Annotated in this window: 53 protein-coding genes (1 of these 53 cut by a window edge); 33 read left to right on the top strand and 20 right to left on the bottom strand. The window is 59.5% G+C overall.

Annotated features, from left to right (window positions below; all coding sequences use genetic code 11):
• The 5 genes from AD669_RS24935 to AD669_RS24915 form a co-directional block, all read left to right on the top strand.
• Positions 1-488: the 3' portion of an ATP-dependent zinc protease gene (locus AD669_RS24935; RefSeq protein WP_053124525.1), read on the top strand. 16 nt of this gene lie to the left of the window's left edge; only the last 488 of its 504 coding nucleotides appear in the window; the start codon falls outside the window, past its left edge; it ends in the stop codon at positions 486-488.
• Between the two features lie 72 nt (positions 489-560).
• A complete protein-coding gene (creB, locus tag AD669_RS24930) occupies positions 561-1,241 on the top strand; it encodes a two-component system response regulator CreB (RefSeq protein WP_053124523.1) in 681 nt (226 codons plus the stop codon).
• Positions 1,241-2,659, top strand: a complete 1,419-nt coding sequence (gene creC, locus AD669_RS24925) for a two-component system sensor histidine kinase CreC (protein WP_053124521.1) — start codon at positions 1,241-1,243, stop codon at positions 2,657-2,659. The genes creB and creC overlap by 1 nt, the downstream gene beginning before the upstream one ends.
• Before the next feature lie 168 nt (positions 2,660-2,827).
• Complete coding sequence (creD, locus tag AD669_RS24920; protein WP_053124519.1) at positions 2,828-4,195, top strand: cell envelope integrity protein CreD; 1,368 nt, start codon at positions 2,828-2,830, stop codon at positions 4,193-4,195.
• Between the two features lie 135 nt (positions 4,196-4,330).
• Positions 4,331-7,138, top strand: coding sequence for an RHS repeat-associated core domain-containing protein (locus tag AD669_RS24915; protein WP_053124516.1), 2,808 nt, complete (start codon positions 4,331-4,333; stop codon positions 7,136-7,138).
• A 43-nt stretch (positions 7,139-7,181) separates the two neighbouring features.
• On the opposite strand, the gene AD669_RS24910 is transcribed toward AD669_RS24915, so the two are convergent.
• From AD669_RS24910 to AD669_RS24875, 8 genes are all read right to left on the bottom strand, one after another.
• The gene (locus AD669_RS24910) at positions 7,182-7,811 is read right to left on the bottom strand and encodes a glutathione S-transferase (protein WP_053124515.1); all 630 of its coding nucleotides are present in this window, start codon (positions 7,809-7,811) and stop codon (positions 7,182-7,184) included.
• Positions 7,812-7,987: 176 nt separating this feature from the next.
• Entirely contained in the window at positions 7,988-8,167 is a 180-nt protein-coding gene (locus tag AD669_RS24905; protein ID WP_053124513.1) for a hypothetical protein, read from the bottom strand.
• Positions 8,164-9,294, bottom strand: coding sequence for a PepSY domain-containing protein (locus AD669_RS24900; RefSeq protein ID WP_053124550.1), 1,131 nt, complete (start codon positions 9,292-9,294; stop codon positions 8,164-8,166). The genes AD669_RS24905 and AD669_RS24900 overlap by 4 nt, the downstream gene beginning before the upstream one ends.
• 74 nt (positions 9,295-9,368) lie before the next feature.
• Positions 9,369-11,795 carry a TonB-dependent siderophore receptor gene (locus AD669_RS24895; protein WP_053124511.1) on the bottom strand — a complete coding sequence of 809 codons (2,427 nt, stop codon included), beginning with the start codon at positions 11,793-11,795 and terminating at the stop codon, positions 9,369-9,371.
• 242 nt (positions 11,796-12,037) lie between these two features.
• Entirely contained in the window at positions 12,038-13,012 is a 975-nt protein-coding gene (locus AD669_RS24890; RefSeq protein WP_053124509.1) for a FecR domain-containing protein, read from the bottom strand.
• Positions 13,009-13,485 carry an RNA polymerase sigma factor gene (locus tag AD669_RS24885; RefSeq protein WP_218959295.1) on the bottom strand — a complete coding sequence of 159 codons (477 nt, stop codon included), beginning with the start codon at positions 13,483-13,485 and terminating at the stop codon, positions 13,009-13,011. Before AD669_RS24885 ends, AD669_RS24890 begins: the two co-directional genes overlap by 4 nt.
• A 309-nt stretch (positions 13,486-13,794) precedes the next feature.
• Positions 13,795-14,502: a PolC-type DNA polymerase III gene (locus tag AD669_RS24880; RefSeq protein WP_053124506.1), complete on the bottom strand. Its 708-nt coding sequence runs from the start codon at positions 14,500-14,502 to the stop codon at positions 13,795-13,797.
• Positions 14,499-16,433 carry a DUF294 nucleotidyltransferase-like domain-containing protein gene (locus AD669_RS24875; RefSeq protein ID WP_305728907.1) on the bottom strand — a complete coding sequence of 645 codons (1,935 nt, stop codon included), beginning with the start codon at positions 16,431-16,433 and terminating at the stop codon, positions 14,499-14,501. Before AD669_RS24875 ends, AD669_RS24880 begins: the two co-directional genes overlap by 4 nt.
• Positions 16,434-16,691: 258 nt before the next feature.
• Here AD669_RS24875 and AD669_RS24870 point away from each other — a divergent pair, with 258 nt between their 5' ends.
• Positions 16,692-17,138: a response regulator gene (locus AD669_RS24870; protein WP_053124502.1), complete on the top strand. Its 447-nt coding sequence runs from the start codon at positions 16,692-16,694 to the stop codon at positions 17,136-17,138.
• Between the two features lie 145 nt (positions 17,139-17,283).
• Here AD669_RS24870 and AD669_RS24865 read toward each other — a convergent pair whose 3' ends face one another.
• Positions 17,284-19,461 (bottom strand): malate synthase G, encoded by a 2,178-nt coding sequence (locus AD669_RS24865; RefSeq protein WP_053124500.1) that lies wholly within the window; start codon positions 19,459-19,461, stop codon positions 17,284-17,286.
• Positions 19,462-20,142: 681 nt separating this feature from the next.
• Between AD669_RS24865 and AD669_RS24860 the strand changes: the two genes are divergently transcribed.
• A complete protein-coding gene (locus AD669_RS24860; protein ID WP_053124497.1) occupies positions 20,143-20,661 on the top strand; it encodes a glycine cleavage system protein R in 519 nt (172 codons plus the stop codon).
• A 223-nt stretch (positions 20,662-20,884) separates the two neighbouring features.
• Here the strand turns inward: AD669_RS24860 and rarD are convergent, their stop codons facing one another.
• Complete coding sequence (gene rarD, locus AD669_RS24855; protein WP_053124495.1) at positions 20,885-21,772, bottom strand: EamA family transporter RarD; 888 nt, start codon at positions 21,770-21,772, stop codon at positions 20,885-20,887.
• Positions 21,773-21,904: 132 nt separating this feature from the next.
• Positions 21,905-22,939, bottom strand: a complete 1,035-nt coding sequence (locus tag AD669_RS24850; RefSeq protein ID WP_053124493.1) for a type IV pilus twitching motility protein PilT — start codon at positions 22,937-22,939, stop codon at positions 21,905-21,907.
• Positions 22,940-22,995: 56 nt separating this feature from the next.
• Here AD669_RS24850 and AD669_RS24845 point away from each other — a divergent pair, with 56 nt between their 5' ends.
• From AD669_RS24845 to AD669_RS24800, 10 genes are all read left to right on the top strand, one after another.
• Positions 22,996-23,682 (top strand): YggS family pyridoxal phosphate-dependent enzyme, encoded by a 687-nt coding sequence (locus tag AD669_RS24845; protein WP_053124491.1) that lies wholly within the window; start codon positions 22,996-22,998, stop codon positions 23,680-23,682.
• A gap of 23 nt (positions 23,683-23,705) precedes the next feature.
• Positions 23,706-24,524, top strand: a complete 819-nt coding sequence (gene proC / locus AD669_RS24840) for a pyrroline-5-carboxylate reductase (RefSeq protein WP_053124489.1) — start codon at positions 23,706-23,708, stop codon at positions 24,522-24,524.
• 10 nt (positions 24,525-24,534) lie between these two features.
• Positions 24,535-25,125: a YggT family protein gene (locus AD669_RS24835; protein ID WP_053124487.1), complete on the top strand. Its 591-nt coding sequence runs from the start codon at positions 24,535-24,537 to the stop codon at positions 25,123-25,125.
• Positions 25,122-25,412 (top strand): DUF167 domain-containing protein, encoded by a 291-nt coding sequence (locus AD669_RS24830; RefSeq protein ID WP_008083790.1) that lies wholly within the window; start codon positions 25,122-25,124, stop codon positions 25,410-25,412. Before AD669_RS24835 ends, AD669_RS24830 begins: the two co-directional genes overlap by 4 nt.
• 224 nt (positions 25,413-25,636) lie before the next feature.
• Positions 25,637-26,776 (top strand): homoserine O-acetyltransferase, encoded by a 1,140-nt coding sequence (locus AD669_RS24825; RefSeq protein WP_053124485.1) that lies wholly within the window; start codon positions 25,637-25,639, stop codon positions 26,774-26,776.
• Between the two features lie 7 nt (positions 26,777-26,783).
• A complete protein-coding gene (metW, locus tag AD669_RS24820; protein WP_053124483.1) occupies positions 26,784-27,404 on the top strand; it encodes a methionine biosynthesis protein MetW in 621 nt (206 codons plus the stop codon).
• A gap of 26 nt (positions 27,405-27,430) precedes the next feature.
• The gene (locus tag AD669_RS24815) at positions 27,431-27,865 is read left to right on the top strand and encodes a DUF4426 domain-containing protein (RefSeq protein ID WP_053124482.1); all 435 of its coding nucleotides are present in this window, start codon (positions 27,431-27,433) and stop codon (positions 27,863-27,865) included.
• Positions 27,865-28,458, top strand: coding sequence for an RdgB/HAM1 family non-canonical purine NTP pyrophosphatase (rdgB, locus tag AD669_RS24810; protein ID WP_218959280.1), 594 nt, complete (start codon positions 27,865-27,867; stop codon positions 28,456-28,458). The genes AD669_RS24815 and rdgB overlap by 1 nt, the downstream gene beginning before the upstream one ends.
• Entirely contained in the window at positions 28,455-29,660 is a 1,206-nt protein-coding gene (gene hemW / locus AD669_RS24805) for a radical SAM family heme chaperone HemW (RefSeq protein WP_053124480.1), read from the top strand. Before rdgB ends, hemW begins: the two co-directional genes overlap by 4 nt.
• Positions 29,661-29,694: 34 nt before the next feature.
• The gene (locus tag AD669_RS24800) at positions 29,695-30,018 is read left to right on the top strand and encodes a DUF3392 domain-containing protein (protein WP_007913629.1); all 324 of its coding nucleotides are present in this window, start codon (positions 29,695-29,697) and stop codon (positions 30,016-30,018) included.
• Positions 30,019-30,077: 59 nt separating this feature from the next.
• Here AD669_RS24800 and trmB read toward each other — a convergent pair whose 3' ends face one another.
• From trmB to AD669_RS24780, 4 genes are all read right to left on the bottom strand, one after another.
• Positions 30,078-30,803, bottom strand: coding sequence for a tRNA (guanosine(46)-N7)-methyltransferase TrmB (gene trmB, locus AD669_RS24795; protein WP_053124478.1), 726 nt, complete (start codon positions 30,801-30,803; stop codon positions 30,078-30,080).
• A 9-nt stretch (positions 30,804-30,812) separates the two neighbouring features.
• Positions 30,813-31,607 (bottom strand): thiazole synthase, encoded by a 795-nt coding sequence (locus AD669_RS24790; protein WP_007913621.1) that lies wholly within the window; start codon positions 31,605-31,607, stop codon positions 30,813-30,815.
• 60 nt (positions 31,608-31,667) lie between these two features.
• Entirely contained in the window at positions 31,668-31,868 is a 201-nt protein-coding gene (gene thiS, locus AD669_RS24785; RefSeq protein WP_122604433.1) for a sulfur carrier protein ThiS, read from the bottom strand.
• 71 nt (positions 31,869-31,939) lie between these two features.
• Positions 31,940-32,320: a DUF423 domain-containing protein gene (locus AD669_RS24780; RefSeq protein ID WP_053124477.1), complete on the bottom strand. Its 381-nt coding sequence runs from the start codon at positions 32,318-32,320 to the stop codon at positions 31,940-31,942.
• A gap of 74 nt (positions 32,321-32,394) precedes the next feature.
• On the opposite strand from AD669_RS24780, the gene mtgA reads away from it, so the two are divergent.
• Positions 32,395-33,117: a monofunctional biosynthetic peptidoglycan transglycosylase gene (gene mtgA / locus AD669_RS24775; RefSeq protein ID WP_008083830.1), complete on the top strand. Its 723-nt coding sequence runs from the start codon at positions 32,395-32,397 to the stop codon at positions 33,115-33,117.
• Positions 33,118-33,129: 12 nt separating this feature from the next.
• Here mtgA and AD669_RS24770 read toward each other — a convergent pair whose 3' ends face one another.
• The 4 genes from AD669_RS24770 to AD669_RS24755 all read right to left on the bottom strand — a co-directional run bounded on the left by AD669_RS24770 (position 33,130) and on the right by AD669_RS24755 (position 37,931).
• Positions 33,130-34,104 carry a serine/threonine protein kinase gene (locus AD669_RS24770; RefSeq protein WP_053124475.1) on the bottom strand — a complete coding sequence of 325 codons (975 nt, stop codon included), beginning with the start codon at positions 34,102-34,104 and terminating at the stop codon, positions 33,130-33,132.
• Between the two features lie 167 nt (positions 34,105-34,271).
• Entirely contained in the window at positions 34,272-36,173 is a 1,902-nt protein-coding gene (locus AD669_RS24765) for a PhoX family phosphatase (protein ID WP_053124473.1), read from the bottom strand.
• A gap of 69 nt (positions 36,174-36,242) precedes the next feature.
• Positions 36,243-37,007, bottom strand: coding sequence for a TOBE domain-containing protein (locus AD669_RS24760; RefSeq protein ID WP_053124471.1), 765 nt, complete (start codon positions 37,005-37,007; stop codon positions 36,243-36,245).
• A gap of 183 nt (positions 37,008-37,190) precedes the next feature.
• Entirely contained in the window at positions 37,191-37,931 is a 741-nt protein-coding gene (locus AD669_RS24755) for a ComF family protein (protein ID WP_053124467.1), read from the bottom strand.
• A gap of 91 nt (positions 37,932-38,022) precedes the next feature.
• Between AD669_RS24755 and bioB the strand changes: the two genes are divergently transcribed.
• The 11 genes from bioB (at position 38,023) to AD669_RS24700 (ending at position 52,801) form a co-directional block, all read left to right on the top strand.
• Positions 38,023-39,078 (top strand): biotin synthase BioB, encoded by a 1,056-nt coding sequence (gene bioB, locus AD669_RS24750; RefSeq protein WP_008084274.1) that lies wholly within the window; start codon positions 38,023-38,025, stop codon positions 39,076-39,078.
• Between the two features lie 130 nt (positions 39,079-39,208).
• On the top strand, positions 39,209-40,387 hold the full coding sequence (gene bioF, locus AD669_RS24745) for an 8-amino-7-oxononanoate synthase (protein ID WP_053124465.1): 1,179 nt from the start codon (positions 39,209-39,211) through the stop codon (positions 40,385-40,387).
• Entirely contained in the window at positions 40,380-41,111 is a 732-nt protein-coding gene (locus tag AD669_RS24740) for an alpha/beta fold hydrolase (protein ID WP_053124463.1), read from the top strand. Before bioF ends, AD669_RS24740 begins: the two co-directional genes overlap by 8 nt.
• Positions 41,104-41,913, top strand: a complete 810-nt coding sequence (gene bioC / locus AD669_RS24735) for a malonyl-ACP O-methyltransferase BioC (protein ID WP_053124462.1) — start codon at positions 41,104-41,106, stop codon at positions 41,911-41,913. Before AD669_RS24740 ends, bioC begins: the two co-directional genes overlap by 8 nt.
• Entirely contained in the window at positions 41,910-42,590 is a 681-nt protein-coding gene (gene bioD, locus AD669_RS24730; RefSeq protein WP_053124460.1) for a dethiobiotin synthase, read from the top strand. The genes bioC and bioD overlap by 4 nt, the downstream gene beginning before the upstream one ends.
• A gap of 108 nt (positions 42,591-42,698) precedes the next feature.
• Positions 42,699-42,995, top strand: a complete 297-nt coding sequence (locus AD669_RS24725) for a hypothetical protein (protein WP_053124459.1) — start codon at positions 42,699-42,701, stop codon at positions 42,993-42,995.
• Positions 42,996-43,270: 275 nt separating this feature from the next.
• Positions 43,271-45,076: a phenylacyl-CoA dehydrogenase gene (locus AD669_RS24720; protein ID WP_053124457.1), complete on the top strand. Its 1,806-nt coding sequence runs from the start codon at positions 43,271-43,273 to the stop codon at positions 45,074-45,076.
• 273 nt (positions 45,077-45,349) lie between these two features.
• Positions 45,350-47,452, top strand: a complete 2,103-nt coding sequence (locus AD669_RS24715; RefSeq protein ID WP_053124454.1) for a cytochrome-c peroxidase — start codon at positions 45,350-45,352, stop codon at positions 47,450-47,452.
• A gap of 196 nt (positions 47,453-47,648) precedes the next feature.
• Positions 47,649-48,938 carry a GGDEF domain-containing protein gene (locus AD669_RS24710; RefSeq protein WP_053124452.1) on the top strand — a complete coding sequence of 430 codons (1,290 nt, stop codon included), beginning with the start codon at positions 47,649-47,651 and terminating at the stop codon, positions 48,936-48,938.
• A 90-nt stretch (positions 48,939-49,028) separates the two neighbouring features.
• The gene (locus AD669_RS24705) at positions 49,029-50,825 is read left to right on the top strand and encodes an acyl-CoA dehydrogenase C-terminal domain-containing protein (protein ID WP_053124449.1); all 1,797 of its coding nucleotides are present in this window, start codon (positions 49,029-49,031) and stop codon (positions 50,823-50,825) included.
• A gap of 197 nt (positions 50,826-51,022) precedes the next feature.
• Positions 51,023-52,801 carry an acyl-CoA dehydrogenase C-terminal domain-containing protein gene (locus AD669_RS24700; protein ID WP_053124447.1) on the top strand — a complete coding sequence of 593 codons (1,779 nt, stop codon included), beginning with the start codon at positions 51,023-51,025 and terminating at the stop codon, positions 52,799-52,801.
• Positions 52,802-53,028: 227 nt separating this feature from the next.
• On the opposite strand, the gene AD669_RS24695 is transcribed toward AD669_RS24700, so the two are convergent.
• A complete protein-coding gene (locus AD669_RS24695; protein WP_053124445.1) occupies positions 53,029-53,943 on the bottom strand; it encodes a LysR family transcriptional regulator in 915 nt (304 codons plus the stop codon).
• A gap of 169 nt (positions 53,944-54,112) precedes the next feature.
• Here AD669_RS24695 and AD669_RS24690 point away from each other — a divergent pair, with 169 nt between their 5' ends.
• The 4 genes from AD669_RS24690 (at position 54,113) to AD669_RS28305 (ending at position 56,575) form a co-directional block, all read left to right on the top strand.
• The gene (locus AD669_RS24690; protein ID WP_053124443.1) at positions 54,113-55,396 is read left to right on the top strand and encodes an aspartate aminotransferase family protein; all 1,284 of its coding nucleotides are present in this window, start codon (positions 54,113-54,115) and stop codon (positions 55,394-55,396) included.
• Between the two features lie 254 nt (positions 55,397-55,650).
• Positions 55,651-56,007, top strand: a complete 357-nt coding sequence (locus tag AD669_RS24685) for a type II toxin-antitoxin system RelE/ParE family toxin (protein ID WP_053124441.1) — start codon at positions 55,651-55,653, stop codon at positions 56,005-56,007.
• The gene (locus AD669_RS24680; RefSeq protein WP_053124440.1) at positions 56,000-56,320 is read left to right on the top strand and encodes a DNA-binding transcriptional regulator; all 321 of its coding nucleotides are present in this window, start codon (positions 56,000-56,002) and stop codon (positions 56,318-56,320) included. Before AD669_RS24685 ends, AD669_RS24680 begins: the two co-directional genes overlap by 8 nt.
• Before the next feature lie 96 nt (positions 56,321-56,416).
• Positions 56,417-56,575: a YqaE/Pmp3 family membrane protein gene (locus tag AD669_RS28305; RefSeq protein WP_003228885.1), complete on the top strand. Its 159-nt coding sequence runs from the start codon at positions 56,417-56,419 to the stop codon at positions 56,573-56,575.
• Positions 56,576-56,644: the final 69 nt, after the last annotated feature.

Below are 56,644 nucleotides of genomic sequence, written 5' to 3'. Positions count from 1 at the left end.
CACTGTTTGCCCTCGTCGCCCTGCCGGTCATGGCCGCCGAGCCGACCCTGTACGGCCGCTACGAATACATCGCGCTGCCGGAAATCGGCGGTGAAGTGCTCAAGGCCAAGATGGACACCGGCGCGCTGACCGCCTCGCTGTCGGCCAAGGACATCGAGACCTTCACCCGCGACGGCGAAGACTGGGTGCGTTTCCGCCTCGGCACCAAAGACGCCAGCAACAAAGTCTACGAACACAAAGTCGCGCGGATCAGCAAGATCAAGAGCCGTTCTGATGAAGAGGACGAGGGTGAAAGCACCGAAGTCGCCAAACGCCCGGTGGTCGATCTGGAGCTGTGCCTGGGCGACGTCAAGCGCACCGTCGAGGTCAACCTGACCGACCGCAGCAACTTCAATTACCCGTTGCTGATCGGTGCCAAAGCCTTGCGTGAATTTGGCGCTGCGGTAAACCCGGCACGGCGCTTTACCGCTGACAAACCTGACTGCTGAGCCAAGTGGTCTCATTGACGTAACGTCAGGCTTGGGGCACCGTTCGCGCACTCAACCACGGGCTCGGATGCCATGCCTCATATCCTGATTGTCGAAGACGAAGCGGCGATTGCCGACACGCTGATTTTCGCCCTGCAAGGCGAGGGGTTCGGCACCACGTGGCTGAACCTTGGCGCGGCGGCGCTGGAACATCAGCGGCAGACGCCGGCCGATCTGATCATCCTCGACATCGGCCTGCCGGACATCAGCGGCTTCGAAACCTGCAAACAGCTGCGACGTTTCAGCGAAGTGCCGGTGCTGTTCCTCAGCGCTCGCGATGCCGAGATTGATCGTGTGGTCGGGCTGGAGATTGGTGCCGACGACTACGTGGTCAAGCCGTTCAGCCCGAGAGAAGTCGCGGCGCGGGTCAAAGCGATCCTCAAACGCATGGCGCCGCGTCCGCCGATTGAAGCCACTTCGGCGCTGTTTCGTATCGACCCCGAACGCGTACAAATCATCTATCGCGGCCAGACGTTAAGCCTGACCCGCCACGAATTCCGTCTGCTGCAATGCCTGCTCGAACAACCCGAACGGGTGTTCAGCCGCGAGCAATTGCTCGATGCGCTGGGCGTCGCGGCCGATGCCGGTTACGAACGCAGCATCGACAGCCATATCAAAAGCGTGCGCGCCAAACTGCGGCTGGTGCGCGCCGAAGCCGAACCGATCCAGACCCATCGCGGCCTCGGTTACAGCTACAGCCCGGGGCACAGCTGATGTCGTTGGGGCTGCGGATTTTTCTGGTGTACGTGCTGTTTATCGGCCTGACCGGTTATTTCGTGCTCAACACGGTGATGGAAGAAATTCGCCCCGGCGTGCGCCAGTCCACCGAAGAAACCCTGGTTGATACCGCGAATTTGATGGCGGAAATACTTCGTGACGATTTCAAGGCCGGCACCCTCAGCGAAAATCGCTGGCCCGAATTGCTCCGCGCTTATGGTGATCGCCAGCCGCAAGCGACGATCTGGGGCTTGCCGAAAAATCAGGTCAATCACCGTATCTATGTAACCGACGCCAAAGGCATCGTTTTACTCGATTCCAGCGGCGTTGCGGTGGGTCAGGATTACTCGCGCTGGAACGACGTCTACCTGACCTTGCGCGGAGAATACGGCGCGCGTTCGACCCGCAGCGATCCGAACGACGCGAGCTCGTCGGTGATGCATGTCGGCGCGCCGATCCGCGATAACGGCAAGATCATCGGCGTGGTCACCGTGGCCAAACCCAACAGCTCATTGCAGCCTTACGTCGATCGCACCGAGCGACGTTTGCTGTTTTACGGCGCCGGTTTGATCGGCCTCGGCCTGTTGTTTGGCGCGTTGCTGTCGTGGTGGCTGAGTCGTGCGCTGCATCGCTTGACCGGTTATGCCCAAGCCGTCAGCGAAGGGCGCCGCGTGGAGGTGCCGCACTATCGCGGTGGCGAACTGGAGCAGCTCGCCACCGCCGTGGAACAGATGCGCACGCAACTGGAAGGCAAGGCCTACGTCGAGCGCTATGTGCACACGTTGACCCATGAACTGAAAAGTCCGCTGGCGGCGATTCGTGGCGCGGCGGAGTTGCTGCAAGGCGACATGCCGCCGATTCAGCGCCTGCGTTTTGTCGGCAACATCGACAGCGAAAGTGCGCGGATGCAGCAACTGATCGAGCGGCTGCTGAATCTGGCGCAGGTCGAACAACGGCAAGGCCTGGAAGAGCGGGTTGCGGTGCCGTTGGCGGTGTTGGTGGATGAGTTGTTGCAAGCCCAGGCGGCGCGGATTGAAGGGAAGCAGTTGCGAATCGAGCAGACGATTGCGGCGGATCTGTTGTTGATGGGCGAGCCGTTTCTGTTGCGTCAGGCGCTGGGTAATCTGTTGGAGAATGCGCTGGATTTCACCCCGAAGCAGGGGCTTTTGCGTTTCAGTGCCGAGCGGGTTGATGAGCAGATTGAATTTCGTTTGTTCAATCAAACAGCGGCGATTCCCGGTTATGCGCTGCCGCGATTGACCGAGCGTTTTTACTCGCTGCCGCGCCCGGACAGTGGCCGCAAGAGCACGGGGCTTGGGCTTAATTTTGTTGAAGAAGTGGTGAAGTTGCATGGTGGTTCGATGCTGATTCGCAATGTCGAAAATGGTGTGGAAGTGATATTGCGCCTGTCCTGAAATTGCCAAAAGATCGCAGCCTTCGGCAGCTCCTACATGGATTGCGTATATCCGTAGGAGCTGCCGAAGGCTGCGATCTTTGGATCTTTCCACACAATCTCCATATTCCCCCCACAAAACCCCCACACCCCATCCCCAGACTCCCCCCATCAAAACAGGGAGAGTCCCATGAACAAAAATCTGACCATCAAGCTCGGTGCCATCGCGCTGCTGATCCTGCTATTGCTGATCCCGCTGTTGATGATCGATGGCGTCATCGACGAGCGCCAACAGCTGCGCGACGGCGTCCTCGAAGACATCGCCCGCAGTTCCAGTTACAGCCAGCAGGTCAGCGGCCCGGTAATGGTGGTGCCGTATCGCAAAGTGGTGCGCACCTGGAAAACCAACGAAAAAACCAATAAGCGTTACCAGGAAATCGGCGAAGAGCGCGGGCGTTTGTACTTTCTGCCCGAGCGTTTTGAACTCGACGGCCAGGTGCAAACCGAACTGCGTAAACGCGGGATCTACGAGGCGCGACTGTTCCATGCCGACAACCGTATCAATGGCCATTTCTCACTGCCGGCGCAGTTGGGCATCAAGGAAGATTTCGCGGACTACCAGTTCGACGCGCCGTTTCTCGCCGTCGGCATCAGCGACATTCGCGGCATCGAAAACGCCCTGAAACTTGAACTTGATGGTCAGCGTCTGGACTTTGTTCCGGGCACGGAAGTGGCCTGGCTCGGTGAGGGGGTGCGGGTCACGCTGCCGACGCTGGATACCAGCAAAACCACCGAGCTGGCGTTCGCCTTCGATCTGCAACTGCAGGGCACCGGTTCGTTGCGCGTGCTGCCGGTGGGCAAGACCAGCAGTGTCAGCCTCGGCGCGAATTGGCCGCATCCGAGCTTCATCGGTAACTTCCTGCCGGCCAAACGCGAGATCAGCGATCAGGGTTTCAAGGCCGATTGGCAGACCTCGTTTTTCTCCACCAACCTGCAGGAAGCAATGCATCGCTGTGTGATGGGCGATTGCGAGGCGTTCAACAGCCGCAGCTTTGGCGTGAGTTTTATCGACCCGGTGGATCAGTACCTGAAGAGTGACCGAGCGATCAAATATGCGTTGCTGTTTATCGTCCTGACGTTCGCCGGTTTCTTTCTCTTCGAAGTACTGAAAAGTCTCGCGGTGCACCCGGTGCAATACGCGCTGGTCGGTGTCGCGTTGGCGTTTTTCTATCTGTTGCTGCTGTCGCTGTCGGAGCACATCGGGTTTGCCCTGGCGTATCTGCTGTCGGCCAGTGCTTGTGTGTTGTTGATCGGGTTTTACGTTTGCCACGTGCTGCGCAGCGTGCGCCATGGCTTGAGTTTTTCGGCGGGGTTGGCGGCGTTGTATGGGCTGCTTTATGGGCTGTTGAGCGCGGAGGATTACGCGTTGTTGATGGGCTCGTTGCTGCTGTTCGGCTTGCTCGGTGTGTTTATGGTGCTGACGCGCAAACTGGATTGGTACGGGATCGGGCAGAAAACGGCCAAGCCGTTGGAATTTGATATCGGGGTGGTGGAATGAGCCGGTCGCTGGGGTTGCGCGAGGATCAGCGAGAAGGGGAGGTTTTGGCGGCACGCATAGCCGGACTGTTTCAGGGCTTGGGTGACAAGCGCAAGTCTCGTCTAACATTGAGTGATTTCGCATCGAGAGCCCGGCATGGAATCCGACCGACTGTTGCACCGTAATACGCCGACGCTGGCAGTGGTCGATCCTCGTGGGTTGGCCATTGCTTCGGTTGCCTACTATCGCGCAACCAACGCTGAAGTTCTTCCTGAGCCGCGAGTAACACGAGAGACCTTCGATGCTGCGGGGCGATCTGTGGCGAACTGGGATCCTCGTTTGGGTTCAACTGAAACACCAATTGCTTCGCTGACAGCCGTGCCGGATTTTTCGGGACAACCGCTGCTGACGGTGAGTGTCGACGCCGGCTGGCGATTGTCCTTGAATAACCAGATAAATCAGCCGCAACTGAGCTGGGACGGAGCTGGCAATACAACACGTGTCCATTACGACTCGATGGGCAGGCCGACGAGTATCGAGCAAGCACCTGTCGACGCAAATGCGAGCTGTGTAGAGCGCTTGTATTACGCGGGGTCGAAGGTCGACGCCAGCCTGCGAAACCAGTGCGGTCGATTGATCCGCCATGCCGATACCGCGGGGGTGCGAAGCGTTACTGATTACGGTCTGCAAGGGGCACCGCTGACGGAATCGCGGCGTTTTTCAGTCTCGCTTGATCATCCGCACTGGCCGATCAACGAGCCTGAACAGGATGCGCTGCTGGAGCCAGGTAAAGACAAAATCTACCGCACGCATTGGCGCTACGATGCATCGGGCGGGTTACTTGAACAAGCTGATGCGGCCGGGCATTTTCGGCGTCACGCATACACGGTGGATGGACAGTTGCAGTGCACTTGGCTGACGGTGATGGGGCAATCCGAGCAATTGCTGGTCAGCGATATCGCCTACAACGCGACCGCGCAGGTCGAGCAAGAAACAGCCGGAAATGGGGTCGTCAGCAAAAGTATTTACGATCCTGCTGATGGCCGCCTGCGACAGTTGCTGGCGGGTCGAGGTAATCGCCGGCTGCAGGATCTGCATTATGAACATGATGCCGTGGGCAACATTGTCTGCATGACAGATGAATCGCAACCCACCACCTGGTTTGCCAATCAACGTGTTGTTGCAGTCAATCGCTATGGATACGACACGCTTTATCAATTGATCAAAGCCACTGGGCGAGAAGTGAAATCGGCCGGCGACGGGCCGCTTTTGCCTGAGCTGATCTCACCCGTCGACCCCTCTCATTTGCAGAATTACAGCCAGTCCTGGATCTACGATGCAGGGGGCAATCTGCTTGAGCAACGGCACAGCGCTAAACCGACGCTATTCATGGATATAGACACGGGGAGTAATCGCGGGCTGCCGCGCATTCAAGGGAAGCGCGCTGATTTTGCTGCTTGTTTCGACCTCAACGGCAATTTAAAGGCGCTGTCACCCGGCCAGTCATTGTGCTGGACGGGGCGCAATCAACTGAGTGAAACCGTTTTGGTCACTCGTGGCGATGCCCAACATGACTGCGAGCGCTATGTCTACGATGCCGCAGGAATGCGGGTGCGCAAAGTTCGGGTCAGCAAAGCCGACAGCGTCGTGCGAACCGTCGAAGTTCGTTATTTGCCGGGACTGGAACTGCGCACCGAAGGCGCGGGGAGCGCAGTCGAAGTTCTGCACATGATCAGTGTGCAAGCGGGCCGCAGCATCGTTCGTCTTCTGCACTGGGAGCGAGGTCAGCCTGAGGGAATCGAAGAGGATCAGTTGCGTTACAACCTCGATGATCAGTTGGGCAGTTGCACGTTGGAGTTGGACGGCCGAGGCAACATCATCAGTTATGAAGGCTATTACGCCTACGGTGGTACGGCTTGGTGGATGGGCCGTTCGCAAGTCGAAGCCAAGTACAAGTTTGTTCGGTATTCCGGTAAAGAGCGGGATGCCAGCGGTTTGTATTATTACGGCTATCGTTACTACGCGCCGTGGTTGCAGCGCTGGGTAAATCCGGATCCTGCGGGGATTCTAGATGGGTTGAATGAATATTGTATGGTTGGCAATAGTCCGATTGGCCATCGAGACGTTTTGGGATTGTATACGGGGATAGATGACGAAGATCAATTCGTTGATGCGAAAATTTTGGGTCGTGGAAGGGCAGGTTTTTCCCGAGAGCAATTGGGACGTATCGACACCGCGTTAGCTTATGCACAAGAAATAGCGGCTGGCGCATTCGAAGTGCTCATCGATGATAGAGATAGGCGTTTCAGTTGGGTTGCCGATCGTGTATTTGGTGGCTCAATGTCTGAAAAAGAGCTGGCAGTTTATACAAGTGCAATGCGTGGGGCAGTTGGACTCTATATGAAAGGGGGGAGTAGGAGCGACCAGTTAGCTAGATTTAAATCAAATGATCCGCAATCGTTAACGACCGCCAAAGTTATTACCGGTGATATACATAAAAGAATTTTTCTAACGAAGGGTGCAATGGGGGACGGAAATCTATCCGATACGATTACACTGGCTTTAACGTTGATTCATGAGATTACGCATCTGGAATTCAATACGAGGGATATACACTATTACTCAGTTTCTGAATCGGACGTCAGTATTCAAGATTACTGGCAGCATCTCGAAAGTCGAGTCGGCAGGGTTATGTCTAGCAGTCGTGCAGATACGGAAATACTAAAGCGCATAGAAACTATTGAGCCGGATTTTTTAAAAAGAAATCTTGGCACTTCTGATCTAAATAAAATCAGATCGAGGTTCTCTCAATACAAACCCATGGCGATGAAGTTTAATGCTGACTCGATCACGATGAGCCTGGCAATTTACGGGCTCCCCGCATTGGAAAAAAGAATATCCAGAAGTGGGGGGGCGTCTCCTGTGCATTCTTTTAAACGTGAGCCAACTCCAGACTACGATTGAGCAAAGTGGCTCGCCCATTCGAGAGCGGGCCACAACACTAGCTTTAAGCCTTGGGCATCGTCGCAATCATGGACGGTCGCTGACTCACTTCAAAAAACCAGTTAGCCAGTTGCGGATTAGCTTCACGCCAGCCCAGGTCGGGGAAGCGCAGATCCAGGTAACCCAACGCACTGGCGACGCTGATCGCGGCCACATCGAAGTGGCTGGTCAGCTCGGCAATCGCATCGTGCTCCAACAGATTCAGCGCACGACGGATCTTCTCGCGTTGCGCCTCGAGCCATTCATCCCAGTGTTTTTCCGGGGCGCGCAGGACTTGTTCGTAACGCACCATCACCGAGGCGTCCATGATCCCGTCGGCCAGCGAGGCGAGGGTCAGACGGCGCCAGCGGGCCGAGCCTTCGCGCGGGATCAGCGGGTTGCCGACGTGCTGGTGGTCGAGGTATTCGAGGATCACGCGGCTGTCATGGATGACCGTGCCGTCGGCCAGGCGCAGGGCCGGGATTTTTCCTAGCGGGTTGTCGGCATTGAGCTCGGCGCTGGGGCTGACCGGGGAGAGCACGCAGTCTTGCAGGGCAACGCGATCCTGCTGACCGGTTTCGTGGAGCAGCACCATCACTTTGCGCACGAATGGGGAGAGGGTGTTGTGGTACAGGGTCATGCTGGGGGCGGACATTGGCAGGGTCTCGATCAGAATGGTGAAGGGGCAGCATAGCCTGTCAGGATGCGAGCTCAAGCCTTGCGCTGAAGCAAATGTAGGAGTGAGCCTGCTCGCGATAGCGGTAGTTCAGTCAACGTTGATGTTGAATGTGATTGCGCTATCGCGAGCAGGCTCACTCCTACAGTGGTTTCTCAGCTTCGCAGCAGTAATCCTTTAAGGGCCAGGAAGGCCGGCACACCTAGCCCGATCCAGCTCAGCGCATCCCAGATCCCGTCCCCCAGCAACGCCGCAAACAGTCCCGCCGCACTCAGAAGACCAATCACCAACGGCGTGCTGAAGACTTTCCAGAAGTTCGACTGACGCGGCTTCATGCAGAGGCCTCCGCCGTTTCCAGCACAGGTTTGACAGCCTTGCGCCGCACCACCCACAGATACACGCCGCTGCCGAGAACGATGATGGTCAGCACATCGAGCGTGGCCCAAAGGATCTTCATCGGCATGCCGCCGTAATCACCAAAGTGCAGCGGTTGCGACATGCCCATCGCGTCCATGTACCACGGTCGTTCCGCGACAGCGGTGACCTTCAGCGTGGTGGCGTCGATCAGCACCGGCGTCAGCAGATGCGACGTCAGGTGCGTGCCGCCCTTCATGAACACCGAGTAATGGTGTTCGCTGGAGAAGCGTGTGCCGGGGAAGGCGATGAAATCCGGTTTCATGCCCGGCGCAGCTTCGCCGGCAATGTCGAGCAAACGCGTGGCGGGCGCCAGTTGTGTCAGCGGTGGCGCGTCGCGGTAAGGTTCGATCAACGCGCTCAGGGCCTCGTTGCGCCATGCGGCGATCAGCAGATCGGCGCAGGCACTGATCACGCCAGTCACGCCGACGACCAAGGCCCAGGTCAGCGTCACCACGCCAATCAGGTTATGCAGGTCGAGCCAGCGCAGCCGCGTGGATTTGTCCTGACGCACCGTGCCGAACTTCAGCCGACGCATGAACGGCAGGTACAGCACCGTGCCCGAAACAATCGCCACGACAAACAATAAACCCATAAACGCCAGCAGCAGTTTGCCCGGCAACCCCGCAAACATGTCGACGTGCAGGCGCAGGATAAACAGCATCAAACCGCCGTTGGCCGAAGGGGTTTCCAGTGCTTCACCGCTGCGCGCGTCGAGCATGAAGGTGTGCGAGGAGTTCGGTTCGGTGCCGGCGGTTTTTGCCATGATCGCAAACGCAGCGTTTGGCTCTTCGTCGTCGTAACCGAAGTACTGCATGACCTCGCCCGGCCGATGTTTCTGCGCGGCATCCACCAGTTGTTGCAGGTTGAGTTGCGGCGTGTCGGCCGGCATCTCTCGCAACTCGGGGGCATTGCCCAGCAGATGATCGATTTCATGGCTGAAAATCAACGGCAAACCGGTCAATGCCAGCATCAGCAAAAACACGGTGCAGATCAGGCTGGTCCAGGTGTGGATAAACGACCAGCGACGAATTGTTTTACTTTTCATTTCATGACCTTCAAAAACACCAAAGCCGTCCACGAGGGACGGCCTGGTAACAGGGCCTGTTTCAGCTCAGTCGCTTACCACTTGTAAGTGGCGCTGGCGACGACGCTGCGTTGATCGCCGTAGTAGCAGTAGAAGCTGTCGCAGGTGGAAATGTAGTCCTTGTCGAACAGGTTGGTCGCATTCAGTGCCAGCGACGCGCCTTTGAGGCTGTTGTCGAGACGGCCGAGGTCGTAATGCACGCTCGCGTCGAACACGGTATAGGCATCCGCCTTGCCCAGCCAAGTGTTGCCTTTGTCGCCGTAGGTGTTGCCGGTGTAACGCACGCCAGCACCCACGCCGAAACCGTCGAGCACGCCGGTGTGCCAGGTGTAGTCAGTCCACAGCGAGGCTTGCTGGTTCGGCATCAGTTGCAGACGGTTGCCCTTGTCGACGCCTTTCTGCACTTCGGACTTGGCCAGGGTGTAGGCGGCGATGACCTTGAGGTTATCGGTCACGTCCGAAACGGCTTCCAGTTCCAGGCCTTTGACTTTCACTTCGCCGGTCTGGCTGGTGATCGAAACGCCATTGACGTTGGTGTTTACGGAAACGTTTTTCTGGGTCAGGTCATACACCGCAGCGGTCAGCAGGGTTTTGCTGCCCGGTGGCTGGTACTTGATGCCCAGTTCCCACTGCTTGCCTTCGGTTGGCTTGAGCGAATCGGTGGACGTCGCGTCGGCACCAGCGGTTGGCTGGAAGGACTCGGCGTACGACAGATACGGTACGAAGCCCGAATCGAAGACATAGCTGATTGCCGCGTTGCCGCTGAAGTTTTTGTCGCGCTGCGTGTTGGTGGCATCGCCCTTGTTGATGAACTGGGTGCTGGTGTGTACCCAGTCTTCACGGCCACCGAGGGTCAGGCGCCACTGGTCGAGAGCCATTTGATCCTGCACGTACAGGCCGGTCTGGTAGGTCTTCTGGTCGTAGTCATAAAACGCGGTAGAGCGCGGTGGACGTACGATCGGTTGCCCGTAGATCGGATTGACGACGTTGGTGGTCAAGCCATCGCCGAAAATCGAGGTGTAATTGGTGTTGCTGCGCTGGTGATCCAAGCCCAGCAGCAGGGTGTGGCGGATATCGCCGGTAGCGAAGTCAGCCTGGAAATTGTTGTCCACGGCGAACTGGCTGATGTCCTCATCGACTACCGTGGAAGTGCGACCGACGTTGCCTTGATCATCCACCATCGTGAACGGATAAGAGCCTGGAGTCAGCGCCTGGAATGCCAGATCGGACTTGGTGTAACGCAAGTTCTGCTTGAACTGCCACACATCGTTCAGACGATGTTCAAAGGCATAACCCAGCGCGTAGTAAGTGCGGTCGTAATATTCCCAATCCGGATCGCCAAGGTTCTTGTGGTGAGAAACGTCACCGAACGGCATGTCGATCTTGGTGCCCTGAATCGGCAGGAACTGGCTGGTGATGCCGGTATCGTCGCGGGTGAACTGGGTCAGCAGGGTGAACTTGGTATCGTCGTCGATGTTCCAGGTCACGCTCGGCGCGATGTTGTAACGCTTGTTGTCGACGTGGTCGATTTGGGTGCCACTGTCGCGCACGACGCCGCTGAGACTGTAGAGAAACTGACCAGCCTCATCGATCTTGCCGGTGCTGGCGAAGTTGATCTGGCGATGGTTGTCGCTGCCGTATTGCAGCTGAATTTCGCTGCTGGCTTCGGCACTTGGACGGCGGCTGACCATGTCCAGCAAGCCGCCCGGAGGCGTCTGGCCGTAAACCGAAGACGCCGGGCCGCGCAGCAGGGCGAGGCGGTCGAGGTTCCAGGTTTCCTGTTTCGGGTTGGCGTACACGCCTTTTGGCAGCGGCAAGCCGTCGAGGAACTGGGTCGGTTCAAAACCGCGTACACGCAACCAGTCGGCGCGCGTGTCACTGCCGAAACTGCTGGCGGTGATGCCCGGCATGTAGCGCACGGCGTCGTCGAGGCTGTGCACGCTGCGGTCGTCCATTTGCTGACGGGTCGCCACCGAGATCGAGCGCGGCGCTTCAACCAGCGCGGTGTCGGTCTTGGTGCCGGCGGCGGTGCGGGTGGCGGTGTAGCCTTCGACCGGGCTCCACGCGGTTTCCAGATTTTCTACGCCGATGATCGCGGTTTCCGGCAGGGCCATCACGCCTTCAGGCACGGCAACCAGGCTGTAGGTGCCGGAAGTGCTTTGTTCCAGTTGCAGACCGGTGCCGCTCAAGGCTGCACGCAGCGCGCCGGCCGCGTCGTACTGACCTTTGACCGGTGCCGAGGTCTTGCCCGCTGCCAGCGACGGGTTCAGCGACAGCGCGAGGCCGCCCTGGCTGGCGATCTGGTTCAGGGTCGTCGACAGAGGCGCCGCCGGCAGGTTGTAAGCGCGAACGCTGGACGCTTGTTCAGCGGCGAGCAACGGGCTGCTGATCAGCGGGGTGCTGAGGGCAATGGCGACGGCCAGCAGACTGGGGCGCAACAAGGTGTCTAGCGAACGGGACATACGGCGGCTCCTGAATGGAAATATTTCTCAATTGCCTGCTTGCCGGATGAAAATCAAAAAGTGATAGGGCTGGATGAAAATAATTTCGATTTGCGGGAAATAGTGCTGCTGATATTCGAGGTAGACCTGTTTTTTGGGCTATGGCTGGCGGCCCATTCGCGAGCAAGCCCGCTCCCACAGGGGGAATGCATTGCAAATGTGGGAGGGGGCTTGCTCCCGAAAGCGGTCACTCGGACACCACATTATTCAGGCTTGGTATCAGCCTTCGCGACCGTCACCCAATAAGGCGTGTGCTGCTCAATCTGCACCGGCAACGTCGGCAGCAGCGCGCTCAAGGCCTTATCGGTGTCATGCAGCGGAAAGCTGCCAGTAATGCGCAAATCCGCCACTTCCGGCGCCACACCCAGATGCCCGCGACGATAACGCCCAAGCTCATGCACCAGATCGCCCAGCCGTGCGTTGTCGACCACCAACATGCCGCGCGTCCAGGCATCGGCGCCGGGGTTGAGGGCGACAATCGCGTCGAGCCCGTCACTGCGCATGAACACCTGCTGGCCTTCGTGCAGGATCTGCTCTTGCGGATTCGATTGCGGGTGAGCCGCGACAGCCGACTGCAACACGCTCAGACGCGTGCCTTCGTCTTCTCGCTTGACCAAAAACCGCGTGCCCAACGCACGCATGCTGCCTTCACGGGTTTCGACGATGAAGGGCCGCGCGTCGCCGTGACCGGTTTCCACGAGGATTTCACCTTCCTGCAGAACGATCAGTCGGCGCTTGTCATCGAATCGCACGTCCACCGCACTGTGGGTATTGAGGTTGAGCACGGTGCCATCGGACAGCCGCACGATGCGCTGTTCACCGGTGGCGGTGCGCTGATCGGCGAGCCAGTAATCCAGCGGCAGATAACGTTCGCCAGCAAACAACGCCACGCCGACAACCACCACAACGCTCGCCAGACCACTGCCCAACTTGCGCACTCGGCGACGGATGCTTTCCCGGGATTGCAGCAGAGCGCTGCGGGCCGGGCCTTTGGCCACGCTGAAACGCTGATCAAGCATGCCCAACTGGCGCCAGGCCCGGGCGTGTTCTTCATTGGCCGCGTGCCATTTGGCGAATTCTTCGCGCTCCAGCGGACTGCTGGAGTCGAGGGTCAACTGCCAGGCAATCGCCGCGTCCAGCACGTGGGCCTGAACCGGTCTGGAACTGGCCGGGCTCACGTCGGCTCACCGTACAGGGCGATGTAGCACTGACGAATACCTTGCGCGAGGTACTGGCGCACACGCGGCACCGAAACGCCGAGCTTCTCGGCAATCTCGGCATGCCCGAGGCCGTCGAGGCGGTTATAAAGGAAGGCGGCACGAGCCTTGGTCGACAGTTTGCCGAGCAAGCGGTCGATGGCCTTGAGGTCTTCGAGGATCAGTTGCTGTTCTTCCACCGACGGTTGTTCGCCTTCGGGGATCAGCATCAGTTCGGTGAGGTAGGCCTGTTCCAGCGCGGCGCGGCGGAAGTAATCGAACAGCAGGCCTTTGGCAATCGCCACCAGAAAGGCGCGCGGTTCGCGGGGTGTCAGCAACTCATCACGACCGAGCAGGCGTACGAAGGTGTCCTGACTCAGATCTTCGGCCCGTTGCGGACAGGCCACATTGCGTCGCAGCCACGTCAATAGCCAACCGCGATGGTCGCGATACATCGCACCAACGAGTTCACTGTGAGGGCTTTGGGCTGCAGGCACCGAATATCACCGATTGGGAAATATTAACTAACGCGAATTGTTCGCGATTCTCGCAGAGGTGGGAATGGTTAGCAATTGGCCACTGGTCAGATGGCACGTTTGGATAACCCCGTAGGAGCTGCCGAAGGCTGCGATCTTTTGATCTTGTTTTTGAAGATCAAGGTCAAAAGATCGCAGCCTTCGGCAGCTCCTACAGGGAGCGTCTTTCGGCGCAGAACCTGTGGGAGCGGGCTTGCTCGCGAAGAGGCCAGAGCGGGTGCTGAAAATCTAAAAGGAAGGCGCCTGCTGCCGGCGCTTCCACTGACTCAACCGCTGCTGAAGGTTTAGCGGACTATGAATCTGCTGCCCCCGCGCCCGGCTAAACAGAATCAACGCCAACTCCGCCGTCGCTAACGCATCGGCGCTCGCGTTATGCCGTTCAAACACTTCCAGCCGAAACCACTCGATCCACTCATCCAGCCCCGCCTCGCGGATCTGCGCTTGCGGACACACCAGCGGCGCAATATCGGCGACATCCACAAACACCTGCTGCAACTTGTGCCCCAGATGCTCCTTCACCGCACGCCCGAGCATGTGCTGATCAAACGGCGCATGAAACGCCAGCACCGGGCTGTCGCCAATAAACTCCAGCAATTCCAGCAACGCCTCAGCCGGCTCACTACCGGCAGCAATCGCATTCGGCCCCAGCCCATGAATCAACACACTGGGGCTGAGCTTCAACTCCCGGCACTGTAAGGTGCGTTCAAATTGCTGACTGAAGTCGATCGCGCCGTCCTCGATCACCACCGCACCAATCGACAGCACGCGATCCTTGTTCAGGTTGAGTCCGGTGGTTTCCAGATCCAGCACCACCCAACGTTGTTCGCGCAGGGTGCATTCGCGCAGCTCAGTGATAGCCGGCAGCTTCGCCAGTCGCTGCTGAAAATCCGCCGGCACCACCGGACTCGCCGGGCGCAGCCACGAAAACAGGCTCATAGCTGATACCGTAAGGTCAGGCTGCTTTGCAGGCGTTGCGCCTGCCGCAAGGATTCGCGGAGGATGCGCCGGTCGAGATGATTGAGGCTGTCGGGATCGACGCGGTTGGAGTACGGCAAATTCTCGCGCGTCTGCAACTGATGCTGTTGCATGCGCGTTTGCTGAATGAAGTGATACGCCTCTTCATACGCCGCGCCGTCCAGCCGTTCGATGACTTCCTTGTCGACCAGTTGCCGGAAACGTTCGAGGGTGTTGTTGGCGTCGATACCGTTGGCCAACGCCAGCAATCGCGCGCCATCCACAAACGGCGTCAGCCCCTGAACCTTCAAGTCCAGCGTGGCTTTCTCGCCGTTCTTGCGCGCCAGTACAAACTCGCGGAAGCGCCCCACCGGCGGACGATTGCGCAGGGCGTTCTCGGCCATCATGCGCTGGAACAAACGGTTGTCACCGACCTGATCAAGAATGCCCCGGCGCAGTTGTTCGCAGCCTATTTCATCGCCCCAGACCACGCGCAGATCGAAATAAATACTCGACCCCAACAGGTTCTCCGGCGTCGCCTCGCGAATAAACGCCGCAAAGCGCCGCGCCCATTCCGCCCGCGACAAACACAGCTCGGGGTTGCCGGCCATGATGTTGCCTTTGCACAGGGTGAAGCCGCATTGCGCCAGACTCTGGTTGATCTGCTGGGCAATCGGCAACAGCTTGCCGCGAATCTCAGCGGCGTGCGCAGCATCGCGAGCGTCGAACAAAATGCCGTTGTCCTGATCGGTGTGCAGCGTTTGCTCGCGGCGGCCTTCGCTGCCGAAACACAGCCAACTGAAGGGCACGCCGGGGTCGCCTTTTTCGGCGAGGGTCAGCTCGATCACCCGGCATACGGTGTGGTCGTTGAGCAGGGTGATGATGTGGGTGATCTGCGTCGACGAGGCGCCGTGGGCGAGCATGCGTTCGACCAGTTGGCCGATCTCGCCGCGCAGGGTGACCAATTGTTCGACCCGCTGCGCGCTGCGAATCGTCCGCGCCAGATGCACCAGATCGACCCGTTGCAGAGAAAACAGATCGCGCTCGGAAACCACGCCGCACAAGCGCTGATCCTTGACCAGACAAACGTGGGCGATGTGCCGTTCGGTCATGGCAATCGCCGCATCGAACGCACTGTGATCCGGTGAAAGATAGAAGGGCGCGCGGGTCATGTGGCGTTCGATGGCTTCGCTGAAATCACCGACGCCTTCGGCCACCACATGGCGCAAGTCGCGCAGGGTGAAAATCCCCAGCGGTGCTTTGTTTTCGTCTACGGCGACGATGCTGCCGACCTGTTGCTCGTGCATCAGCTTCACCGCTTCGCGCAGCGGCGTGTCCGGGCTGCACGTCACCGGGTGACGCATTGCCAGTTCGCCCAGTCGGGTGTTCAGCGAGTACTGCGTGCCGAGGGTTTCCACGGCTTTCTGCTGCACTTGCTGATTGACCTGATCAAGCAGGCTGCTGACCCCGCGCAAGGCGAAATCACGGAAGGCGTTGGAGAGGGCGAACAGTTTGATGAACGCCAGTTTGTTCAGTTGCAGGCAGAAGGTATCCTCGCCGGCCAAATGCTCGGTGCGCGTCGCGCGTTCGCCGAGCAGGGCGGCCAGCGGAAAACACTCGCCGGTGGTGATTTCAAACGTGGTCTCTGTGCCGGGTTTGGTGATGTGCTGGCGTTCGCCGACCACCCGGCCCTGCTTGACGATATGGAAGTGTTCAACCGGGCCGTCAGTGGGTTTGATGATGCTCTCGCCCTGAGCGTAAAACCGCAGCTGACATTGCTCCACCAGATAAGCGAGGTGGGCGTGTTCCATCTGATTGAAGGGCGGGAAGCGCTGGAGGAATTGCAGGGTGCCCTGAATGTTCTGCAATACCGCGGTTTTCCCTGCCTGGGTGAAGGCGTCCGCTTTACTCATAACCATTACCGCAGTCTTTTTCGAATTGTTGTTGTCGGATCGTTATGGCCATGGTCGGCCCCTACGGACAGGGTGCCCATTGGACGTAAGTCTAGGTTTTGCCACCATTGGCGAAGTTTCGGAGATGCCCTACGCAAACAGTCGGAAATTCCCTCGGTTACCCCCTTGGAAAAAAATCCGACGAAGTGCACATTGAAGCTCTGCCCAGCGCTGTCTGACCACTTGCCAAGGGATTGATTTGAATACTTAGAGAACGCCATGTCCGACCACGATATTTTGAGCGACGCCGAGCGAGAAGCGCTCAGCGCAGTGATGCTCGAACCCGACCTGCCGCCGCAGCGTGTGCTGATCGTCGATGACGACAAAGACGCCCGGGAGCTGTTGTCGGAGATTCTCGCGTTGGACGGCATTCGCTGCATGACCGCGGCGAGTGGTGAGACGGCGTTGAAGATGCTCGCTGAAAAGCCTTCGATTGGCCTGGTGATTACCGATCTGCGCATGGGCAATGTCGATGGGCTGGACTTGATTCGGCAGGTGCGCGAGTCGGTGCGGGCGGCGATGCCGATCATCATTGTCTCGGGCGATGCCGATGTGAAGGATGCGATTGCGGCGATGCATTTGAGCGTGGTGGATTTTCTGCTCAAGCCGATTGATACGACGCAGTTGCTGGCGCTGGTGAAGCGCGAGTTGGGGATTGAGCCTTGACGTATTAAAGATCAAAAGATCGCAGCCTTCGGCAGCTCCTACACGAAATCTCTGTAGGAGCTGCCGAAGGCTGCGATCTTTTGATTCTGCGTCCAATAAAAAAGCCCTGATCAAAAGATCAGGGCTTTTTCACTTCTACGCGAATTTACAGGTCGTTAGCCGCCTTGAACTCGCGACGACGACGGTGCAGAACCGGCTCGGTGTAACCGTTCGGCTGCTTGGTGCCTTCGACCACCAGTTCGACCGCCGCCTGGAAGGCGATGTTGCTGTCGAAGTTCGGGGCCAGCGGACGGTACAGCGGGTCATTGGCGTTTTGACGATCTACCACCGGCGCCATGCGCTTGAGGCTTTCCATCACTTGCGCTTCGGTGACCACGCCGTGGCGCAGCCAATTGGCGATGTGCTGGCTGGAGATACGCAGCGTGGCACGGTCTTCCATCAGGCCGACGTCATTGATGTCCGGCACTTTCGAGCAACCCACACCCTGGTCGATCCAGCGCACCACGTAACCAAGAATGCCCTGGGAATTGTTGTCCAGTTCGTTCTTGATCTGCTCTGGCGTCCAGTTCGGGTTGACCGCCAGCGGGATGGTCAGGATGTCGTCGACCGACGCGCGAGCACGTTTGGCCAGTTCGGCCTGACGGGCGAACACGTCAACCTTGTGGTAGTGCAGCGCGTGCAGTGCAGCGGCAGTCGGCGATGGCACCCAAGCGGTGTTGGCGCCAGCCAATGGGTGCGCGATTTTCTGCTCAAGCATCGCGGCCATCAGATCCGGCATCGCCCACATGCCTTTACCGATTTGCGCACGACCTTGCAGGCCGGTGCTCAGACCGATATCGACGTTCCAGTTTTCGTAAGCGCCGATCCACTTCTCAGCCTTCATGTCGGCCTTGCGCACAACCGGGCCGGCTTCCATGGAGGTGTGGATTTCGTCGCCGGTGCGGTCGAGGAAACCGGTGTTGATGAACACCACGCGCTCGCTGGCCGCCTGGATACAGGCCTTGAGGTTGACCGTGGTGCGGCGCTCCTCGTCCATGATCCCGACTTTCAGGGTGTTGCGCTTCAGGCCCAGCACGTCTTCGATGCGACCGAACAGCTCGTTGGTGAACGCCGCTTCTTCCGGGCCGTGCATCTTCGGTTTAACGATGTAGACCGAGCCGGTGCGAGTGTTGCGCCGCGAGGTGTTGCCGTTGAGGTTGTGCATCGCCGCGAGGCAAGTGACCAGACCGTCGAGAATGCCTTCCGGCACTTCGTTACCGTCTTTGTCGAGGATCGCGTCGATGGTCATCAGGTGACCAACGTTACGCACGAACAACAGCGAACGACCGTGCAGCGTCACTTCACCGCCATTTGGCGCGGCGTAGGTGCGATCCGGGTTCATGGTGCGGGTGAAGGTCTGGCCGCCCTTGGACACGGATTCCGACAGGTCGCCCTTCATCAGGCCGAGCCAGTTGCGGTAGATCACCACTTTGTCGTCAGCATCGACGGCGGCCACGGAGTCTTCGCAGTCCATGATGGTGGTCAGCGCCGCTTCCATCAGGATGTCTTTGACGCCGGCCGGGTCGGTCTGGCCAACCGGGGTAGTAGCGTCGACCTGGATTTCGAAATGCAGACCGTTGTGTTTCAGCAGGATCGCGATTGGCGCGTTGGCGTCGCCCTGGAAACCGATCAGTTGTGCATCGTCGCGCAGGCCACTGTTGCTGCCGCCCTTGAGGGTGACCACCAGTTTGCCGTCGGCGATTTTGTAGCCGGTCGAATCGACGTGGGAGCCAGCCGCCAATGGCGCGGCTTCGTCGAGGAACGCGCGGGCGAAGGCGATGACTTTGTCGCCACGCACCTTGTTGTAGCCTTTGCCTTTTTCCGCGCCACCTTCTTCGCTGATCGCGTCGGTGCCGTAGAGGGCGTCATACAGCGAACCCCAGCGGGCGTTCGAAGCATTGAGAGCAAAGCGAGCGTTCATCACCGGCACAACGAGTTGCGGGCCGGCGGTACGGGCGATTTCATCATCGACGTTTTGCGTCGTTGCCTGGAAATCAGCCGCTTCTGGCAGCAGATAACCGATTTCTTGCAGGAAGGCTTTGTAGGCCACGGCGTCGTGCGCCTGACCGTTGCGTTCCTGATGCCAGGCGTCAATACGAGCCTGGAAGTCATCGCGTTTGGCGAGTAGGGCTTTGTTCTTCGGCGCCAGGTCATGAATGACCTTGTCGGCACCTTCCCAGAATTTTTCGGCGGTGAGGCCGGTACCGGGAATGGCTTCGTTGTTCACGAAGTCGAACAGGACTTTGGCGACCTGCAGGCCACCGACTTGAACGTGTTCAGTCATTGCTTGCCTCACTCTGCTCAGCTATTTCGCTTTTCAGCTCTTCAATTTTGACAATGAAGCCTCTGGGCCATTTAAACCACAAACCTGCCGACCAGTACATGCCATTGCTGGCGGCTGGGCTGGAACCAATCAACGGCTTGGGGCCTTGCTGACGGGGCTTTCAGGGTTGCGAACAGGCTTCGGGCAGACATCGGTTCAGCGTTATGTAGTGCGCGCTGCGGCATACTACATGATGAGTTGCGCTTGTGAAAATCAGACTAATTACGTCGTTCTGCGACCTCATGTCGCATTGCGGTCACATCGCGGAACGGGATGTTCTCAAAAAACCATTGGATTGTTCCAGCTAAATATCAAAAGTTGTACACATAAATACTATTTGGCTGCTATGGCATCTGTCACATAGGTATTGGTGGTGGGGTCAATTGTGGCGAGGGGATTTATCCCCGTTGGGTGGCGAAGCCGCCCCCAGCGTTCTTGGCAGGTAAACCGAGTTGGCAGGATTTACGACTGCTGCGCAGCCGGACGGGGATAAATCCCCTCGCCACAGGTTCATGCCCAAACCCAAACCCAAACCCAAACCCAAACCCAGTTTTCCAGCAAGGCAGGTCGGGTCAGGCTGAATCAACGCCCTTGCCTATACTTCCCCTTCTATAACAACAGTCATGACAAGAGGGCGGCGCCATGGATCATCTCGTACTCACCGTTTTCGCCCCGGACAAGCCCGGGCAGGTCGAGCGCATTGCCCAATGCATTGCCGAGCACGGCGGTAACTGGCTGGAAAGTCGCATGTCGCGGATGGCCGGGCAGTTCGCCGGGATTTTGCGGGTGGGCGTGCCGGCAGAGGCTTACGACGAATTGGTCGATGCCCTACAAGCATTGTCGACTCACGGCATTCGCGTGTTGATCGCTGAAAGCGGTATCGAACAATCCTGCACCTGGAAACCGATCGCCATGGAACTGGTGGGTAACGACCGCCCGGGGATTGTGCGCGACATCACCCGTTTGCTGAGCGAGCAGGGCGTGAACCTCGAACGGCTGGTGACCGAAGTACGACCGGCGCCGATGAGCAGCGAGCCGCTGTTCCACGCCGAAGCGATTCTCGCCGTGCCGTTAACTTTGTCACTCGACGTGTTGCAGTCACGCCTGGAAACCCTGGCTGATGATCTGATGGTCGAACTGGTGTTACGCACAGACCTTTAAACGCCAATCAGGTTATCCAGTTTTAACGTGCACCTGCCTGTGGATAACCTGTAGAGACTGCGCGCAAAGCCACGCCCGCCGTGGCTTTGCTGGAGTTGATCAAAAAACCGCCAGCATTCAGTGACTTGCACACAAACGGCGGGGATCACGCTGTGGATAACCTTGGGACGGAACGTTGCAGGCCACGAGAACAGTGGCCTGCGGAGGTTTGTGTGTTTTTTGATCAGCTGCGACGACGCAAACTTATCCACGCATCGACGCTGTACACCGCCAGACCGGCCCAAATAAACATGAACGCGACCAGCGTGCTGGACGACAAGTGCTCGCCAAACAGCAGCACCGCTTGCAGCAGCACCAGCGTCGGCGCGAGGTATTGCAGGAAGCCCAGCGTGGTGTAGGGCAAATGCCGCGCGGCTGCGTTAAAACACACCAGCGGCACCAGCGTCACCGGGCCGGCGGCGACTAGCCACCAGGCTTGCGAGGTTGTCCAGAATTCAGGTTGCGCGCTGGTCGCGGTCTGGTTGAACAGCAGCCAGGCGATGGCAATCGGCACCAGCATCCAGGTTTCCACCACCAGACCCGGCAACGCCTTGACTGGCGCCTGTTTGCGAATCAGCCCATAAAAACCGAAGGTCAGCGCCAGCACCAGCGATACCCACGGCAGACTGCCGACCTGCCAGACCTGCTGCGCCACACCCACCGCGGCCAGCCCAACCGCAATCCACTGCATCCGCCGCAGTCGTTCGCCGAGAATCATCATCCCCAGCAACACATTCACCAACGGGTTGATGTAGTAACCGAGGCTCGCTTCCAGCATGCGTCCGTTGTTCACCGACCACACATACGTCAGCCAGTTGGCCGCGATCAGCGTGCCGCTCAAGGCCAGAATCGCCAGACGTTTGGGATTGTCGAGCAACTCGCGCAGCCAGCCCGGGTGTTTCCACACCATCAGCAGCAACGCGCCGAACAGCGCCGACCACAGCACCCGATGGATGATGATCTCGACTGCCGGTACTTCGGCGATGGCTTTGAAATAGATCGGGAACAGGCCCCAAATGATGTAGGCCGTGAGGCCCAGAATGTACCCGCGACGCGGGTTGGCAGCTTGCATGCAGAATCCTTGCTTAGGCAGCTAACAAAGGAGGGGATTGTAAGGAGGTTTGCCAGCGAATGCCGTAGCTGATTGGTCAGGAATGTGTGAACGAAGGATTGAGCCTCCACCGGGGAGGCTGAATAAAAGCGATCAGATATTATCCGGCGTCCGCGCTTTCTCCCGCGCATGCTCGCGGCTGATCAAGCCTTTGCTCACCAGATCTTTCAGGCACATGTCGAGGGTCTGCATGCCCAGCGAGCCACCGGTCTGAATCGCCGAATACATCTGCGCGACTTTGTCTTCGCGGATCAGATTACGGATCGCTGAGGTACCGAGCATGATCTCGTGCGCCGCGACCCGGCCGCCGCCGATCTTCTTGATCAGCGTCTGTGAGACCACCGCCAGCAACGACTCCGAGAGCATCGAGCGCACCATTGATTTCTCGTCACCGGGGAACACGTCCACCACTCGGTCGATGGTTTTCGCCGCCGACGTGGTGTGCAGGGTGCCGAACACCAGATGCCCGGTTTCAGCAGCGGTGAGCGCCAGGCGAATGGTTTCCAGGTCGCGCATCTCACCGACGAGAATCACGTCCGGGTCTTCCCTTAACGCTGAGCGTAATGCCGTGGCGAAACTGCGCGTATCGCGGTGGACTTCGCGCTGATTGATCAAACATTTGCGCGATTCGTGAACGAATTCGATCGGGTCTTCGATGGTCAGGATGTGGTGATGGCGATGGCTGTTGAGGTAATCGATCATCGCCGCCAGCGTGGTCGACTTGCCCGAGCCGGTCGGCCCGGTGACCAGCACCAGCCCGCGCGGGGCATCGGTGATCTTGCGGAAAACATCGCCCATGGCGAGGTCGTCCATGCTCAGCACTTTCGACGGAATGGTACGGAATACGGCGCCGGCGCCGCGGTTCTGGTTGAACGCATTGACCCGAAAGCGCGCCACGCCGGGGACTTCGAAGGAAAAGTCGGTTTCCAGATGTTTCTCGAAGTCGACCCGCTGGGTGTCGTTCATGATGTCGTAGATCAGTTCGTGCACTTGCTTGTGATCCAGCGGCGGCAGATTGATCCGCCGCACATCGCCGTCGACGCGGATCATCGGCGGCAGACCGGCCGACAGGTGCAGGTCGGACGCGCCTTGTTTGGCGCTGAAGGCCAGCAGTTCAGTGATATCCATAGCGTTCCTCAATTCCAGTAGAATGCCGCGAACCTTCAGACCGCTGGCGCCTCTTGATGTCCACGATAGCAGACAACATTTCCCACGTTGGTTCGCGCATCCAGACCGCGACCCAAGCCGCACACCGTCCTGAAAACAGCGTCCAGTTGCTCGCCGTGAGCAAGACCAAACCCGCCGAGGCCCTGCGCGAAGCGTATGCCGCCGGCCTGCGCGACTTTGGTGAGAACTATCTGCAGGAAGCCTTGAGCAAACAGCTCGAACTGGCCGACCTGCCCTTGATCTGGCACTTCATCGGCCCCATTCAATCGAACAAGACTCGCGCGATTGCCGAGCATTTCGACTGGGTGCACTCCGTGGATCGCCTGAAAATCGCTCAACGTCTGTCCGAACAGCGCCCGGCCGAGTTGCCGCCGCTGAACATCTGCATTCAGGTCAACGTCAGCGGTGAGATCAGTAAATCCGGCTGCACGCCTGACGATCTGCCGGCATTGGCCGCGGCCATCAGCGCATTGCCGCGCCTGAAACTGCGCGGTTTGATGGCGATTCCCGAGCCGACCGACGACCGCGCCGAGCAAGACGCGGCCTTCGCCGCCGTGCAGAAATTGCAGGCGAGCCTCGATTTTCCGCTCGACACACTTTCCATGGGCATGAGCCACGACCTTGAGTCGGCCATCGCCCAAGGCGCCACTTGGGTGCGTATCGGTACGGCCCTGTTTGGCGCCCGCGACTATTCCCAATCTTGAACGTTTGCAGATAAGGACCACACATGAGCAACACACGTATTGCGTTTATCGGTGCGGGCAACATGGCGGCCAGTTTGATCGGCGGCCTGCGCGCCAAAGGTCTGGAAGCTGCACACATCCGTGCCAGCGATCCGGGCGAAGAAACCCGCGCCAGGGTCAGCGCTGAGCACGGCATCGAAACGTTTGCCGACAACGCTCAAGCCATCGACGGCGTCGACGTGATCGTGCTGGCGGTCAAGCCGCAAGCCATGAAAACCGTGTGCGAAGCGATTCGCCCGAGCCTGAAACCGAATCAACTGGTGGTGTCGATTGCCGCCGGCATCACCTGCGCGAGCATGACCGCTTGGCTCGGCGAGCAGCCGATCGTGCGTTGCATGCCGAACACCCCGGCGTTGCTGCGTCAGGGCGTCAGCGGTTTGTTTGCGACCAGCGAAGTGACTGGCGAGCAGCGTCAGCAGGCTGAAGAGCTGCTGTCCGCCGTCGGCATCGCGCTGTGGCTGAACGAAGAACAGCAACTGGATGCGGTGACGGCAGTGTCCGGCTCCGGCCCGGCGTACTTCTTCCTGCTGATCGAAGCGATGACCGCTGCCGGCGTCAAACTCGGTCTGCCGAAGGAAGTTGCTGAACAACTGACGCTGCAAACCGCTTTGGGCGCCGCGCACATGGCCGTCGCAAGCGATGTCGACGCCGCCGAACTGCGTCGCCGGGTGACTTCGCCAAATGGCACCACAGAAGCTGCCATCAAATCTTTCCAGGCCAATGGCTTCGAAGCCCTGGTCGAAACCGCACTCGGCGCCGCCGCGCACCGCTCGGCCGAAATGGCCGAACAACTGGGCAAATAAGGAGCCTTACATGATTGGATTGAACACTGCAGCGGTTTACGTGCTGCAAACCCTCGGCAGTCTGTACCTGCTGATCGTGCTGCTGCGTTTCGTGCTGCAACTGGTGCGGGCGAATTTCTACAACCCGCTGTGCCAGTTCATCGTCAAAGCGACCCAGCCTCTGCTCAAACCCCTGCGCCGGATCATTCCGAGCGTGTTCGGTCTGGACATGTCCTCGCTGGTATTGGCAATTCTGGTGCAACTGGCGCTGATGGCGCTGACCCTGCTGCTGACGTACGGCACCACTGGCAACCCGCTGCAACTGTTTATCTGGTCGCTGATCGGCGTGACCGCGCTGTTCCTGAAGATTTTCTTCTTCGCCCTGATCATCAGCGTGATTCTGTCGTGGGTTGCGCCGGGCAGCCACAATCCGGGTGCTGAGCTGGTTAATCAGATCTGCGAGCCGGCATTGGCGCCGTTCCGCAAAATCCTGCCAAACCTTGGCGGTCTGGATCTGTCGCCGATCTTCGCCTTCCTCGCGCTGAAGCTGATCGACATGCTGGTGATCAACAATCTGGCGGCGATGACGATGATGCCGGAAATCCTCCGTCTGCTGATGTGAGCTGGTTTCGATGGGACGGTGACGACTTGATCCTCGAGTGTCACCTGCAACCGGCAGCCCGCAGCGATGATTTCGCCGGGCTGCACGGCGATCGCCTGAAGATTCGCCTGACCGCGCCGCCGGTCGAGGGCAAGGCCAATGCTTATCTGATGGGCTTTCTGGCCAAGGCGTTTGGGGTTTCGAAGAGTCAGGTGAGTTTGCTCAGCGGTGAGTTGAACCGGCAGAAGCGAGTGAAGATTTGCTCGCCGAAGAAGTTGCCGGATTTGCCCGGACTAGTGCGCCCCTGATCTCCTGTGGCGAGGGGATTTATCCCCGCTCGGCTGCGCAGCAGTCGTAAAACCTGCCAACCCGGTTTGGCTGATAGAACGCAGGGGGCGGCTTCGCCACCCAACGGGGATAAATCCCCTCGCCACAGGGGGCGCGTTCGATGAATGAATGAGGCCCGATCGTTGCTTGCCGCTAACCCCCCCGGTCTTTAGACTTACGCCTCATTTCAACGAGAGCAGGGTCGATGCCAACTGCCTTTCCCCCCGATTCTGTTGGTCTGGTGACGCCGCAAACCGCGCACTTCAGCGAACCGCTGGCCTTGGCCTGTGGCCGGTCGCTGGCCGCCTATGACCTGATCTACGAAACCTACGGCACGCTGAACGCGCAAGCGAGCAACGCCGTACTGATTTGCCACGCCTTGTCCGGCCACCACCACGCCGCTGGCTATCACAGCGTCGACGACCGTAAACCCGGTTGGTGGGACAGCTGCATCGGCCCCGGCAAACCGATCGACACCAATAAATTCTTCGTGGTCAGCCTGAACAACCTCGGCGGCTGCAACGGCTCCACCGGCCCGAGCAGCATCAACCCGGAGACCGGCAAACCGTTCGGTGCCGACTTCCCGGTGCTCACCGTGGAAGATTGGGTGCACAGCCAGGCGCGTCTCGCTGACCTGCTCGGCATCGGCCAGTGGGCGGCGGTGATTGGCGGCAGCCTCGGCGGCATGCAGGCGCTGCAATGGACGATCACCTATCCGGATCGCGTGCGTCACTGCCTGGCCATCGCCTCGGCACCGAAGCTGTCGGCGCAGAACATCGCCTTCAACGAAGTCGCGCGTCAGGCGATCCTCACGGATCCGGAATTCCACGGCGGTTCGTTCCAGGAAGCGGGCGTGATCCCCAAGCGCGGCTTGATGCTGGCGCGCATGGTCGGGCACATCACGTACCTGTCCGACGATTCGATGGGCGAGAAATTCGGCCGTGGCCTGAAGAGCGAGAAGCTCAATTACGACTTCCACAGTGTCGAGTTTCAGGTCGAAAGCTACCTGCGTTATCAGGGCGAAGAGTTCTCCGGACGCTTCGACGCCAACACTTATCTGTTGATGACCAAGGCGCTGGATTACTTCGATCCGGCGGCGAACTTCGACGATGATCTGGCGAAAACCTTCGAAAACGCCACGGCCAAATTTTGCGTGATGTCGTTCACCACCGACTGGCGCTTCTCCCCGGCGCGTTCGCGTGAGCTGGTGGATGCGCTGATGGCGGCGCGCAAAGACGTCAGCTATCTGGAAATCGACGCGCCGCAGGGCCACGACGCTTTCCTGATTCCGATCCCGCGCTACTTGCAGGCGTTCGGCAATTACATGAACCGCATCACGTTGTGAGAAAGCCATGAGAGCTGATCTGGAAATCATCCAGGAATGGATCCCCGCCGGCAGCCGCGTCCTCGACCTCGGTTGCGGTGACGGCGAACTGCTGACCTGGCTGCGCGACAACAAGAACGTCACCGGTTATGGCCTGGAAAACGACGCCGACAACATCGCCCAATGCGTGGCCAAAGGCGTCAACGTCATCGAGCAGGATCTGGACAAGGGCCTGGGCAACTTCGCCAGCAACAGTTTCGACATCGTCGTCATGACCCAGGCCCTGCAAGCCGTGCACTACCCGGACAAGATCCTCGACGAAATGCTGCGGGTCGGTCGTCAGTGCATCATCACCTTCCCGAACTTCGGCCACTGGCGCTGCCGCTGGTATCTGGCGAGCAAGGGGCGCATGCCGGTTTCGGAATTTCTGCCGTACACCTGGTACAACACGCCGAACATTCACTTCTGCACCTTCGAAGACTTTGAGGCACTTTGCCGCGAACGTGACGCGAAGGTCATTGATCGGCTTGCCGTGGATCAACAGCACCGTCACGGGTGGGCCAGTAAGCTATGGCCTAATCTATTAGGTGAGATTGGTATCTACCGCGTCAGCAGTCCGGTGCTTGCCGACCACAAGGTCGCGGTCTGAGCCACGCCATTTCGAGGAGCACGATCATGGGTCGTTTAGCGTTGTTGTTATTGACTGCCTGCCTGAGCGCCAGCGCTCTGGCGGCCGACGTCATCAAAGGCGAGCGTCAGGAAACCTTTGGCGACGTGACGGTGCACTACAACACTTTCAACTCGACGTACCTGCAACCGGACATCGCCAAGGCCGCGGAGCTGATCCGTAGCAAGAATCAAGGCGTGATCAATGTCTCGGTGATCAAGGACGGCAAACCGCTGATCGCCAGCGTCACCGGCACAGTCAAAGACCTGACCAGCAAGAGCGTGCCGCTGAATTTCCGTCAGGTCACCGAACAGGGCGCGGTGTACTACATCGCCCAATACCCGGTGGAACAACAGGAAACCCGCACCTTTGAAATCAAGGTGCAGAACGGCGACAAGATCAACACCATCAATTTCAACCAAGAACTTTTTCCCGGCGAATAATGAACATCAAGCAGCTCGTACTGGCCAGCCATAACGCCGGCAAACTCAAAGAACTTCAGGCCATGCTCGGCGAATCGGTGCAACTGCGCTCGATTGGCGAGTGGAGCAAGGTCGAGCCGGAAGAAACCGGTCTGTCGTTCGTCGAGAACGCGATCCTCAAGGCACGCAACGCCGCACGCATTTCCGGGCTGCCGGCGCTGGCCGACGATTCCGGTCTGGCAGTGGATTTCCTTGGCGGTGCGCCGGGCATCTATTCGGCGCGTTATGCCGACGGTAAGGGCGATGCGGCGAACAACGCCAAACTGCTCGACGCCTTGAAGGACGTGCCGGAAGCCGAGCGTGGTGCGCAGTTCGTGTGCGTGCTGGCGTTGGTGCGTCATGCCGATGATCCGTTGCCGATCCTCTGCGAAGGCCTGTGGCACGGGCGCATTCTGACCGCTGCCAGCGGCGAACACGGTTTCGGTTATGACCCGCTGTTCTGGGTGCCGGAACGCGACGTGTCCAGTGCCGAACTGAGCCCGGCCGACAAGAACCAGATCAGCCACCGCGCCCGTGCAATGGATCTGCTGCGCCAGCGTCTGGGCTTGAAATGACCCGTGACTCTTCTGCGTCGTCGCTGATCATCGGCGGCGCCGCTTCTTCGCCTCGGGCGCCGCTGCCAACGCTGCCGCCCTTGTCGCTGTACATCCACATCCCGTGGTGTGTGCGCAAATGCCCGTATTGCGATTTCAACTCGCACACCGCCAGCCCGGTGTTGCCGGAGCAGGAATACGTCGACGCCTTGCTGGCCGATCTCGATCAGGATCTGCACGCGGTTTATGGCCGAGAGCTGACGTCGATCTTCTTCGGTGGCGGTACGCCAAGTCTGTTCAGCGCTGAAGCGCTTGGGCGTTTGCTCGAAGGCGTCGAGCAGCGCATTCCGTTTGCCGACGACATCGAAATTACTCTGGAAGCCAATCCGGGCACGTTCGAGCAAGAGAAGTTTGTCGCCTACCGCAAGCTGGGGATCAATCGTCTGTCGATCGGTATCCAGAGCTTCCAGCAGGAAAAACTCAAGGCGCTGGGTCGGATTCACAACGGTGACGAAGCGGTGCGCGCGGCGGGTATGGCGCGGCAGGCTGGCTTCGATAACTTCAACCTCGATTTGATGCACGGTTTGCCCGATCAGTCGCTGGACGATGCCTTGAGCGATCTGCGCCAGGCCATCGAGCTGAATCCGACGCACATCTCCTGGTATCAACTGACGCTGGAGCCGAACACGGTGTTCTGGAATCAGCCGCCGGTGCTGCCGGAAGACGACACGCTGTGGGACATCCAAGAAGCCGGACAGGCGCTGTTGGCCGAGCACGGTTACGCGCAATACGAAGTCTCGGCTTATGCACAGGCCGGGCGACCGGCGCGGCATAACCTCAATTACTGGAGTTTTGGCGACTTCATCGGCATCGGTGCGGGCGCGCATGGCAAGTTGAGTCATCCGGACGGGCGCATCGTGCGGACGTGGAAGACGCGGTTGCCGAAGGACTATCTGAACCCGGCGAAAAACTTTCAGGCTGGCGAGAAATCGCTGAGCAATGATGAGCTGCCCTTCGACTTTTTGATGAACGCGTTGCGCCTGACTGATGGCGTGGAATCGCGGCTCTATCCGGAGCGCACCGGGCTGTCGCTCGATAGTCTCGCCGAGGCCCGGGCAGATGCAGAACAAAGCGGTCTGTTGCAGGTCGAACCGTCACGTCTGGCGGCCACCGAGCGCGGACAATTGTTCCTCAACGATTTGCTGCAGAAATTTCTGAGCTGAGCCCAACGCCCAACGGCAGCCCTAAGGAAAAACCATGGATTTGATACTCGACCTGCTCGCCACCGTCTCCCGCTGGAGCCGCAGCAACCTCTCGGAAATCGCCCTGGCGCTGGTCGGCTGCCTGCTGGTGCTGTTCGGCGCTGACTTCAAAGGCTGGGTCGAGCAACGTCTGGGCAGCATCGCCGGCGCTTTGCGCGTACCGCTGATGGCGCTGCTGTGCGTGATCGGCAGCGGCGCGGCGCTGATCTACGCGACACCGTGGGTGATCAAAGGCTTGAGCCAGTTCAACAACTACAGCCTGGCGCCAGTGCTGTTGGTAGTCCTCGTCCTCATCGGCGTAGTCGCCGACCGCCGCTGATCTTTCGGCCGCTTTTGATCGTTCCCACGCAGAGCGTGGGAACGATCATCGCGTGATGCTTAGGACTGTTTTTCGAACTTCAGGTCCCACACGCCGTGGCCAAGACGTTCGCCGCGGCGTTCGAACTTGGTGATCGGGCGTTCGGCCGGGCGGGGTACGCACTTGCCGTCTTCGGCGAGGTTGCGGTAACCCGGCGCGACGTTCATCACTTCCAGCATGTATTCAGCGTACGGTTCCCAGTCGGTGGCCATGTGCAGAATGCCGCCGACCTTCAACTTGCTACGTACCAGTTCAGCGAACGAGGCCTGAACGATACGACGCTTGTGGTGGCGGCTCTTGTGCCACGGATCCGGGAAGAACAGCATCAGGCGATCGAGGCTGTTGTCGGCGATGCAGCGGTTGAGCACTTCGATCGCGTCGCAATCGTAGACCCGCAGGTTGGTCAGGCCTTGGGTCAGCACGCCATTGAGCAGCGCGCCGACACCCGGACGGTGAACTTCAACACCGATGAAATCCTGATCCGGTGCCGCTGCAGCCATTTCCAGCAGCGATTGGCCCATGCCGAAACCGATCTCCAGCGAGCGCGGCGCCGAACGGCCGAACACTTGATCGTAATCCACCGGCGCGTCGGCCAGCGGCAGCACGAACAGCGGGGTGCCTTGATCCAGACCTTTTTGCTGGCCTTCGGTCATGCGCCCGGCACGCATCACGAAGCTCTTGATGCGGCGGTGTTGGCGCTCGTCGCCTTCTTCCGGCTGGATAGGCGTGTCGTTCGATTCAGTCATCAATGGCTCTTACTTGATCAGACCATCCAGCGGCGAAGAGGCGCTGGCATAGAGTTTTTTCGGCATACGGCCAGCGAGATAGGCCAGACGGCCTGCAACGATGGCGTGTTTCATGGCTTCAGCCATCATCACCGGTTGCTGGGCATGGGCGATGGCCGAGTTCATCAGCACCGCATCGCAACCCAGTTCCATGGCGATGGTTGCGTCGGACGCAGTGCCGACACCGGCATCGACCAACACAGGGATCTTGGCTTCTTCGAGGATGATCTGCAGGTTGTACGGGTTGCAGATCCCCAGACCGGAACCGATCAGACCGGCCAGCGGCATCACCGCGATGCAGCCGATTTCTGCCAGTTGCCGGGCGATGATCGGGTCATCGCTGGTGTAAACCATCACGTCGAAACCTTCCTTGACCAGCGTTTCGGCGGCCTTGAGGGTTTCGATGACGTTAGGGAACAGAGTCTTCTGGTCAGCCAGGACTTCCAGCTTCACCAGGTTGTGGCCGTCGAGCAACTCACGGGCCAGGCGGCAGGTGCGCACGGCTTCGATGGCGTCGTAGCAACCGGCGGTGTTCGGCAGGAAGGTGTAGCGCTCCGGCGACAACACGTCGAGCAGGTTCGGCTCGCCTTCGATCTGACCGAGGTTGGTGCGGCGCACGGCGAAGGTGACGATCTCGGCACCCGAGGCTTCGATGGCCTGACGGGTTTCTTCCATGTCACGGTACTTGCCGGTACCAACCAGCAAACGCGACTGGTAAGTACGACCGGCCAGCACAAAAGGCTTGTCGCTACGAACGATGCTCATGGGGAATCCTCTTTAGGAGTGAGGGTCTTGCAGAATTCTGTGCCCTTGCGGGCCGCCCGCTTAGCCGCCGCCGATGGCGTGCACGACTTCGACGTTGTCACCGTCGTTGAGCGTGGTGTCGGCATGCTGGCTGCGCGGGACGATATCCAGATTGAGTTCAACTGCCACCCGGCGTCCGGTCAGTTCCAGACGGGTGATCAGGGCCGCAACGGTTTCACCGTCGGGCAGTTCAAGGGATTCGCCGTTCAACTGAATGCGCATGCGCAATGCCGCCATCATTTTTAGGGGCTGGCATTCTAGCCCGATCATGACCTAAAGGTCAGCACCAAGCGTCAAGCGGTCAGTTGCAAGCGCCACGCGGCGAGGCCCAGGCACAGCCAGCCAATAAGGAAGGCCAGGCCGCCGAACGGGGTGATGATGCCGAGTTTGCTGATGCCGGTGGTGGTCAGCACGTACAGGCTGCCGGAGAACAGCAGAATGCCGACAGTGAAGGACACGCCGGCCCAGGCGACCAGTCGGCCCTGAATCTGCGTGGCCAGTAGCGCAACGCCGAACAACGCCAGGGTGTGCACCAATTGATAGGTGACGCCGGTGTGGAAAATCGCCAGATATTCCGGCGTCAGGCGGTTTTTCAGGCCGTGGGCGGCGAATGCGCCCAGCGCGACACCGGTGAAACCAAAGAAAGCGGCCAGCAGCAGAAAGCCACGCAACATGAAGAACTCCAGTCAGACTCGATCGGCAGGGTCTGTATAATGGCCCGCTCCACGGGTTCGGCCAAGCCATCTCTATGCTGCGTACAATTTTCCGTCGTCTTACGAAGGCCCTGCTCTGGTTCGCGGGCGGTAGCATTGTGCTGGTGCTGATCTTTCGTTTCGTACCGCCGCCGGGCACGGCGCTGATGGTCGAGCGCAAGGTCGAGTCGTGGGTCGACGGCGAGCCGATTGATCTGCAACGCACGTGGAAGCCGTGGGACGAGATCTCCGACGACCTCAAAGTCGCGGTCATGGCCGGCGAAGATCAGAAATTCCCAGAGCACTGGGGTTTTGATTTCAGCGCAATTCAGGCCGCACTCGCGCACAACGAACTCGGCGGCTCGATTCGTGGCGCCAGCACCTTGAGCCAGCAAGTGTCGAAAAACCTGTTTCTGTGGGCAGGGCGCAGTTATCTGCGCAAAGGCCTCGAAGCCTGGTTCACCGCGTTGATCGAGGTGTTCTGGCCCAAGCAGCGGATTCTTGAGGTGTACCTGAACAGCGTCGAGTGGGATGACGGTGTGTTCGGCGCCGAAGCTGCCGCCCGTCATCATTTCGGTGTCAGTGCCAAGTCCTTGTCGCGCCAGCAGGCGAGTTATCTGGCGGCGGTGTTGCCGAATCCACGCGTGTGGAGCGCCAGCCATCCGACCGCTTACGTGTCGCGCCGCGCCGGCTGGATTCGCCAGCAGATGAGCCAGTTGGGTGGCGACAGCTATCTGCTGGGTCTCAACGATTCGCGCCGGGCACCGTGGGCGCGCTGATCCTTTCCTAAATCAGAACAACTTCAGCGGCTCTTCATTAAGGGCCGACAGTTGTTCGCGTAACGCCAACACCTGATCGCCCCAATAACGCTCGGTGCCGAACCACGGGAAACTGTGCGGGAACGCCGGGTCATCCCAGCGTCGTGCCAGCCACGCGCTGTAGTGCATCAGACGCAAGGCGCGCAGCGGTTCGATCAGCGCCAGTTCGCGCGGGTCGAAATCGTGAAACTCGTTGTAGCCATCCATCAATTCCGATAACTGCCCGAGGCATTCCTGACGGTCGCCGGCGAGCATCATCCAGATGTCCTGCACCGCCGGGCCCATGCGGCAGTCGTCGAGGTCGACGATGTGGAACATCTCGTCGCGGCACATCATGTTGCCGGGGTGGCAATCGCCGTGCATGCGGATGTTCTGGTGCGGCGTCGCGGCGTAGACATCCTCGACACGCTTGAGCAGATCGCGGGCCACCGACTCATAAGCCGGCAGCAAACTTTTCGGAATGAAATTGCCTTCGAGCAAAGTGTTCAGCGAGGCGTGGCCGAAGTTCTGTACGCCCAGCGCTTCACGGTGTTCGAACGGCTTGGTCGCGCCGACCGCGTGAATCCGCCCGAGCAACTGGCCGAGGCGATACAGCTGATCAAGATTGCCCGGCTCCGGCGCCCGGCCGCCACGACGCGGAAACAGGGTGAAGCGGAAACCGGCGTGTTCGTGCAGGGTTTCGCCGTTGTGGATCATGGGTGCAACCACCGGGATGTCGACGTCGGCCAGCTCGAAGGTGAATTTGTGTTCTTCGAGGATGGCTTCGTTGGTCCAGCGTTGCGGGCGGTAGAACTTGGCGATCAGCGGTTCGGAGTCTTCGATGCCGACCTGATAGACGCGGTTCTCGTAGCTGTTGAGCGCCAGAATGCGCGCATCACTGAGGAAGCCGATGCTTTCAACGGCATCGAGCACGAGATCGGGTGTGAGGGTTTCAAACGGGTGGGCCATGCTGACTCCTGCGCGCAGCAGGCTGCCGCGTCCGGCCCAGCATGGTAGCGCAGATGGCAGGCCCTTAGGGGGTTGGTGTCTGGGCTGACGCAATCGCGGGCAAGCCTTGCTCCTACAGATCAGGCGCAAGACCCGTAGGAGCAAGGCTTGCCCGCGAAGGCATTGGCTCAGGCGCCGACGATCCCGCCGTCCTCACGGGTAATCGCCATCACCGACGACCGCGGTTTGCCATTCGGCAAATGCTCAGGGAACGTCGACCCACCGTTCTCCCCCGGATGCTGAATCCCGACAAATAGCGTCTTCTGATCCGGCGAGAAGCTGATCCCCGTCACCTCGCAACCAATCGGCCCGACCATAAACCGGCGAATCTCACCGGTCACAGGGTCGGCGCACAACATCTGGTTATTGCCCATTCCAGCAAAATCCCCGGCGTTGCTCGAATCGCCGTCAGTCAGAATCCACAAGCGCCCGGCATCGTCAAAACCCAAACCATCGGGGCTGTTGAACATGTTCTGTGGGGTGATGTTCGACGAACCGCCCTTCGGCGTCCCGGCGTGCACACCCGGATTGCCGGCGACCACAAACAGATCCCAGGCGAAGGTGTTCGAGCCGTGATCATCACGGTCGGTGCGCCAGCGCAGAATCTGCCCGTAGACATTCTTCTCACGCGGGTTCGGCCCGCCCACCGGTTGCCCGTCTTCGCCACGTTTGGCGTTGTTGGTCAGGGTGCAATAAACCTGGCCGTCCTTGGGGCTGACGACGATCCACTCCGGGCGATCCATGCGCGTGGCACCGACGACACTGGCGGCGAGGCGCGCGTGAATCAGCACTTCGGCCTGATCGGCAAAACCGCTGCTGGCGTCGATGCCGTTTTTGCCGTGGCTCAGTTCGATCCACTGGCCCTGGCCTTTCGGGTGGTCGGGGTTACTGTCGCCGGCGTCGAACTTGGCTACGTACAAAGTGCCGTGATCGAGAATGTCGCGATTGGCCTTGGCGTTGCGGTGGTTGATCTTGTCGCGGCTGACGAATTTGTAGATGAACTCGCCGCGCTCGTCGTCGCCCATGTACACCACGGCGTGGCCGTCAGCGGTTTCCGCCAGTGCGGCGTTTTCATGTTTGAAGCGGCCCAGCGCGGTGCGTTTGACCGGTGTCGATTGCGGATCGAACGGATCGATCTCGACCACCCAGCCGTGACGGTTGAGCTCGTTGGGATTCTTCGCCATGTCGAAGCGCGGATCGTGCGGGTGCCAGTTGATCTCTTTGCTGGTGGCGACCACGCCGTAGCGTTTTTGCGCGGCGTCGAATTTCAGCTCGGCGTTGCTGCTGCCGAAACAGTCGGTGAAGTTTTCTTCGCAGGTCAGGTAAGTGCCCCACGGCGTTTTGCCGTTGGCGCAATTCTGAAAGGTGCCGAGGACTTTTTTGCCGCTCGGGTCGGCGCTGGTTTTCAGCAACGCGTGACCAGCCGCCGGGCCGCCAATGCGCAACGGCGAGTTGCCGTGAATGCGGCGGTTGTAGCGCGAGCCCTGAACGAACTGCCACTGACCACTCTTGCGCTGCACTTCAATCACCGACACGCCTTCACAGGCCAGCGCCTTGCGCACTTCTTCGGCCGACTGCGGCATGCCGCCGTGCGGGTAGAGGTAGCGATAGTTGGTGTATTCGTTGTTGATCGCCATCAGAGCGCGGTTTTTGTCATCGGGGAAGGCGAACAGGCTCATGCCGTCGTTGTTGTCGCCGAACTGCACTTCCTGTGCGGCGGCGCTGCCGTTGCCACTCGGGTCAAAGGCCGGGCCGTTCTTGCTCAGCGGCTGGCCCCAACTGATCAGCACCGAAGACTTGTAGCCTTTGGGCAGGCTGATGACGTCGCTGGTCGCGGCGGGAATGCTGTCGAAACCGAGCAGGCTGCTATTGCCGGCGCTGACGCTGGCGGCCAGCACGCTGCGGCTCAGCAGGTTACCGCCAAGGAACATCGCCGCGCCGCACAACGCGCCGGCGCTGATGAAGCCGCGACGGCTGAGGCCGACCATTTTTTCCAGGTCAGTGGATTGATTTTCTTCTAATAGGCTCACGTCAGGCTCCCTGCTTGGTTTGGCAGCCACCTTAATCAGGGTCTATGACGTTTTTGTTGCAGGCGCGATTTAGAGCGGCGTACCGATCAACACATTCGACGGCGAGAACTGCACCTGCACCGGTTGTTCGACGGTCAGCCCACGGGTGCGCAAATCCAGCGGCTCAGCCAGCGCGCAGAGTGTGTGGCCGTTGGGCAGGGAGATTCGCACTTCACTCGGGCCGTCTTCGGCGTCGAGAATCGCTTCGATGGTGCCGGTGAGGAGATTGTGTCCCGGCGTTGCAGATTGTTCAGCGGTGAGCAATTCCAGCCAGCCAGCCTTGATCAGCGCGACCACTTCGGTACCGTTTTGCAGTTCAAGGTGCACGGTGCTGTCGTGGGTGATCTGTGCGTCGAGGCACAGGCCTTCGGCCAGTTCGAGACGGATCAAGTCATTGCGGCCCTGCGCTTCGATGGCGATGACTTTGCCGTGCAACTGATTGCGCGCGCTGGTTCGCAGCATCAATCGGCCGAGCAGATCGAGATCGCTGGCGTCTTCCGCCGCTTCCAGCACCTGCGCCTGCAAGGCTTGCAGCTTTTGATACAGACGCAGCACGCGTTCGCCTTCGCTGGACAGCTTGGCGCCACCGCCGCCCTTGCCACCAACGGCACGTTCGACCAACGGTTTCTGCGCCAGATTGTTCAGCTCATCGATGGCGTCCCACGCGGCTTTGTAGCTCAGGCCGGCGCTTTTTGCGGCGCGGGTGATCGAGCCTTGTTCGGCGATGTGTTGCAGCAGGGCGATACGCTGCGGACGACGGACGATGTGCTGGGAGAGCAGGGAAGGCATGGACATGAAGGGGTGCTTCTTTAGCCGTGGCGGTGGGGAGTGAAGTTGGCTGCTTGCCACGCGAGAGTCAAGCCCAACACCGCTCTTGTAGGAGCAGAGCTTGCTCGCGAAGGCGGTCTGTCAGATGCAATAAATGTGTCGCCTGTGCTGACGCCTTCGCGGGCAAGCCTTGCTCCTACGGGGGGTGGGTCAGGTTTGGTGACCGGGTTTTGGCGTGCGCGCGAGGCAGTAGACGTCAACTCTTGCTGCACCGGCATTCATTAGCAATCGGGCTAACGCTTGGGCCGTGGCGCCGGTGGTCAGCACATCATCGACCAACGCCAGATGCCGGCCTTGGACATTGGCGTCAGGATCCAGACTGAACGCTTCACGCAAGTTACGTTTGCGCGCTTTGGCGTCGAGATCCTGCTGGGCGCTGGTGTTTTGCACCCTGTGCAGCATCCGTTCCTCACAGGGCAAATCCAGCGACGCGCTCAACCATCGCGCCAGCATCGCCGCCTGATTGAAGCCCCGTTGCCGCAAGCGCTGTTTCGCCAGTGGCACCGGCAACAACACATCCGGCCTCGGCAGGTCTTCTTCGAAGCGATGTTGCAGGTATTGCCCGAGAACGTCGGCGAGTAGGTGGCCAAACGGCCATTTCGCGTTGTGTTTAAACCGCGTAATCAAACTGTCGACCGGGAAACCATACAGCCACGGCACAACCACCTGTTCGAACGCCGGCGGCTCTAGCAGGCACTCGCCGCAGGTAAGGCCCGCGGCGGCCAGCGGCACTGCGCAGGTCACACAATGATCTCCGAGCCACGGCAGTTCAGTTTCGCAAGCGACGCAAATTGGCATTTCTGCTTCTGCGGCCTCATCGCACAACAAACATGTCTGTACGTTTTTTAAACAGATGTAAACCGACCCTTTGTATCGTGGTTGACAGCGCATGACTCTTCCTTAAATATGCCGAACATCCGTGTAGCGCCTGTGGGTATTCCGTTTCCCCAGTCGCGAACCAAGCATAACCAAGGAATTACCCATGAGCGCGAGCACCACCGCCACCCTGCGTCACGACTGGTCTTTGGCCGAAGTCAGAGCACTCTTCGTACAGCCCTTCAACGACTTGCTGTTCCAGGCGCAAACGGTGCACCGCGCGCATTTCAACGCCAACCGCGTGCAGGTCTCGACCCTGTTGTCGATCAAGACCGGCGCTTGCCCTGAAGACTGCAAGTACTGCCCGCAGTCCGGGCACTACAACACCGGTCTTGAAAAAGAAAAGCTGATGGAAGTGCAGAAAGTCCTCGAAGAGGCGGCACGTGCCAAGGCTATCGGCTCGACGCGGTTCTGCATGGGCGCGGCGTGGAAGCATCCATCGGCGAAAGACATGCCGTACGTGCTGAAAATGGTTGAAGGCGTGAAAGCCATGGGCCTGGAAACCTGCATGACTTTGGGCCGTCTCGATCAGGATCAGACCGAAGCACTGGCCAAGGCCGGCCTCGATTACTACAACCACAACCTCGACACGTCGCCTGAGTTCTACGGCAGCATCATCACCACCCGCACTTACAGCGAGCGCCTGCAAACGCTGGCCTACGTGCGTGAGTCGGGGATGAAGATCTGCTCGGGCGGCATTCTCGGCATGGGCGAGTCGCTGGACGATCGCGCCAATCTGCTGATCCAGTTGGCCAACCTGCCGGAACACCCGGAATCGGTGCCGATCAACATGCTGGTGAAAGTCGCCGGCACGCCGCTGGAAAACGCCGAAGACATCGACCCGTTCGACTTCATCCGCATGCTCGCGGTGGCGCGCATCCTCATGCCGCAATCCCACGTGCGCCTGTCCGCTGGCCGCGAAGCGATGAATGAGCAGATGCAGGCCCTCGCGTTCTTTGCCGGTGCCAACTCGATTTTCTACGGCGACAAGTTGCTGACCACTGCCAACCCGCAGGCGGACAAGGACATGCAACTGTTTGCGCGTCTGGGCATCCAGCCGGAAGCGCGTGAAGAGCATGCGGACGAGGTTCACCAGGCGGCGATCGAGCAGGCGCTGGTGGAGCAGAAGAGCAGCGAGCAGTTCTACAACGCTGCCGTCTGATCGCCCCACGGATTCCATGTAGGAGCTGCCGAAGGCTGCGATCTTTTGATCTTGTCTTTTAAAAAACAACATCAAAAGATCGCAGCATTCGGCAGCTCCTACACAGTCATTTTTCAGATGTGAGGCCTGCATGTCTTTCGATCTCGCCGCACGCCTTGCTGCCCGTCGTGCCGAAAATCTCTATCGCCAGCGCCCGCTGCTTGAATCCCCGCAGGGGCCGGAAGTGGTGGTCGATGGCCAACCGTTGCTGGCCTTCTGCAACAACGATTACCTTGGCTTGGCCAACCACCCGCAAGTCATCGAAGCCTGGCGCGCTGGCGCTGAACGCTGGGGCGTCGGTGGCGGTGCCTCGCATTTGGTGATCGGCCACAGCGGCCCGCACCACGCCCTCGAAGAAGCCTTGGCCGACCTCACCGGTCGCCCGCGTGCGCTGCTGTTCACCACCGGTTACATGGCCAATCTCGGCGCGGTCACGGCGCTGGTCGGGCAGGGCGATACGGTGCTGGAAGACCGCCTCAATCACGCCTCGTTGCTGGATGCCGGGTTGTTGTCCGGCGCGCGTTTCAATCGCTATCTGCACAATGACGCCGAGAGTCTGGCCAAGCGCCTGGAGAAAGCCACCGGCAATACGCTGGTGGTCACCGACGGTGTGTTCAGCATGGACGGCGATCTGGCCGATTTGCCGGCTCTCGCCCGCGCAGCCAAGGCCAAAGGCGCGTGGCTGATGGTCGATGACGCGCACGGTTTCGGCCCGCTCGGCGCGAATGGCGGCGGCATCGTCGAACATTTCGGTTTGAGCCAGGAGGATGTGCCGGTGTTGGTCGGCACCCTCGGCAAAGCCTTTGGCACGGCTGGCGCTTTCGTCGCCGGCAGTGAAGAACTGATCGAAAGCCTGATCCAGTTCGCCCGCCCATATATCTACACCACCAGCCAGCCACCGGCGCTGGCGTGTGCAACGCTGAAAAGTCTGGAACTGCTGCGCACTGAACACTGGCGCCGCGAGCATCTGCAGACGTTGATCCGCCAGTTCCGCCATGGCGCCGAGCAGATCGGTCTGGAGCTGATGGACAGCTTCACGCCGATTCAGCCGATCATGATTGGCGACGCCGGCCGTGCGGTGCGGTTGTCGCAGATGTTGCGCGAGCGCGGGCTGATGGTTACTGCGATTCGTCAGCCCACCGTGCCTGCCGGCAGTGCGCGTTTGCGCGTGACCCTGACCGCTGCGCACAGCGAGGCGCAGGTGCAGCTATTGTTAGAAGGACTGGCCGATTGCTTTGCCCAACTCTCGCTGGAGCCAAGCCATGCGTGATCGCCTGATTCTGTTGCCCGGCTGGGGCCTCGGCGTGTCGCCGATGGAGCCTCTGGCCGCGGCGTTGCAAGGCCTCGATCAACATCTGAAAGTCGACATCGAGCCGCTGCCGGAACTGGATTCCAGTGACCTGCAAGACTGGCTCGACGAACTCGATGAAAGCATTCCTCAGGATGTGTGGCTCGGCGGCTGGTCGCTGGGCGGCATGCTCGCGTCCGAGTTGGCGGCGCGGCGTGGTGAGCATTGCTGCGGGTTACTGACATTAGCGAGCAATCCTTCTTTCGTAGCCCATGTGCAGTGGCCGAGTGCGATGGCGGGCGAGACCTTCGACGCGTTTCTCGCCGGTTGCCAGGCCGACTCGCGCACCACTCTTAAACGGTTTTCGCTGCTGTGTGCTCAGGGCGCGCAAGACCCGCGCGGCTTGTCGCGATTGTTGCTCGGCGGCGCGCCGAATACCGCGCCGTCAGCATTGATGGCCGGGCTGGAATTGCTCGCACAGATCGACACCCGCGATGCGCTGCAGGCGTTTCGCGGCCCGCAGTTGCATCTGTTTGGCGGGCAGGACGCGCTGGTGCCGGCGGAAGCAGCGGGAGAATTGTTCACTTTGTTGCCGGATATTGAAATTGGTCTGATCGAACAGGCCAGTCATGCGTTTCTTCTGGAAGACCCCCACGGACTGGCGGGCGCGATCCAGGCTTTTTTACATGAGTGCGGTGATGACTGATTTGTCTCTTGTGCTGCCTGGCGGCTTGCCTGACAAGCGTCAGGTCGCAGCCTCTTTTTCTCGTGCAGCGGCCAGTTACGACAGTGTCGCCGAGTTGCAACGTGATGTCGGTACACAGTTGATTCAGCGTTTGCCAACGGATTTTGTCCCGGCGCGCTGGCTGGATCTCGGTTGTGGCACCGGTTATTTCACCCGCGCGCTGGCTTCGCGGTTTGCCGAGGGCCACGGGCTAGCGCTGGACATTGCCGAGGGCATGCTCGATCACGCGCGGCCATTGGGCGGTGCCGAGCATTTCATCGCCGGTGATGCGGAGCGGTTGCCGTTGCAGGATTCGACCTGTGATCTGATCTTCTCCAGCCTCGCGGTGCAGTGGTGTGCGGATTTCGAGGCGGTGCTCAGCGAAGCCTTTCGCGTGCTGAAACCGGGCGGAATTTTTGCGTTTGCTAGTCTTTGTGTAGGAACGTTGTTTGAGTTGCGCGACAGTTGGCGGCAGGTCGACGGGCTGGTGCACGTCAACCGCTTCCGCGAGTTCGCCCGTTATGAGCAATTGTGTGCAGCGAGTGGCTTGCGCACGCTGAGTCTGCAGAATCAGGCGCATGTGCTGCATTACCCGGATGTGCGCAGCCTGACCCATGAATTGAAAGCGTTGGGTGCGCACAATCTGAATCCGGGGCGACCGGGCGGTTTGACCGGGCGCGCGCGGATTCTTGGGTTGGTCGAAGCTTACGAGCAGTTCCGTGAGGCGTCGGGATTGCCGGCGACTTATCAGGTGGTCTACGCCGTGTTGGAGAAACCCGTATGAGCGCAGCCTATTTCATCACCGGAACCGATACCGATGTCGGCAAGACCACGGTGGCCGCCGGGTTGCTGCACGCGGCGCGCTCGGCCGGGCTGAGCACGGCGGCGGGCAAACCAGTGGCTTCTGGCTGCGAAGTGACGCCCAGGGGTTTGCGCAACTCGGATGCGTTGGCGCTGTTGGCCGAGTGTTCCGTGCCGCTGACTTATCAACAGGTCAATCCGGTGGCGTTCGAACCGGCGATCGCGCCGCATCTGGCGGCGCGTGAAGCGGGTGTGGCGTTGACCGTGCAATCGCTGCTGGCGCCGATGCGCGAGATTCTGGCGATGAATGCCGATTTCACTCTGATCGAAGGTGCAGGTGGCTGGCGCGTGCCGTTGGCCGATCAGGATAATTTGTCGGATCTGGCGATTGCGCTGAAGCTGCCGGTGATTCTGGTGGTCGGCGTGCGCTTGGGCTGCATCAGTCATGCGCTGCTGACAGCTGAGGCGATTGCCCGGGATGGTCTGCAACTGGCGGGGTGGGTGGCGAATATCATCGATCCGAAGACGTCGCGGCTGGAGGAGAATCTGGCGACATTGGCCGAGCGGATCCCGGCGCCGTGTTTGGGCCGGGTGCCGAAACTCAAGGCGTTGAGCGCAGAGGCGGTGGCCGATCATCTGCAACTGGATTTGCTCGACTAAGTTTTTCACTATGAGCAGGCACTGTGCCATTAGTGTTTTTGACGGGCGTTTTTCTGGCGCGTCTGCTTCAATGACGGCTATTGATCCTTCCCAGGGATGAGAACCGTTATGGAAATCTCCGGTAACACAGCTTTTTATGCGGGGCTGAGCTCGATTCAGAGCGGGCAGAACCGTGTGGATCAGGCTGCCAGCCAGATCGCCAACACCACCATCGAACGTTCGGTCACCAGCCAGTCCTCGGAAGCTCAGGTTGATCGTCTGCGTGGCGTCGATCGCAGCCAGCAAATGGATCCGGGCAGCGACATGGTGCAGATGGCGCAGGGTAAATTCCAGGTGGATCTGGGCGCGAAGGTCGTCAAGGCATCCGACGAAGTGCTCGGTACGATCATCGATACGTTTGCCTGATTGCTTCTTCATCTGTCTGCTGAACGCCGCGCCTTGTCGCGGCGTTTTTCGTTGTAAGTCCTTCTCCCTCAACTAATCTTTTTTCAGCGCCCGTGGCTCGTTCGAGTCCATGGCGGTTTGCTGTGTCCGGCGTTTGAAAGCTGCGATGACGAACGGCAAAAGATCGACGCTTGACAAGATTTCAGCGTAAACGTATGTTTCAAACAACTGTTTGACCGTCACAACAAATCAACACGGTCGTTCATTCCCGGTTACATCAGCAGAGGTTTATCGCTATGCCTGACTACAAGGCCCCCTTGCGTGATATTCGCTTCGTTCGTGACGAGCTGCTCGGCTACGAAGCGCACTATCAGAGCCTTCCGGCTTGCGCAGACGCGACTCCGGACATGGTTGACGCCATTCTCGAAGAAGGCGCCAAGTTTTGTGAGCAGGTACTGGCACCGCTGAACCGCGTGGGCGACCTCGAAGGTTGCACCTGGAGCGAGTCCGGCGTGAAAACCCCGACGGGCTTCAAAGAGGCTTACAAGCAATTCGTTGAAGGCGGCTGGCCAAGCCTCGCTCACGACGTTGAGCACGGTGGCCAAGGCCTGCCGGAGTCGCTGGGTCTGGCCGTGAGCGAAATGGTTGGCGAAGCCAACTGGTCGTGGGGCATGTACCCAGGCCTGTCGCACGGCGCGATGAACACCATCTCCGAGCACGGCACACCAGAGCAGCAAGAAGCCTATCTGACCAAACTGGTCTCCGGCGAATGGACCGGCACCATGTGCCTGACCGAACCGCACTGCGGCACCGACTTGGGTATGCTGCGCACCAAGGCCGAACCTCAGGCCGATGGTTCCTACAAAGTCTCCGGCACCAAGATCTTCATCTCGGCCGGTGAACACGACATGGCCGACAACATCGTCCACATCGTGCTGGCCCGTCTGCCGGACGCACCGGCTGGCACCAAAGGCATCTCGCTGTTCATCGTTCCCAAGTTCATGCCGAATGCCGATGGCACCGTCGGTGAGCGCAACGCAGTGACCTGCGGTTCGCTGGAACACAAGATGGGCATCCACGGCAACGCCACTTGCGTAATGAACTTCGACGGCGCTACCGGTTTCCTGATCGGCCCGGCGAACAAAGGCCTGAACTGCATGTTCACCTTTATGAACACTGCACGTCTGGGTACCGCGCTGCAAGGTCTGGCCCACGCCGAAATCGGTTTCCAGGGCGGCCTGAAATACGCTCGCGATCGCCTGCAAATGCGCTCGCTGACTGGCCCGAAAGCGCCGGAAAAAGCCGCTGACCCTATCATCGTGCACCCTGACGTTCGCCGCATGCTGTTGACCATGAAAGCGTTCGCCGAAGGCAACCGTGCGATGGTGTACTTCACCGCCAAACAGGTCGACATCGTCAAATACGGCGTCGATGAAGAAGAAAAGAAGAAAGCCGACGCACTGCTGGCTTTCATGACCCCGATCGCTAAAGCGTTCATGACCGAAGTCGGTTTCGAATCCGCCAACCACGGCGTTCAGATCTACGGCGGCCACGGCTTCATCGCCGAGTGGGGCATGGAGCAGAACGTTCGCGACAGCCGCATTTCGATGCTGTACGAAGGCACCACCGGTATCCAGGCACTCGACCTGCTCGGCCGTAAAGTGCTGATGACCCAAGGCGAGGCTTTGAAAGGCTTCACCAAGATCGTCCACAAGTTCTGCCAGACCAACGAAGGCAACGAAGCCGTTGCAGAATTCGTTGCACCGCTGGCGGCAATCAACAAGGAATGGGGCGAGCTGACCATGAAGGTCGGTATGGCTGCCATGAAAGATCGCGAAGAAGTCGGCGCGGCCTCCGTGGACTACCTGATGTACTCCGGTTATGCCTGCCTGGCTTACTTCTGGGCCGACATGGCCCGTCTGGCAGCTGCGAAGCTGGCAGAAGGCACTGGCGACGCAGCGTTCTACACCGCCAAGCTGCAAACCGCGCGCTTCTACTTCCAGCGCATCCTGCCGCGTACCCGTACCCACGTGGCCACCATGCTGTCGGGCGCCAACAACCTGATGGACATGAAAGAAGAAGACTTCGCGCTGGGCTACTAAGCCTTAACGCAGTCTTCTGAAAAACCGCTGTACCTTCGGGTGCAGCGGTTTTTTTTTGCGCTGGATTTGTCCCCAACTCTGGGGATGTTTCCCCAGCAGAAACGGTGAGCTGAAATCGCGCGGCACCAGCGTTTATTGATTCAAAATGTTTCTCGGGAGGATGGCCAATTAATTGCACTGCGCTGATTGACCGGCGCTCACGAGAAATCCTCTGCTGTTCCACGACACCTCTCGCCCGGCGACTTCATGACAACAACCGTCAGGGTGAAGCACATGAACATCAGTCGACTTGTCTGGCTACCCCTCGCACTCGCAGCTTCCGGCGCAATGGCCGCAACGCCCGCCGAAGTGGATCCTCCGGTACCGGAAGTGCCGCGCCTGCAATCGCTGCGCGGCATGCTGCCGCCCGATCCGTCGGGGACAGAAGGCGGGCGCAAGGTCGACTTGATGACCGACTACGTGCTCAACCGCTCCGCCGCGATTCTGCTCGGTAAAGCGCTGTTCTGGGACATGGAGGTCGGCAGCGATGGCGCCACCGCGTGCGCGTCCTGCCACTACCACGCCGGCGTCGATCACCGCATCACCAACCAGCTCAACCCCGGCCAGGCGCATACCAACGCCAACGTCGCCTCGATTTTCAACAAGCCCTTTGTGGCCTCCGACATCCCCGGTGACGTGGCGTCCTACGCGACCTTGTCCGGTGGCAAGGGCGGGCCTAATTACACGCTGAAGAAAACCGACTTTCCGACCCATGTGCTGAGCAATCCACTGGATCGCAACTCGCCGATCGTTTATTCAAGCGACGACGTGGTCGGCTCCCAAGGTGTATTCGACGCCAACTTCGTCAAACCCAACCAGCCGCGTTTCGACAAATGCACCCAGCAGCCCGATGGCATCTTTCAGGTTGGCGGCATCAATGTGCGCCGCAGCACCGGACGTAACGCGCCGTCGGTGATCAACGCGGCGTTCAACGTGCGCAACTTCTGGGACGGTCGCGCGAATAACGTGTTCAACGGTTTTTCACCGTTCGGCAATCGCGATCCCGATGCCGGGATTTACGTGACCGCCGAACGCAGTACCGTGGCCAGCAAAGTCCGGCTGGCGCTCAATGACGCCTCCGCCGCATCGCAAGCGGTGGGCCCGCCCGGTAGCGGGGTGGAAATGTCCTGTGGCGGCCGCACCTTTGCCGACATCGGGCGGCGCATGCTCGATCAGTTAATGCTCAAGCAACAACGGATTTCCTCCAACGATTCAGTACTCGCTTCAGTTTCCGGCGCGCGGCGTCCGACCTATCGCGAACTGATCAAGAACGCCTTCCAGCCACGCCTGTGGAACGCCACGCAAAACGTGTTGGTGGGCGGCGCGCCGTACACGCAGATGGAAGCTAATTTCCCGCTGTTCTTCGGCCTGGCGATTCAGCTGTACGAATCCACGCTGATCTCCGATCAAGCGCCGATCGATGCCTACCTGCAGGGCGATTCAACCGCAATGAACGCGCAGCAAGTCGAAGGCATGAACCTGTTCCTCAATAAGGGCAAATGCGTCAACTGCCACGGCGGCCCGGAGCTGACCAACGCTGCCAGCCGTTTGCTGATGCACCCGCGTGAACGCATCGAGCGCATGGTCATGGCCGACAATCTCACTACGCTCTACGACAACGGCTTCTACAACACCGGCGTGCGCCCGACCTCCGAAGACCTGGCGCTTGGCGGGTCAGATGCGTGGGGCAATCCATGGTCGTTCAGCCGTCAGTACAACAAGTTGCTGCAGGGCGGCAGCATTGCCGATCCGCTGGACGTTGATGTCTGCACCTTCGAAGCACCGCTCAGCGCCGCGATCCCCTGCGACGCCACGCTCAAACCCAACGTCAACTTCCGCGATTCGGTCGACGGCGCCTTCAAAACCCCGACCCTGCGCAACATCGCGCTGACCGGGCCGTACTTTCACAACGGCAGCCGCGCGACGCTCAAGCAAGTGATGGAGTTCTACAACCGTGGTGGCGACCGCCGTGGTGAGGACGCCAACAACACCAGCGGTTTCGAACACCCGTCGGCCAATCAGCACAACACCTCGAACCTCGATCCGGACATGACCAACCTCAACCTGACCCCGGACGAGATCGATGCACTGGTGAAATTCATGGAAGTCGGCCTGACCGATCCGCGCGTGGCCTGGGAGCGGGCGCCGTTCGATCATCCATCGCTGGTCATTCCGCAGGGCCATATCGGTGATGAAAATGCGGTAACCCAACGTCCGGCCAGTCCGAAGGTCACGACTCGCCAGGCAGCGGATGCTGCGCTCAATCTCAAGCCTTACGGTGCCGAAGGTCGCAGCCCGGCGGAGGGCCCGTTGCTGCCGTTCTACAACGATCTTTGAGGGGGATTTTCCGGGCTGGCCATCAGTAATGATGGCCAGCACGTCGAGCAAGGTAAAAAACTGAGCAAATCGCTCAGAATCCCGGGCCTTCTGCCGTTAAAGAGACTGCATGTGATCTGGATCACATTGTGTGTGCTTAACTGCATGCATTGCAGGCACAATGCCATTACTTTGCCAGACGGTCGGAGCTTTACCCTTGCCGCGTTCTTCCGCTGTACGTTTCAGTCATTTCCTACCCTCACTGCTGTTGTTACTTGCGGGGTTGGCGGCTGCGTACGTCAAAGACCTCAACGTATTCTTCACTTCGCTGTTCAACGTGTTGCCGACGTTGGTGCTGTTGCTGGGCGGGGCTTATTGCGCGGTTTACCGCCGCCAGCGCGAACTGTTTCTGATGCTCACGGTGTACATCGCCTATTTTTTGCTCGACACCCAGACCGACTATTACCGCGACAACGGCAAGGTGCGCGACGATGCTGCGGTGGTGTTTCATCTGGTTTGCCTGCTGCTGCCGTTGTTGTTCGGCCTGTTTGCGGCGTGGCAGGAACGCACGCATCTGTTTCAAGACATGGTGGCGCGTTTCGCCGTTTTACTCGCCTTCGGCAGCGTCGCATTGGGGCTTGAGCAAAGTTATCCCCAGGCGTTGCTGATCTGGCTTTCCGAGATTCGCTGGCCGGCACTGCATGGCGCATGGATGAGCCTGATCCAGCTCTCCTATCCAGTGTTCATCTCGGCATTCCTGCTGCTGGCGTGGCAATACTGGCGCAACCCGCGTCCGTTGCACGCGGCGCAATTGGTCGGTTTACTCGGCGTGTTCTGGATGCTGCCGAAAACTTTCATCCTGCCGTTCACCCTGAACATCATGTGCAGCCAGGTGATGTTGATGATCGCCGCTGCCGTTGCGCACGAGGCCTATCAAATGGCCTTCCGCGACGAGTTGACTGGTTTGCCGGGACGCCGCGCGCTCAACGAACGCATGCAGCGCCTCGGACGCAACTATGTGCTGGCGATGAGCGACGTCGACCACTTCAAGAAATTCAACGACACCCACGGCCACGATGTTGGTGATCAGGTGCTGCGATTAGTCGCCAGCAAGCTGTCGAAAATCAGCGGTGGCGGTAGGGCGTATCGCTATGGCGGTGAGGAATTTGCCCTGGTGTTCGCAGGCAAAACCCTTGAGGAGTGCATGCCGCACCTGGAAGTGATCCGCGAATCGATTGCGTCCTACAACATTCAACTGCGCAATCAGGAAAACCGTCCGCAGGATGATCAGCAAGGTCGTCAGCGTCGTGCCGGTTCCGGCGCGTCGAGTGTGTCGGTGACGGTGAGCATCGGCGTCGCCGAACGTCTAGAACAACGCACGCCGGAGCAAGTCCTGAAATCCGCCGACGAAGCGCTCTACAGCGCCAAAGGTGCAGGGCGAAACTGCGTCGTCGCATTCGGCCAGAACCGTCGTGGCGCGGTGCGCATGGGCACGGCCGCAGGTTGAGTGATGACGGCGCATTCAGCGTCTGCACAATGATTGTGGGGCGTGTTGGTCGGCAGTAGGTTGAAGCAATCTGCTGACGGAGAAGCCACCATGCCTGAGTACAAAGCCCCGCTGCGCGACATGCGCTTTCTGATCGATCACGTCTTCGACTTCCACGCCAACTACGCCGCCCTCGGCGCGGATGACGCGAGCCCGGACATGATCAATGCGATCCTTGAAGAGGGCGCGAAGTTCTGTGAGAACGTTCTGGCACCGCTCAATCGCAGCGGTGACGAAGAGGGCTGCCATTTCGACAATGGCGTGGTGACAACGCCTACAGGCTTCAAGGAAGCTTTCGCACAATACGTCGAAGGCGGCTGGCACGGTCTGGCGGCGGATCCGGTGTATGGCGGTCAAGGCCTGCCGAGTTCGCTGGGGCTGGTGATCAGCGAGATGGTCGGCTCCAGCAACACCTCGTGGGGCATGTACCCGGGCCTGACCCACGGCGCAATGTCGGCCATCCATGCCCACGGCACCGCCGAGCAAAAAGAAACCTACCTGAGCAAACTCACCGCCGGCCAATGGACGGGCACCATGTGCCTGACCGAAGCGCATTGCGGCACCGATCTGGGCATCATCAAAACCCGCGCCGTGCCTCAGGCTGACGGCAGTTACGCGGTCACCGGCAGCAAGATTTTCATCTCCGCCGGCGAGCACGACATGAGCGACAACATCATCCATCTGGTGTTGGCGAAACTGCCGGACGCGCCAGCCGGGACCAAGGGCATCTCGCTGTTTATCGTGCCGAAGTTCTTGCCGGACACGGCGGGCGAAGCAGGCGAACGCAACGATGTTTCCTGCGGTTCGATCGAACACAAGATGGGCATCAAGGCTTCGGCCACCTGCGTGCTCAACTTCGATGGCGCCAAGGGCTACCTGATCGGCGAGCCGAACAAGGGCCTCAACTGCATGTTCACCATGATGAACCACGCACGGCTCGGCACCGGCATGCAGGGTCTGTGTCTGGGCGAGGCGAGTTTCCAGGGCGCGATCAAATACGCCAACGACCGTTTGCAGATGCGCTCGTTGACCGGCGCCAAAGCACCGGACAAAGCCGCCGATCCGATAATCGTCCACCCGGACGTGCGGCGCATGTTGCTGACCATGAAAGCCTTTAACGAAGGCAACCGCGCGCTCACCTATTTCACCGCGCAACTGCTCGATACCGCGCACCTGAACAGCGATGCCGAGGCGCGTCAGGAGGCTGAAGACCTGCTGGCGTTCCTCACGCCGATCTGCAAAGCATTCATGACCGACAGCGGGCTGGAAGTGACTAACCTCGGCATGCAGATATTTGGCGGCCACGGTTTTATTCGCGAGTGGGGCATGGAGCAATTGGTGCGCGATTGCCGGATTGCGCCGATCTACGAGGGCACCAACGGCATTCAGGCGCTCGATCTGCTCGGGCGCAAGGTGCTCGGCAGTCAGGGCAAGTTGCTGCGTGGGTTTACCAAGATCGTCCACAAGTTCTGCGCGGCCAACGCCGAGCATCCGCAGTTGGGCAGCTTCGTTGCGCAGCTCAACGAGCTGAATCAGCAGTGGGGCGATCTGACCATGAAGGTCGGCATGGCGGCGATGAAGAACCCGGATGAAGTGGGCGCGGCGTCGGTGGATTATTTGATGTACAGCGGTTACATCATTCTCGGGTACCTGTGGTTGCGCATGGCGTTGGTGGCGCAGGCGCAACTGGAGGCGGGCGAGGGTGAGGCGGATTATCTGCGTGGGAAATTGGCGACGTGCGAGTTTTACTTCAAGCGACTGTTGCCACGTACGGCGGCGCATCGGGCGGCGATTGAGGCGGGGAGTGATTGTTTGATGAAGTTGCCGGCTGAATTGTTTTCTCTGTAGGAAAAAGCAAAAGATCGCAGCCTTCGGCAGCTCCTACAGGGAATTTGGGGTTGGCGGGGCTGCGATTTTTTTCGGTGACTAAAAATAACAAATCAGTCACTGGTTGACCCTATGTGTCGCAAAAGTTGTTGAGGTACACTCGGGCTCAACGAAAACACCCTTCACGAATAACCTGTTTAGATCTTGCGAGGTTTGCCATGGCTGACTACAAAGCGCCGCTGCGCGATATGCGCTTCGTCCTCAATGAAGTGTTCGAGGTCGCCAAACTCTGGGCCGAACTGCCGGCCCTGGCCGAAACCGTCGACGCTGAAACCGTTGAAGCCATTCTCGAAGAGGCCGGCAAGGTCACCAGCAAAAGCATCGCGCCTTTGAGCCGTGCCGCTGACGAAGAAGGCTGCCACTGGGCCGACGGCGCCGTCACCACCCCGGCCGGTTTCCCACAGGCTTATCAGACTTACGCCGAAGGCGGTTGGGTCGGCGTTGGCGGTGATCCAGAGTTCGGCGGCATGGGCATGCCCAAAGCCGTGTCGGCGCAAGTCGAAGAAATGGTCAACTCCGCCAGCCTGTCCTTCGGTCTGTACCCGATGTTGACCGCCGGCGCCTGCCTGTCGATCAACGCCCACGCCAGCGAAGAGCTGAAAGCCGCGTACCTGCCGAACATGTACGCCGGCGTCTGGGCCGGTTCGATGTGTCTGACCGAGCCGCACGCCGGCACCGATCTGGGGATTATTCGTACAAAAGCCGAGCCTCAGGCCGACGGTTCCTACAAGGTCAGCGGTACCAAGATCTTCATCACCGGTGGCGAACACGACCTCACCGAAAACATCATTCACCTGGTGCTGGCGAAACTGCCGGACGCCCCGGCAGGCCCGAAAGGCATCTCGCTGTTCCTCGTGCCGAAGTTCATGGTCAATGCCGACGGCAGCCTCGGCGCGCGCAACCCGGCGAACTGCGGTTCGATCGAACACAAAATGGGCATCCAGGCCTCTGCGACCTGCGTGATGAACTTCGACGAGGCCGTGGGTTATCTGGTCGGCGAGCCGAACAAAGGCCTCAACGCGATGTTCACCATGATGAACTACGAGCGTCTGGGCGTCGGCATCCAAGGCCTGGCGACCGGCGAGCGTTCGTATCAGAACGCCGTTGAATATGCGCGCGACCGTCTGCAAAGCCGTTCGCCAACCGGCGCGCAGAACAAAGACAAAGTCGCTGACCCGATCATCGTCCACCCGGACGTGCGGCGCATGCTGCTGACCATGAAAGCCTCGAACGAAGGCGGCCGTGCGTTCTCCACTTACGTGGCGATGCAACTCGACACCGCCAAGTTCAGCGAAGACGCCACCACCCGCAAGCGTGCGGAAGATCTGGTTGCACTGCTGACGCCGGTAGCCAAGGCGTTCCTCACCGATCTGGGTCTGGAAACCACCGTGCACGGCCAGCAGATTTTCGGCGGCCACGGCTATATCCGCGAATGGGGCCAAGAGCAATTGGTGCGCGACGTGCGCATCACCCAGATCTACGAAGGCACCAACGGCATTCAGGCGCTGGATCTGGTCGGTCGCAAGATCGTCGGCAGCGGCGGCGCGTTCTACAAGCTGTTCGCTGACGAAATCCGCCACTTCACTGCCACCGCGAGCGCCGATCTGGGCGAATTCACCAAGCCACTGAACGATGCCGTCAACACCCTCGACGAGTTGACCTCGTGGGTGCTGGATCGCGCGAAAAACAACCCGAACGAAATCGGCGCGGCCTCGGTCGAATATCTGCAAGCGTTTGGCTACGTTTCCTACGCGTACATGTGGGCACTGATGGCCAAGGCTTCGCTGGGCAAAGAAGCGCAGGACGATTTCTACGCGAGCAAGCTCGGCACCGCACGCTTCTACTTCGCCCGTTTGCTGCCGCGTATTCACTCGTTGAGCGCGTCGGTGAAGGCTGGTAGCGAGTCGTTGTTCCTTTTGGATGCGGCGCAATTCTGACGATGTAACGTCATGTAAGCATTTGCTTACATGACGTGCTGCTGTTCTCCCATATGCGTGGATTGGATCCACGGCTAATCTATATTTCATGGACGTCGCGCAGGAAGCGCAAAGCAACAACACGGACACGTAGGATTCTGCCAGGGTGGCGGAGTGAAATGGATGTCAGGGAAACAGTCTGCAAAGCCCCGCTTCGGCGGGGTTTTCTTTTGCCTGCAGAAAAGTGCTCAGACCAAAGGATCGAGCGGCGGCCTGACTTCGCGCTCCATCACTTCTTCCAGCAATGTCTGCAACAGCGCCAACGGTGCCTGCTGACGTTGCACATCGCGACAGACCAGCCCAACTTTCAGTGGCACCCGTGGTTCGCTCAGCGGTTTCCACAGCAGATCCTGATCGTCGTATTCCTTCTGCGAACGCCCCGGCAACACTGTCGCCAGTTTGGTGTGCGGCAGACTGTCGAGAATCCCCACCATATTGTTCAGCTCGGCTTGCACCTGCGGGCGACGTCCGAGGGCGGTCAGTTGCGCCTGCCAGATCTGGCGGATCTGGAATTCTTCACCCAACAGCAACATCGGCAGCTCGGCGGCCTGGCGCATCGAGACTTTCTTGAATTCGCGCAACGGATGATCCGCCGGGATCACCAGCGTCAGTTCATCTTCGTAGAGCATCACGCCATGCAGGCCCGGTTGGCGCGGCGGTAGATAACTGATGCCAATATCCAGCGAGCCATTGAGCAAACGTCGCTCGATCTCAAGTCCGGTCAATTCATAAATCTGCACCACCAGATGCGGCTGCGCTTTACGCACCCGCTCAAGCATTTGCGGCACCAGACTGGTGTGAACCGTTTGCAACACGCCGATCGCCAGCGTGCGCAAGGCCTGGCCCTTGAAGTTGCCCAACGCCTCGCGCGCCCGTTGCAAACCGTCGAGTAGCGGCAACGCGTGGTTATACAAAGTGTGCGCGGCGAGGGTTGGCAGCAGGCGTTTGCTGCTGCGTTCGAACAGAGTGACGTCGAGGTTCTGTTCGAGCTGGCGGATCTGCTGTGACAGCGCCGGTTGCGAGATCGACAGGCGCTCCGCCGCCCGGCCGACATGGCCTTCTTCGTAGACCGCGACGAAATAACGCAGTTGTTTGAAATCCATAAGTAATACTTATCGAAAATGCTGGAAAAACGAAATGGCCCGAAGCCGTCAGTGAGCCTAGTCTAACCGCATTCACAAGGCTTACAGGGCCAGAAAGCGCGATGAATAGCGATCGCTTCGACAGTGTTTACATAGGCAGTTCAAAACACCTCAAACGAGGTTTTTTGCAATGAATCTGTTCAGTTTGCGGCGCCAGACGCCGAGTCTTGATGACCTCGCTTTCGAGGCCAATCCATCTGACCCTAATGAAAATCTCAGCGCCGAGCGCCTGATGCCTAGCGTCGAACGGCCGCAACAGGTATTCGTCCGTGGTCAGGGTTCGTGGCTATGGGACAGTAACGACCGCGCTTACCTGGATTTTTCCCAAGCCGGTGGCGCCAACAGCCTCGGCCACAGCCCTTCGGCGCTGGTGAAAGCCATCAGCAGTCAGGCGCAGGCGCTGATCAATCCCGGTTTCAATCTGCACAATCGCGGCATGCTCAGCCTCGCCGAACGCCTGTGCGCCGCGACCTCCAGCGATCAGGCTTACCTGCTCAACAGCGGTAGCGAGGCCTGTGAAGCGGCGATCAAACTGGCGCGCAAGTGGGGCCAACTGCATCGCGGCGGCGCGTCGCGGATTATTGTTGCGAAGCAGGGTTGTCATGGTCGAAGTCTGGCAACGATTTCCGCCTCGGACAGCTGCAACCTGCACAACCGTTTCGCGCCGCTGCTGCCGGGTTTTGATCTGGTGCCGTTCAACGATTTAACGGCGCTGCATGCGGCGGTCGATGCGCAGACCGTGGCGATCATGCTGGAGCCGATCCAGAGCGATGCCGGTGTAATCCCGGCCACCGAGCATTACCTCAAGGGTGTCGAGCGTCTGTGCCGTGAACTGGGCATTCTGCTGATCCTCGACGAAGTGCAAACCGGCATCGGCCGCTGCGGCACGTTGCTCGCCGAACAGTCCTACGGCGTACGGGCCGATATCGTCGTGCTCGGCAAAGGGCTTGGCGGCGGTGTGCCGTTGGCCGCGTTGCTGGCACGGGGCAAAGCCTGCTGTTTCGAAGCAGGCGAACTCGGCGGCACCCATCACGGCAACGCACTGATGACCGCGGCCGGTCTGGTGGTGCTCGACAGCGTGCAAGACCGCAGCTTTCTCGAACAGATCAACGACAACGGCCAACATCTGCGCGAAGGCCTGGCCCGATTGGCGCACCGCTACGACCACGGCGAACTGCGTGGCCAAGGCCTGTTCTACGGACTGACCCTGTCAGACGATTCCGCCGAAGCCGTCGTCCACGCCGCCCTGCACGAAGGCCTGCTGCTCAACGCCCCGCAAGCCAACTGCCTGCGCTTCACCCCGGCGCTCACCGTGAGCAAAACCAACATCGACGAAATGCTCCTGCGCCTCACCCGCGCCTTCGCCCGTGTGCGCACCGCACAACTGCAATGCCGCAAAGGGATTGCCGTCTGAGCTGAAGTTTCCTACCCAATTTAAAGAACCGTCTCGCGGTATAACGCACGCCCCACGCCTGATTCTTTTGGCGTGGGGCGTTTTTTTTGTGGCCGGGTTTTGCAGGTGGCAATTAGTCCTTGAGTGTTCGTGGTACGAATGGTTTTTTAGAAAGCGCCAGCAGGGAATGCGGGTTAAGGCCGATCGATATTTTCGAGACGGATGGCTTTGTAATCTATACCACTGGGTGGTATGTTTTTTGGGAAGGGATACCGATGTCATTCAGGCTGTTCAAAACCAAAGGTTTTGCGATACGAGCCGGCAAGGCATGGATCAGCGACGAGGAGCTTCGGGAGGCGTTTTGCCAGATGCTTGCAGGTCAGGCTGATGATCTAGGTGGTGGCGTCTGGAAGAAGCGTTTGGACGCTAATCGTCATCGCTCGATTGTTTTGGCGAAGGGAGGGCGCTATTGGATCTATCAAGTGCTGTTCGCCAAGAAGGATCAGAGCAACATCAGTTCCACTGAACTGAAAAATTTACGAACGTTAGCCAAAGCGTACGCGCAACTGACCGATGAGCAGATTCGGGATTTGTTGGCGATTAAGGAGTTTGTGGAGATATTTCATGAGTAAGAAATTCAAAAGTGAAGTTTTTGAATCGATACACGAGTCAGCCAGTGCTCTTCTGGCTGTCGGAGCAATCAGCAAGGCAACCATGCGGGAGTTTGATGAGTCTTGCCTGGCAACGGTGCCAGAAGCGATCCCAGCCGATCAGATCAAGGCGCTACGCGAGCGCAATAATGTCAGCCAGCCGGTATTCGCACGGTATTTGAATACCAGTGCATCGACGATTAAACAGTGGGAATCGGGAGACAAACACCCAAGTGGGATGGCCCTCAAGCTGCTGAGTATCGTGCAGAAGCATGGGCTGAAAATTCTGGCTTAAGGCGGTGGGCAGCTATTGCACTGAACCCTGACGAACGGCGCGGGTCGATTAGCTTGTATGGCTCAGGTGAGCCAACCCCCATTCAGGAGCTGCCCCATGGATTTTATTCGGATCATCATCGCTATTCTGTTGCCGCCACTGGGTGTGTTTCTGCAGGTCGGGTTTGGCGGGGCGTTCTGGTTGAACATTCTGCTGACGTTGTGCGGGTATATTCCGGGGATCGTGCATGCGGTGTATATCATCGCCAAGCGCTGAGCCAGATGCATGCCCTGTAGGAGCTGCGGCACGCTGCGATCTTTTGATTTTGATTTGAGGATCAGGATC

Source organism: Pseudomonas sp. P1.31 (assembly GCF_001269815.1).
GTDB classification, from domain to species: Bacteria; Pseudomonadota; Gammaproteobacteria; order Pseudomonadales; family Pseudomonadaceae; genus Aquipseudomonas; species Aquipseudomonas rustica.
The sequence above is the reverse complement of the archived record's forward strand: the minus strand, read 5'-3'. Positions and strand labels throughout refer to the sequence as shown.

Excerpts from the sequence above, each read along its gene's own strand:
- AD669_RS24790 (WP_007913621.1), bottom strand. The coding sequence starts at position 31,607 with ATGAGCATCGTTCGTAGCGACAAGCCTTTTGTGCTGGCCGGTCGTACT.
- creC (WP_053124521.1), top strand. The coding sequence starts at position 1,241 with ATGTCGTTGGGGCTGCGGATTTTTCTGGTGTACGTGCTGTTTATCGGC.
- thiS (WP_122604433.1), bottom strand. The coding sequence starts at position 31,868 with ATGCGCATTCAGTTGAACGGCGAATCCCTTGAACTGCCCGACGGTGAA.
- AD669_RS24895 (WP_053124511.1), bottom strand. The coding sequence starts at position 11,795 with ATGTCCCGTTCGCTAGACACCTTGTTGCGCCCCAGTCTGCTGGCCGTC.
- bioF (WP_053124465.1), top strand. The coding sequence starts at position 39,209 with ATGTCTTTCGATCTCGCCGCACGCCTTGCTGCCCGTCGTGCCGAAAAT.
- rarD (WP_053124495.1), bottom strand. The coding sequence starts at position 21,772 with ATGCAAGCTGCCAACCCGCGTCGCGGGTACATTCTGGGCCTCACGGCC.
- rdgB (WP_218959280.1), top strand. The coding sequence starts at position 27,865 with ATGAACATCAAGCAGCTCGTACTGGCCAGCCATAACGCCGGCAAACTC.
- AD669_RS24910 (WP_053124515.1), bottom strand. The coding sequence starts at position 7,811 with ATGTCCGCCCCCAGCATGACCCTGTACCACAACACCCTCTCCCCATTC.
- creD (WP_053124519.1), top strand. The coding sequence starts at position 2,828 with ATGAACAAAAATCTGACCATCAAGCTCGGTGCCATCGCGCTGCTGATC.
- AD669_RS24800 (WP_007913629.1), top strand. The coding sequence starts at position 29,695 with ATGGATTTGATACTCGACCTGCTCGCCACCGTCTCCCGCTGGAGCCGC.
- AD669_RS24885 (WP_218959295.1), bottom strand. The coding sequence starts at position 13,485 with ATGTATCGCGACCATCGCGGTTGGCTATTGACGTGGCTGCGACGCAAT.
- AD669_RS24870 (WP_053124502.1), top strand. The coding sequence starts at position 16,692 with ATGTCCGACCACGATATTTTGAGCGACGCCGAGCGAGAAGCGCTCAGC.
- AD669_RS24865 (WP_053124500.1), bottom strand. The coding sequence starts at position 19,461 with ATGACTGAACACGTTCAAGTCGGTGGCCTGCAGGTCGCCAAAGTCCTG.
- AD669_RS24815 (WP_053124482.1), top strand. The coding sequence starts at position 27,431 with ATGGGTCGTTTAGCGTTGTTGTTATTGACTGCCTGCCTGAGCGCCAGC.
- AD669_RS24875 (WP_305728907.1), bottom strand. The coding sequence starts at position 16,433 with ATGAGTAAAGCGGACGCCTTCACCCAGGCAGGGAAAACCGCGGTATTG.
- AD669_RS24905 (WP_053124513.1), bottom strand. The coding sequence starts at position 8,167 with ATGAAGCCGCGTCAGTCGAACTTCTGGAAAGTCTTCAGCACGCCGTTG.
- AD669_RS24685 (WP_053124441.1), top strand. The coding sequence starts at position 55,651 with ATGTCATTCAGGCTGTTCAAAACCAAAGGTTTTGCGATACGAGCCGGC.
- bioB (WP_008084274.1), top strand. The coding sequence starts at position 38,023 with ATGAGCGCGAGCACCACCGCCACCCTGCGTCACGACTGGTCTTTGGCC.
- AD669_RS24835 (WP_053124487.1), top strand. The coding sequence starts at position 24,535 with ATGATTGGATTGAACACTGCAGCGGTTTACGTGCTGCAAACCCTCGGC.
- AD669_RS24700 (WP_053124447.1), top strand. The coding sequence starts at position 51,023 with ATGGCTGACTACAAAGCGCCGCTGCGCGATATGCGCTTCGTCCTCAAT.
- AD669_RS24690 (WP_053124443.1), top strand. The coding sequence starts at position 54,113 with ATGAATCTGTTCAGTTTGCGGCGCCAGACGCCGAGTCTTGATGACCTC.
- AD669_RS24715 (WP_053124454.1), top strand. The coding sequence starts at position 45,350 with ATGAACATCAGTCGACTTGTCTGGCTACCCCTCGCACTCGCAGCTTCC.
- AD669_RS24900 (WP_053124550.1), bottom strand. The coding sequence starts at position 9,294 with ATGAAAAGTAAAACAATTCGTCGCTGGTCGTTTATCCACACCTGGACC.
- AD669_RS28305 (WP_003228885.1), top strand. The coding sequence starts at position 56,417 with ATGGATTTTATTCGGATCATCATCGCTATTCTGTTGCCGCCACTGGGT.
- AD669_RS24720 (WP_053124457.1), top strand. The coding sequence starts at position 43,271 with ATGCCTGACTACAAGGCCCCCTTGCGTGATATTCGCTTCGTTCGTGAC.
- AD669_RS24780 (WP_053124477.1), bottom strand. The coding sequence starts at position 32,320 with ATGTTGCGTGGCTTTCTGCTGCTGGCCGCTTTCTTTGGTTTCACCGGT.
- bioD (WP_053124460.1), top strand. The coding sequence starts at position 41,910 with ATGAGCGCAGCCTATTTCATCACCGGAACCGATACCGATGTCGGCAAG.
- AD669_RS24915 (WP_053124516.1), top strand. The coding sequence starts at position 4,331 with ATGGAATCCGACCGACTGTTGCACCGTAATACGCCGACGCTGGCAGTG.
- AD669_RS24860 (WP_053124497.1), top strand. The coding sequence starts at position 20,143 with ATGGATCATCTCGTACTCACCGTTTTCGCCCCGGACAAGCCCGGGCAG.
- trmB (WP_053124478.1), bottom strand. The coding sequence starts at position 30,803 with ATGACTGAATCGAACGACACGCCTATCCAGCCGGAAGAAGGCGACGAG.
- AD669_RS24680 (WP_053124440.1), top strand. The coding sequence starts at position 56,000 with ATGAGTAAGAAATTCAAAAGTGAAGTTTTTGAATCGATACACGAGTCA.
- AD669_RS24760 (WP_053124471.1), bottom strand. The coding sequence starts at position 37,007 with ATGTCCATGCCTTCCCTGCTCTCCCAGCACATCGTCCGTCGTCCGCAG.
- creB (WP_053124523.1), top strand. The coding sequence starts at position 561 with ATGCCTCATATCCTGATTGTCGAAGACGAAGCGGCGATTGCCGACACG.
- AD669_RS24705 (WP_053124449.1), top strand. The coding sequence starts at position 49,029 with ATGCCTGAGTACAAAGCCCCGCTGCGCGACATGCGCTTTCTGATCGAT.
- AD669_RS24850 (WP_053124493.1), bottom strand. The coding sequence starts at position 22,939 with ATGGATATCACTGAACTGCTGGCCTTCAGCGCCAAACAAGGCGCGTCC.
- AD669_RS24770 (WP_053124475.1), bottom strand. The coding sequence starts at position 34,104 with ATGGCCCACCCGTTTGAAACCCTCACACCCGATCTCGTGCTCGATGCC.
- mtgA (WP_008083830.1), top strand. The coding sequence starts at position 32,395 with ATGCTGCGTACAATTTTCCGTCGTCTTACGAAGGCCCTGCTCTGGTTC.
- metW (WP_053124483.1), top strand. The coding sequence starts at position 26,784 with ATGAGAGCTGATCTGGAAATCATCCAGGAATGGATCCCCGCCGGCAGC.
- AD669_RS24845 (WP_053124491.1), top strand. The coding sequence starts at position 22,996 with ATGTCCACGATAGCAGACAACATTTCCCACGTTGGTTCGCGCATCCAG.
- AD669_RS24880 (WP_053124506.1), bottom strand. The coding sequence starts at position 14,502 with ATGAGCCTGTTTTCGTGGCTGCGCCCGGCGAGTCCGGTGGTGCCGGCG.
- AD669_RS24725 (WP_053124459.1), top strand. The coding sequence starts at position 42,699 with ATGGAAATCTCCGGTAACACAGCTTTTTATGCGGGGCTGAGCTCGATT.
- AD669_RS24825 (WP_053124485.1), top strand. The coding sequence starts at position 25,637 with ATGCCAACTGCCTTTCCCCCCGATTCTGTTGGTCTGGTGACGCCGCAA.
- AD669_RS24740 (WP_053124463.1), top strand. The coding sequence starts at position 40,380 with ATGCGTGATCGCCTGATTCTGTTGCCCGGCTGGGGCCTCGGCGTGTCG.
- proC (WP_053124489.1), top strand. The coding sequence starts at position 23,706 with ATGAGCAACACACGTATTGCGTTTATCGGTGCGGGCAACATGGCGGCC.
- bioC (WP_053124462.1), top strand. The coding sequence starts at position 41,104 with ATGACTGATTTGTCTCTTGTGCTGCCTGGCGGCTTGCCTGACAAGCGT.
- AD669_RS24755 (WP_053124467.1), bottom strand. The coding sequence starts at position 37,931 with ATGCGCTGTCAACCACGATACAAAGGGTCGGTTTACATCTGTTTAAAA.
- AD669_RS24695 (WP_053124445.1), bottom strand. The coding sequence starts at position 53,943 with ATGGATTTCAAACAACTGCGTTATTTCGTCGCGGTCTACGAAGAAGGC.
- hemW (WP_053124480.1), top strand. The coding sequence starts at position 28,455 with ATGACCCGTGACTCTTCTGCGTCGTCGCTGATCATCGGCGGCGCCGCT.